The organism is Halomonas sp. DP8Y7-3 (assembly GCF_019801675.1).
Classification (GTDB): Bacteria; Pseudomonadota; Gammaproteobacteria; order Pseudomonadales; family Halomonadaceae; genus Halomonas; species Halomonas litopenaei_A.
In genome coordinates this window covers 1-57671 of the sequence record NZ_JAHVIO010000014.1, presented here as the reverse complement: position 1 = coordinate 57671, position 57671 = coordinate 1, and the positions used below count along the sequence as shown (strand labels likewise).

At 58.0% G+C, this 57671-nt stretch carries 42 protein-coding genes (1 of these 42 running past the window's edge); 28 read left to right on the top strand and 14 right to left on the bottom strand.

Going from position 1 to position 57671, the window contains the following annotated elements; translation table 11 throughout:
• The 12 genes from cysN to KUV86_RS14805 form a co-directional block, all read left to right on the top strand.
• Nucleotides 1-1822: the 3' portion of a sulfate adenylyltransferase subunit CysN gene (gene cysN, locus KUV86_RS14860; protein WP_222485334.1), read on the top strand. It extends 95 nt beyond the left edge of the window; the window shows 1822 of its 1917 coding nt (coding positions 96-1917); the start codon falls outside the window, past its left edge; its stop codon occupies nt 1820-1822.
• Complete coding sequence (locus tag KUV86_RS14855; RefSeq protein ID WP_261397683.1) at nt 1822-3318, top strand: ABC transporter permease; 1497 nt, start codon at nt 1822-1824, stop codon at nt 3316-3318. Before cysN ends, KUV86_RS14855 begins: the two co-directional genes overlap by 1 nt.
• Entirely contained in the window at nt 3315-3968 is a 654-nt protein-coding gene (locus KUV86_RS14850; protein ID WP_261397659.1) for an ABC transporter ATP-binding protein, read from the top strand. Before KUV86_RS14855 ends, KUV86_RS14850 begins: the two co-directional genes overlap by 4 nt.
• Nucleotides 3969-4003: 35 nt before the next feature.
• Nucleotides 4004-4135, top strand: coding sequence for an integrase core domain-containing protein (locus KUV86_RS20155; protein WP_222485332.1), 132 nt, complete (start codon nt 4004-4006; stop codon nt 4133-4135).
• 1188 nt (nt 4136-5323) lie between these two features.
• The gene (locus KUV86_RS14840) at nt 5324-5923 is read left to right on the top strand and encodes a sulfotransferase family protein (RefSeq protein WP_222485331.1); all 600 of its coding nucleotides are present in this window, start codon (nt 5324-5326) and stop codon (nt 5921-5923) included.
• Nucleotides 5924-5925: 2 nt separating this feature from the next.
• Complete coding sequence (locus KUV86_RS14835; protein WP_222485330.1) at nt 5926-6924, top strand: glycosyltransferase family 2 protein; 999 nt, start codon at nt 5926-5928, stop codon at nt 6922-6924.
• Nucleotides 6894-7817, top strand: coding sequence for a glycosyltransferase family 2 protein (locus tag KUV86_RS14830; protein ID WP_222485329.1), 924 nt, complete (start codon nt 6894-6896; stop codon nt 7815-7817). The genes KUV86_RS14835 and KUV86_RS14830 overlap by 31 nt, the downstream gene beginning before the upstream one ends.
• Entirely contained in the window at nt 7799-8968 is a 1170-nt protein-coding gene (gene glf, locus KUV86_RS14825; protein ID WP_315900992.1) for a UDP-galactopyranose mutase, read from the top strand. The genes KUV86_RS14830 and glf overlap by 19 nt, the downstream gene beginning before the upstream one ends.
• A 40-nt stretch (nt 8969-9008) precedes the next feature.
• On the top strand, nt 9009-10004 hold the full coding sequence (locus KUV86_RS14820) for a glycosyltransferase (RefSeq protein ID WP_222485328.1): 996 nt from the start codon (nt 9009-9011) through the stop codon (nt 10002-10004).
• Nucleotide 10005: 1 nt separating this feature from the next.
• Nucleotides 10006-11394, top strand: coding sequence for an undecaprenyl-phosphate glucose phosphotransferase (locus tag KUV86_RS14815; protein WP_222485327.1), 1389 nt, complete (start codon nt 10006-10008; stop codon nt 11392-11394).
• Nucleotides 11395-11416: 22 nt separating this feature from the next.
• Nucleotides 11417-12433, top strand: a complete 1017-nt coding sequence (galE, locus tag KUV86_RS14810) for a UDP-glucose 4-epimerase GalE (RefSeq protein WP_222485326.1) — start codon at nt 11417-11419, stop codon at nt 12431-12433.
• A 238-nt stretch (nt 12434-12671) separates the two neighbouring features.
• The gene (locus tag KUV86_RS14805; protein WP_222485324.1) at nt 12672-13865 is read left to right on the top strand and encodes an O-antigen ligase family protein; all 1194 of its coding nucleotides are present in this window, start codon (nt 12672-12674) and stop codon (nt 13863-13865) included.
• On the opposite strand, the gene KUV86_RS14800 is transcribed toward KUV86_RS14805, so the two are convergent.
• Together KUV86_RS14800 and KUV86_RS14795 are read right to left on the bottom strand one after the other, a co-directional pair.
• Nucleotides 13860-15161: a PIG-L deacetylase family protein gene (locus KUV86_RS14800; RefSeq protein WP_222485322.1), complete on the bottom strand. Its 1302-nt coding sequence runs from the start codon at nt 15159-15161 to the stop codon at nt 13860-13862. The genes KUV86_RS14805 and KUV86_RS14800 overlap by 6 nt on opposite strands.
• Entirely contained in the window at nt 15145-16332 is a 1188-nt protein-coding gene (locus tag KUV86_RS14795; protein WP_222485320.1) for a glycosyltransferase, read from the bottom strand. Before KUV86_RS14795 ends, KUV86_RS14800 begins: the two co-directional genes overlap by 17 nt.
• Nucleotides 16333-16656: 324 nt before the next feature.
• Here KUV86_RS14795 and KUV86_RS14790 point away from each other — a divergent pair, with 324 nt between their 5' ends.
• Nucleotides 16657-17808 carry a glycosyltransferase gene (locus tag KUV86_RS14790; RefSeq protein WP_222485318.1) on the top strand — a complete coding sequence of 384 codons (1152 nt, stop codon included), beginning with the start codon at nt 16657-16659 and terminating at the stop codon, nt 17806-17808.
• A 39-nt stretch (nt 17809-17847) separates the two neighbouring features.
• Entirely contained in the window at nt 17848-19011 is a 1164-nt protein-coding gene (locus tag KUV86_RS14785; protein ID WP_222485316.1) for a glycosyltransferase, read from the top strand.
• A gap of 33 nt (nt 19012-19044) precedes the next feature.
• Here the strand turns inward: KUV86_RS14785 and KUV86_RS14780 are convergent, their stop codons facing one another.
• Together KUV86_RS14780 and KUV86_RS20090 are read right to left on the bottom strand one after the other, a co-directional pair.
• Nucleotides 19045-19743, bottom strand: coding sequence for a lipopolysaccharide kinase InaA family protein (locus KUV86_RS14780; protein ID WP_222485314.1), 699 nt, complete (start codon nt 19741-19743; stop codon nt 19045-19047).
• 4 nt (nt 19744-19747) lie between these two features.
• A complete protein-coding gene (locus tag KUV86_RS20090) occupies nt 19748-20857 on the bottom strand; it encodes a glycosyltransferase (protein ID WP_222485312.1) in 1110 nt (369 codons plus the stop codon).
• Between the two features lie 192 nt (nt 20858-21049).
• Between KUV86_RS20090 and KUV86_RS14770 the strand changes: the two genes are divergently transcribed.
• Complete coding sequence (locus KUV86_RS14770; protein ID WP_222485310.1) at nt 21050-22048, top strand: NAD-dependent epimerase; 999 nt, start codon at nt 21050-21052, stop codon at nt 22046-22048.
• 145 nt (nt 22049-22193) lie between these two features.
• Nucleotides 22194-23540, top strand: a complete 1347-nt coding sequence (locus KUV86_RS14765) for a UDP-glucose dehydrogenase family protein (RefSeq protein WP_222485308.1) — start codon at nt 22194-22196, stop codon at nt 23538-23540.
• A gap of 192 nt (nt 23541-23732) precedes the next feature.
• Here KUV86_RS14765 and KUV86_RS14760 read toward each other — a convergent pair whose 3' ends face one another.
• A complete protein-coding gene (locus KUV86_RS14760) occupies nt 23733-25655 on the bottom strand; it encodes a putative bifunctional diguanylate cyclase/phosphodiesterase (RefSeq protein WP_222485307.1) in 1923 nt (640 codons plus the stop codon).
• Nucleotides 25656-25988: 333 nt separating this feature from the next.
• Between KUV86_RS14760 and KUV86_RS14755 the strand changes: the two genes are divergently transcribed.
• Entirely contained in the window at nt 25989-26819 is an 831-nt protein-coding gene (locus KUV86_RS14755) for a 2OG-Fe dioxygenase family protein (RefSeq protein ID WP_261397658.1), read from the top strand.
• Nucleotides 26820-27005: 186 nt separating this feature from the next.
• Here KUV86_RS14755 and KUV86_RS14750 read toward each other — a convergent pair whose 3' ends face one another.
• The 6 genes from KUV86_RS14750 to KUV86_RS14725 form a co-directional block, all read right to left on the bottom strand.
• Nucleotides 27006-28124: a pyridoxal phosphate-dependent aminotransferase gene (locus KUV86_RS14750; protein ID WP_222485305.1), complete on the bottom strand. Its 1119-nt coding sequence runs from the start codon at nt 28122-28124 to the stop codon at nt 27006-27008.
• 146 nt (nt 28125-28270) lie between these two features.
• Nucleotides 28271-29779, bottom strand: a complete 1509-nt coding sequence (locus KUV86_RS14745) for an FAD-binding oxidoreductase (protein ID WP_222485303.1) — start codon at nt 29777-29779, stop codon at nt 28271-28273.
• A complete protein-coding gene (locus tag KUV86_RS14740; protein WP_222485301.1) occupies nt 29776-31500 on the bottom strand; it encodes an ABC transporter ATP-binding protein in 1725 nt (574 codons plus the stop codon). Before KUV86_RS14740 ends, KUV86_RS14745 begins: the two co-directional genes overlap by 4 nt.
• Before the next feature lie 3 nt (nt 31501-31503).
• Complete coding sequence (locus tag KUV86_RS14735) at nt 31504-32337, bottom strand: ABC transporter permease (protein ID WP_206938050.1); 834 nt, start codon at nt 32335-32337, stop codon at nt 31504-31506.
• Nucleotides 32334-33314 carry an ABC transporter permease gene (locus tag KUV86_RS14730; RefSeq protein ID WP_206938052.1) on the bottom strand — a complete coding sequence of 327 codons (981 nt, stop codon included), beginning with the start codon at nt 33312-33314 and terminating at the stop codon, nt 32334-32336. Before KUV86_RS14730 ends, KUV86_RS14735 begins: the two co-directional genes overlap by 4 nt.
• Before the next feature lie 130 nt (nt 33315-33444).
• Complete coding sequence (locus KUV86_RS14725; protein WP_222485299.1) at nt 33445-35058, bottom strand: ABC transporter substrate-binding protein; 1614 nt, start codon at nt 35056-35058, stop codon at nt 33445-33447.
• Nucleotides 35059-35252: 194 nt separating this feature from the next.
• Between KUV86_RS14725 and KUV86_RS14720 the strand changes: the two genes are divergently transcribed.
• From KUV86_RS14720 to KUV86_RS14700, 5 genes are all read left to right on the top strand, one after another.
• Nucleotides 35253-35960, top strand: a complete 708-nt coding sequence (locus KUV86_RS14720) for a GntR family transcriptional regulator (RefSeq protein WP_308126708.1) — start codon at nt 35253-35255, stop codon at nt 35958-35960.
• Between the two features lie 147 nt (nt 35961-36107).
• A complete protein-coding gene (locus tag KUV86_RS14715) occupies nt 36108-37373 on the top strand; it encodes an ArgE/DapE family deacylase (RefSeq protein WP_222485297.1) in 1266 nt (421 codons plus the stop codon).
• A gap of 192 nt (nt 37374-37565) precedes the next feature.
• The gene (locus KUV86_RS14710; RefSeq protein ID WP_222485295.1) at nt 37566-38249 is read left to right on the top strand and encodes a lysozyme; all 684 of its coding nucleotides are present in this window, start codon (nt 37566-37568) and stop codon (nt 38247-38249) included.
• 622 nt (nt 38250-38871) lie between these two features.
• On the top strand, nt 38872-39987 hold the full coding sequence (locus tag KUV86_RS14705) for an HlyD family secretion protein (RefSeq protein WP_222485293.1): 1116 nt from the start codon (nt 38872-38874) through the stop codon (nt 39985-39987).
• Nucleotides 39984-41543: a DHA2 family efflux MFS transporter permease subunit gene (locus KUV86_RS14700; protein WP_261397657.1), complete on the top strand. Its 1560-nt coding sequence runs from the start codon at nt 39984-39986 to the stop codon at nt 41541-41543. The genes KUV86_RS14705 and KUV86_RS14700 overlap by 4 nt, the downstream gene beginning before the upstream one ends.
• Before the next feature lie 47 nt (nt 41544-41590).
• Here KUV86_RS14700 and KUV86_RS14695 read toward each other — a convergent pair whose 3' ends face one another.
• Nucleotides 41591-42220 (bottom strand): TetR/AcrR family transcriptional regulator, encoded by a 630-nt coding sequence (locus KUV86_RS14695; protein WP_222485291.1) that lies wholly within the window; start codon nt 42218-42220, stop codon nt 41591-41593.
• A 358-nt stretch (nt 42221-42578) separates the two neighbouring features.
• Here KUV86_RS14695 and KUV86_RS14690 point away from each other — a divergent pair, with 358 nt between their 5' ends.
• Nucleotides 42579-43766, top strand: a complete 1188-nt coding sequence (locus tag KUV86_RS14690) for an HlyD family secretion protein (protein ID WP_261397656.1) — start codon at nt 42579-42581, stop codon at nt 43764-43766.
• Complete coding sequence (locus tag KUV86_RS14685; RefSeq protein ID WP_315900991.1) at nt 43763-45322, top strand: DHA2 family efflux MFS transporter permease subunit; 1560 nt, start codon at nt 43763-43765, stop codon at nt 45320-45322. Before KUV86_RS14690 ends, KUV86_RS14685 begins: the two co-directional genes overlap by 4 nt.
• 37 nt (nt 45323-45359) lie before the next feature.
• Here the strand turns inward: KUV86_RS14685 and KUV86_RS14680 are convergent, their stop codons facing one another.
• Nucleotides 45360-45827: a DUF3592 domain-containing protein gene (locus KUV86_RS14680; protein ID WP_222485289.1), complete on the bottom strand. Its 468-nt coding sequence runs from the start codon at nt 45825-45827 to the stop codon at nt 45360-45362.
• Nucleotides 45828-45878: 51 nt separating this feature from the next.
• Here KUV86_RS14680 and KUV86_RS14675 point away from each other — a divergent pair, with 51 nt between their 5' ends.
• Nucleotides 45879-46340 (top strand): TerB family tellurite resistance protein, encoded by a 462-nt coding sequence (locus KUV86_RS14675; RefSeq protein WP_261397655.1) that lies wholly within the window; start codon nt 45879-45881, stop codon nt 46338-46340.
• Between the two features lie 275 nt (nt 46341-46615).
• On the top strand, nt 46616-47938 hold the full coding sequence (locus tag KUV86_RS14670; protein WP_222485669.1) for an NAD(P)/FAD-dependent oxidoreductase: 1323 nt from the start codon (nt 46616-46618) through the stop codon (nt 47936-47938).
• A gap of 179 nt (nt 47939-48117) precedes the next feature.
• On the opposite strand, the gene KUV86_RS14665 is transcribed toward KUV86_RS14670, so the two are convergent.
• A complete protein-coding gene (locus KUV86_RS14665) occupies nt 48118-48648 on the bottom strand; it encodes a hypothetical protein (RefSeq protein ID WP_315900990.1) in 531 nt (176 codons plus the stop codon).
• A 302-nt stretch (nt 48649-48950) separates the two neighbouring features.
• Here KUV86_RS14665 and pyrC point away from each other — a divergent pair, with 302 nt between their 5' ends.
• Together pyrC and KUV86_RS14655 are read left to right on the top strand one after the other, a co-directional pair.
• A complete protein-coding gene (pyrC, locus tag KUV86_RS14660; RefSeq protein ID WP_222485287.1) occupies nt 48951-49991 on the top strand; it encodes a dihydroorotase in 1041 nt (346 codons plus the stop codon).
• A 517-nt stretch (nt 49992-50508) separates the two neighbouring features.
• Nucleotides 50509-57671 (top strand): retention module-containing protein (locus tag KUV86_RS14655; protein WP_222485286.1); only part of this gene is annotated, 7163 nt, incomplete at its 3' end.

The window sequence follows — 57671 nt, the reverse complement described above, 5'->3', positions numbered from 1 at the left end:
CGTCGATGATGGAAAGTCGACCTTAATCGGCAGGTTGCTGCATGACTCCAAGATGATTTATGAGGATCAACTGGCCGCAATCACGCAGGCATCCAAGACCAGTGGTACTACCGGAGAGGAGGTTGATCTTGCCTTGCTAGTAGATGGGTTGCAGTCAGAACGGGAGCAAGGCATTACTATCGATGTAGCCTATCGCTTCTTCTCCACTGATAGACGCAAGTTCATCATTGCAGATACTCCCGGTCACGAGCAGTATACTCGCAACATGGCGACTGGTGCCTCTACAGCCAGCTTGGCGATAATCCTCATTGATGCACGTTACGGCGTTCAGACACAGACGCGTAGACACAGTTTCATTGCTGATCTGCTAGGCATCCAGCATCTGGTGGTGGCGATCAACAAGATGGATCTAGTCGACTATTCTCAGTCACGTTACGACGAGATTGTTGCCGAGTACCAGAAAATTTCCGATAAGCTGAATGCACCTGATATCCGTTTTGTGCCGCTCTCCGCGCTGAAAGGTGACAACGTTGTCAACCGTAGTGAGCATATGGAGTGGTATAAAGGTTCCGCTCTACTTGAGCTGCTGGAGACAGTTGAGATCAGCCACGACCAGAATCTTCGTGATCTGCGTCTACCGATTCAGTATGTTAATCGTCCTAACCTCGACTTTAGAGGATACTGCGGTACTTTGGCGTCGGGGGTAATGAGCCCGGGACAAAAGGTCAGAGCACTGCCCTCTGGTAAGGTCTCCACGGTCGAGCGACTTGTCACTTGGGACGGTGACCTTGAGGCAGCCTATCCTGGACAAGCGATTACCGTGACGTTAAGCGATGAAATCGATATCTCACGCGGTGATTGGCTGGTGGCAGAGGACGACAAGGTACCGCTTGCCAGTGGCTTCGAGGCTGATATCGTATGGATGCACGAGACAGCACTGGAGCCGGGCAAACTCTATGACATCAAGTTGGCGACCCGAGATGCGGCAGGCAAGGTAACGGCAATTGACTATCAAGTCGACGTCAATAGCCTGGAGCAACGCCACGCCGATCACCTGGATCTGAATGCCATTGCACGCTGCAGGCTGGATTTGACAGCACCGGTCCCGGTGGACGACTACCGTACGAGCCCGGGTACCGGTAGCTTCATTATCATCGATCGTTTGAGTAATATTACTGTTGGCGCTGGGATGATCCACCAGCCACTCGATAGCGAGCTGCCTTATGAGTTCCGCGACAATGACAGCAAAGCCAATGTAGTCTGGAATCGCACAAGCGTAACACAGGCTATGCGTGAGCAGCTTAACAGCCATACGGGCAAGTGTGTGTGGTTCACAGGTTACTCAGGATCAGGAAAATCGACATTGGCCAATGCTCTTGAAGTTGAGCTCAACCGTCGTGGCTATCACACCATGCTGTTGGACGGTGATAATGTCCGCCATGGTCTGTGTAAAGACCTTGGTATGGGTGAGGAGGATCGTGCCGAGAATATTCGTCGTGTCGGCGAAGTGGCTCGTTTGTTTGCCGAAGCTGGGATCATTGTTATCACCGCCTTTATTTCTCCTTTCCGGGCTGATCGTGATGGTGCTCGCGCCCTGTTCGATGACGGATGCTTTATCGAAGCGCATGTAAATACACCATTAGACGTGTGCGAGAAACGTGACCCTAAAGGACTTTACCAGAAGGCTCGCGAAGGTAAGATTATGGATTTCACTGGAATCAACAGTCCCTATGAAGCCCCGGCGAAAGCAGAGGTGGTTCTCGATACCACAAGCCATAGCCAGCAAGAACTAGTGACTCAACTGGTTAAAGCCTGCCTGTGATGATTGGTCAACCAAACGATGGAGTGGCAGCCAAGGAAGGGTTGCCCCCTTTAGAGAAAGAGCTTTGGTGGCCTCGCCAAGCCATGCACAACGGCAATTGGCAGAATGCAATCCAGCGGTGGGCCATTCTTCGCCAAGTCTACACGGATGAGCCAGCAGTTTGGGTGCAGGCGGCTATCTCACACCGTAAACTTGGGGAGTTGGACGAAGCAGAGAAGCTGTTGACCGCTGCCGTCGAGCGCTTTCCTGATAAGCCCTGGCCTCTTCAGCAACTTGCCGAGCTACGAAGCGAACAGGGCCATCTAGAAGACGCCGAGATGCTAGCGGGCACGCTTAGAGAGCGGTTTCCAGATGAGCTTATAGGATTAATTGCTTCGGGCCGTATCTCTGTTGCAAAAGGCGAGTTTGGAAAAGCTCTAATGTACAACCAGCAGGCTCGTGAATTGTTCGCGGGTTCACCTGAGCCTTGGATACAGTTTGCAGAAATGGCCATGCATATAGAAGATTGGCCATTGGCACTCGACCGCTGGAGGGAAGTTCGTCAGCGATTTCCTAAGCATGGTGAAGGTTATAGACGGGCAGCGGATGCCGCTGAGAAAATGGGTAATGATAATCTCGCACGTCAGCTCAGGCTAGCTCAAGAGTATGGGAACGCCTGGTTAGAGAGTGTCCAAGCAACTGAGCGAGGTGATGAGGAGGCTTCTCATACCATCAATCCGCCGCAGCGCCGTAGTTGGCGAACTTTTGTAGATCTCGTGTGGACTAAAGCACGCTTGAATTTGAAGAGCGAAGCAAACCAGAATCACCTCCGATATCTTTGGTGGGTTCTCGATCCTATACTTTATATGGCAGTATTTTACATTGTATTTGGTGTAATGATGGAAAGGGGGGGGCCAGGATTTATTGCGTACCTACTGACGGGACTAGTGCCCTTTCAGTGGTTTGCGAAAACAGTGCAACAGACATCGAACTCCATCGTCGGAGGAAAAGGCTTGATGCACAAGGTAAGGATCTCTCCGCTTTTCTTTCCTTTGGTTGGTATCGTCCAAAATACTGGGAAGCAGCTGTTGGTGTTCGCGATGTTAGGTATCTTTCTGCTCTTCTACGGGCTACACCCGACAATACACTGGCTTGGATTTTTCCCAGTCGTATTAGTCCAGTTAATATTAATGATTGTTGTCAGCTGTAGCTTGGCGATGATCGTGCCATTTATCCGTGATTTAACTAATCTGATTCCTACGGGAATACAATTTCTCCTGTTCACAAGTGGGATATTCTATACTATAGATCGGATTCCAGAAGAATGGCGTTCCCTGTTCTTTGTGAATCCAGTCGCAAATATTCTGTATCAATATCGACAGGTGTTAGTGAGAAATGAGTGGCCTGACTGGGCGGGCTTAGGGTGGGTGGCATTGGGGTCACTGATTGGACTTGGGGTTGTATTAGTACTGTATCGTCGCTTGGAACCAATCTTCCCGAGAGTTGTAATCGAATGATGACCCAAAGTGACGGCCGAAGCCGCGGAGATGTAATAATTTCCTTGGAAAACGTAGGCGTTCGTTACAAGCGCCGTGGTGGGATTTTTCAAAAGCCAGAGTACTTTCAAGCGCTCGACAAAATTAGCTTCGATATTCATCGTGGTGAGACACTTGGTATTCTTGGCCGAAACGGCGCGGGTAAGTCGACTTTGCTTAGAGTCGTGGCTGGAATCATCCAGCCAGACAGCGGAAATATAGTTAACCATGGCGTCACGGTGTCTCTGCTAGCGCTTCAGGCTGGGTTCGATCCTGAACTCCCCGGGATTGATAATGCTATACTCAGCGGTATGCTAATGGGTTACACACGTAAGCAAGTTGAGTCAAGAATGAGTGAAATTGCAGAGTTTTCTGAGCTAGGCGAATTCATGGTTGAGCCGGTTAAAACCTATTCCTCAGGTATGAAAGCACGCCTTGGCTTTTCAGTAGCTATGTATATGACACCGGATGTATTGCTTTTAGACGAAGTGCTGAGTGTGGGGGATAAAAGTTTCCGGAAGAAGGCGGAAACTGAAATGATGAAGAAAATACATTCAGATCAGACAGTGCTTCTAGTTTCCCATTCAGAGAGTCAAGTAGCACGCATTTGTGGGAGAACTGTAATATTGTAGGTTTAATTCTTTCACAATTTTTAGGTTAATAAAAATTGAAGCCTACGTGCTCACACAAGAATTCACGACGCCCTACACCCCCAGAGCAAAACGGCTTGGTCGAGCGCTTCTTCCGGTCCGCGAAGGAAGAGTGCATCTGTGAGCATCGATTCGAGTCGCTGGGTTAGGCCCGAGCGGTGATTAGCGGTTGGATTCGGCTACTACAACGAAGTGCGGCCACATAAGTCTCTGTGCTATGTGCCACGCCGGGCACAGCCGTCATTAACGGTGCGCGGTTTGCAAAAAGAACAAGGATTTGCAGCGCGGCATAGGGTGCCGAAACCAGACGGTAAGATTCCAGTCTAACTAGTTTCAGAGCTACGCTGACACGCCATTGACCATTTAGACAATCGAAGGTGCTTCTTAAGACGCATCTAATCATTTAAAGACCTTTTCACTGTGTTAGTATCGGTATCCTGTACAAATGGCCACAACACTGGAGCTCATCGCGCAAAATGAGTCGTCCCTATAGCCCCTCTACAATGTACATCTATGTGATGCCACGAGACTCGCTGGAAAACGGACTCATTTTTGTATCGACAAGGTAAAAGCAAGAGATGTCTACGCAGTCGTGTTAAGTATTGTCGCCGTTAGATTCATACTTAGCTAGGAGCTATCACCGGTCTCTTGAGGTCGAAGATTGGTTGATGCGGTCATTAGAAGAAAACTCCATTAAGTGTGTCAGCAACTGAATTGCTCAGCCTTGGAAAAATTGGTCGACCGTATCAGGCGTTTTATCATGTTGGCCAAAAAGGACAATACAAAGACGATAGATACTGTAATTGGATTAAGCGACGAATTGAATCGTGTTTTACTCGCTTTTTGGCCATCGATGACGACCGACCAAGAGTGAGAGATTGCTAAGTATGTGTGAGTAATTAATACTTCGTAGTGGTTATTGGTATCACAGGACCATACAAACCATGGCAGCGCAGGTCTAGGTGGAATACTAATAGTCTGTTTTGATACTAATCATCCTAAAACAACTGACGTCGAAATCTACACCTGCAAAGAAATTAGTAGGTTGCAGATAGACTTAATGCCAGGCATAGAGAAACGATTAACTACAAGTCGCCTCTTGGGAGAGTCCCTGCGAAGCAGCTTCGGGATATCTCAGTCTCCAACGGGGTTACGCTTGTAGCGTATAGCTCGTGCCAATCTGAGGTAGAAACAACATGGCTCGTTCTTTAAATAATGAATTTATCTCTTTTGCCGTTTAGTAACATTATGTTAATATAGAAAGTGTTTTATGGAAAAATCCAAGCTGTTTATGCAGTAAGCGGTGGCACCGTCACCTAGTAGGTACTTTTGATAGCATGAAACTCACCCACAAGCTAAATTGGAAAATTAAAATGGAATACCCTCAGCATAAGGTTTTTTGTATTGGGTTAAATAAAACGGGAACAACATCTTTAGGTGATGCCCTAAAAATTCTTGGTTATAGAAGGCTTGGATGGCAAGACCAAGTAAGCGCTCCTCTGACATTGAGGTGGCACGAAGGAAAATTGGATTATTTTAGGAAACTGACCTTTAAGTATGATGCGTTTGAAGACATTCCATGGTGTTTGGTATATAAAGAAATGAAAGCTATGTATCCAAATGCAAAATTTATTCTTACAGAAAGAGAAGACCCCGAGAAATGGTACGACTCTTTGGTACGTCATGTTGAGAAAAGAGGTGGCTGGGTCGGGCATTACTTGATCTATGGAGCTTATGATTTAAGAGCAAATAAAGACCAATGTATTGATAAGTACGTTAGGCACAATGACGAAGTGAGAGAATTCTTTAGCGGTCAGCCTGACCAGCTTCTAGAATTAAACTTCGAAAAAGGTCATGGCTGGAAAGAGCTTTGCAAATTTCTCGGCATGAGCTCGTTGCCTGATGAAGATTTTCCACATTCAAACAAAGGTAAGTAAGAATGTCATGTGTTTTGTCATTTGTTGTGCCATGCTTCAATGTTAGAGAGTATATAGCGGAATGTCTGAACTCTTTGCACAACGTTTCACGTCAGTACAATTGCGAGGTGATAGTAGTTAACGATGGCTCTACAGATTCTACTATGATAGAGCTTGAACGTTGGAAGTCAAGTTTTCCGGATGGTTTGTTTAAAGTTATAGAACAAGAAAATCGCGGTTTGTCAGAAGCAAGAAATGTAGGAATAGATGCAGCTATCGGAGAGTATATTTTTCTTCTTGATAGCGATGATTATTTAGACGTGAAAAATTTTTCAGTTTTAATTGATGAAATTTTCCTGCATCAGCCTGACGCTGTTTTTTTTACTTATCATTGGCTAGCCGGACCAGACTGGTATTGGGAAAGTGGACAGTTAAGTCTTCCCGAGAAAACAATAATATCAGACAAGTGCTTGATGCTCACTAGTTTATTTAAAGACAAACAGTTCTACTCGTGGGCTAAAGTCTTTAAGAAAAAATTTTATCAGGATGAATGTTTTCCTGCAGGACAGAATTATGAAGATATTGCAACAGTCCCAAGGCTTGTTCATAAAATTGAAACCTTATATTATCTGCCGGTACCCTTAGTCTTTTACCGTCAGCGTGGCAATAGCATCATGAAGAAAAAAACAATTAAAAATGCAGTTGACTTGTCTAAAGGCACTACAAATCTCCCAGATTTGCCTCCAGCTAGTAGCGTGGCGTTTTATTCATCGGAACTAAAACTTTATATATTCCTTTGGAGCTTAGGGGATCTGGCTTCCTCTCAGGAAAATAATAGACTTCTTGATATAAGCTACAAAGAGATAAATAGTAATTTTCTTTCCAGTTTTTGCCGTGACGATTTAAGAGTTCTGATTAGTACGTACACATCACGTAAACAGTTTAAGATGGTAGTCAAAGCATGGTTGGCTTACAACTTTCCAGATGCGCTATGGAAATTAATAAAAGTAAAAAAGAGATGATTGCCTCTAAGAGCGTAGGAATAGTTTGCCGTACTAAGAATAGGCCGCAGTTCTTGAAACGTGCGATCAAAAGTATTATTTCTCAAGAATATAAGAACTGGCAATGTGTCATTGTAAACGATGGTGGTGATAGTGGTATAGTTGAAGACGTACTTTATGAATGTGGCCAAAACTTTCTGGATAGAATTCGAATAGTTAATCATAGGCTTAGTTTGGGAATGGAAGCGGCCAGTAATGTTGGTTTAAAGCTTCTTGATACTGATTTCTATGTTATTCATGACGATGATGATAGCTGGTCACCAAGTTTTTTAAGCTTCTGTGTAGATGCACTTGAGGATGGTTTTGGTGGAAATGTCCAAGGAGTCGTGGGAAGAACAAAGAAGGTAGTTGAAATTGTAGACGGATCCACAATCAAGCAGAAAAAGGTACAGCACTTTCTTCCTGAGTTGCGTGGTATCACAATACCTCGGATTGCGCAAAGTAATCCCTTCATGCCTATTGCTTTTGTGTACACCAGAGAAGCGCTCGATAAGCTGGAGGGCTACGACGAAGAATTGCCAGTTGTAGGTGATTGGGACTTCAATCTTAGGTTTATTAGCCAGTTTGATATTGCCTATGTACCGCGAGCAGTAGCATATTACCATGTACGAAAAACTAGCAGAGGCGATAGCAGTGATAACTCAATCTCTAAAGAGTTAGAGCATCAGCACTATAGATCAATTATTGTTAATCGTTATATACGGAGCGGAATCCGTAAGGGTAATATCTGCTTAGGAGATATTTTGGTAGCGTCAGAGCCAAATATTTATTCAAATCGTTTAGGTGAAAAATTGTCATATTGGTTTGCACGAATAAAAAAAATCTGTGCTGTATCGTGGAATTTAAAGAAATGAAAAGAGGGATGAAGTACTGTCTTGTTGGAGCTGGTTTCTCGTCAGCTGTTATTGGGCGTGAACTGGCAGAGTGCGGTCACGAAATTACTATTATCGATAGTCGAAACCACGTTGCAGGCAATTGCCACACAGAACGCGATCCTGAAACGAATGTTTTAGTACATAAATATGGTCCTCATATCTTTCACACTGATGATCAAGAGGTATGGGAGTATGTCAATAGATTTTCTGTTTTTAAACCATATGTTAATAGGGTGAAAACCACTTCCAAAGGGCTGGTCTACTCTCTTCCGATCAATTTGCATACTATTAATCAGTTCTTCGGCAAATCTATGAGCCCTGATGAGGCTCGATCATTTGTTGAATCTCAGGCAGACACCTCAATTACCAGTCCCACTACCTTTGAAGAGCAGGCGTTACGTTTCATAGGCAAAGAATTATACGACGCTTTTTTTAAGGGGTATACGGAAAAGCAGTGGGGTTGTCATCCAAGCGATCTACCGGCGAGTATCCTAAAGCGCCTGCCTGTGCGATTTAACTATGATGATAATTATTTCTTTCACCGGTTTCAAGGTATGCCGGAAAACGGGTACACAGAGCTAGTAAAAGAAATTCTTGACCACCCCAGTATTAATGTTTGTTTGAATAAGCAGTTCAATAGGCAGGATGCCACGCATTATGACCATGTTTTTTACTCCGGTCCACTAGATGGGTATTTCGATTACGAGCTAGGCCGCCTTGGATACCGAACTCTAGACTTTGAGCGCTTCACATATGAGGGTGATTATCAGGGATGTGCGGTTATGAACTATGGCGACGCGTCAGTTCCATACACCCGAATTACAGAGCACAAGCATTTTTCTCCTTGGGAGTCGCATGAGGCTAGTGTCTGCTATCGGGAATACAGTCGTGCTTGTAAGCCAGGAGATATTCCGTACTATCCTATTCGCCAAGTGAACGAGAAGGCCCTACTAGCCCAATACGTCCAAAAGGCTAAACAGCTCAAGGGTGTGACATTTGTTGGACGTTTAGGTACGTATCGCTATCTTGATATGGATGTTACTATTCGCGAAGCACTAGATACCGCGCGCAGGTTTCTTAAGTGTGTTGATGTAAATGATGCTGTTCCGGCCTTTTTCGTCGAAACATGATTACCTTCATGTCTCTATTCAAATATGACTGGCAACCTCCATGCTTGAAAAGAATTCTTTTGGGAACGTTGACCCATCTCCTGTATGTTTGGTAGCAGTTATTGTTTCCTTTAACCGACTTAGCCATCTAAAAAGAGGGATTACGGCTGTCCTAAGTGAGCCTGTAGTAGGAGTCGTTGTAGTTGATAATGGCTCTACCGATGGAAGTCGAGAATGGTTGCGGGGGCTTGACGATAGTCGCTTACGGGTTCTGACTCCTGAGCAGAATCTGGGAGGAGCCGGGGGGTTCCAAGTTGGATTTGAAGCCGCATTGGAGTCCTTCAATCCTGACTGGCTGGTGTGTTTTGATGACGACGCACAGCCCTCTCCGGGGGCTCTTACTAACTTTATGAAAAATGATCTAAGTGGCATCGATGGAGCTGCCGCAGCAGTCTACTACCCAGACGGATCAATTTGCGAAATGAATCGCCCTAGTTGGAATCCATTCTGGCATGCTAAGTTATTGGTGAAAACCGTTTTTGGCGCCATGACCGGTCAGTCGCGTGAAGGTTTTCACCTTGGGAATGAATACTATCAGAGCGAGTCCTCGGTAGATATAGATTCGTCGTCTTTTGTAGGGTGTTTCATCACTGCTGAAACTGTGCGCCGAATCGGCTTGCCTAGAGGAGAGCTGTTCATCTATGGTGACGATATCATATATACGTTGAGCCTTCGTCAAAAAGGTGGACGGCACGTTTTTTTACCAAACGTTCGGTTCATTCACGATTGTTCTACTTTCTCAGGAAGTACTTCTTCTTGTTATTCACCAATGTGGAAGGCCTATTACACCTATCGAAATGGATTGGTCATGTATCGGATTGCTTCGGGGGCGTGGTTTCCTCTAGTGTTACCGGTAAAGCTGCTTGGTTGGGTTTTGGCCGTCCGTCACTACAATGAAAAAAGGCGCTATTTGCACCTTTGCTGGTCGGCACTTCGGGATGCTTTACGTAAGCATCCGGGATGTTCTCATGATGAATTGGTAAGGCGGTATCCCTGAGATGGCTCGTGTTGCCAAGACAATTTCTGGTTTCGAGGGCTATTCTCATCTGGCTGCAAGGATTGCGGATGCCAGCGGCTTGTTATTGGGTGGTTTTCTTGCCTATTGGCTCCGATTTGGCTCTCTGCTCGACATGGTCGAGCGTTACCAGTGGATGATGCTTTCCGGGATGCTGCTGGGCATGGTTGTTTTTGGCGCCTGCGGTATTTATCGATCCTGGAGGGGGGCTGTTAGGGTTGAATTGGTAGTTAGAATTGCTCATGCATTCGTCATTCTTGCTGGAATAGTCTTCACATATTTGTACTTCACCAAAACTGGTGCTCGGTTTTCTCGACTGTGGCTTGGCCTCTGGCTTTCTAACGCCTTTCTATTTAGTGTTGGTATACGCACTTTAGCTTACCCTTTGCTAAATCGCATTCGCCGACAGGGCCGCAATCGCAAGGGTGTAATTTTGGTGGGAGAGCTTGATTCCTGTCTAGTTGCAGCACACCGCATCGCTGCGCAGTCGTCGGCGGGTTTTGACGTGACAGCTGTACGTCTGGTTGATGCCAGTGACTGTTCAAAGTTCGGAGCAGTAGATTGCCGTGCTTTCGATCGTGTGCTGGACGCTAGCCTGGTCAGTGATGAGATTTGGGTGTGCTTGCCTTTGGCTCGTGGGAGTCTTCTCGACGACATTTTACGAAGTTTGGACCACTGCATTGGTAATGTACGTTATATGCCTGACATGCAGGGACTGCGTCTATTGAACCATGATATCTCGACCGTTGCGGGCCTCTACTTGCTCGACATGAGTTGTACGCCAATGAGTGGTACTGCTCGCTTTATCAAGGCTGCCGAGGACAAACTTCTTGCAGGAATAGCGTTGGTGTTGGTCTCGCCGGTCATGATTGCGATTTCACTAGCCGTCAAGTTGACGTCTCGTGGGCCTGTCTTTTACCACCAAGAGCGTATGAGCTGGAATGGTGAAAGTTTTCAGATGCTGAAATTTCGCAGTATGGCAGTGGATAGTGAATCTGAAGGAATCAGTTGGGGCGGTGCGAATTGCAAGCGCGTCACACCAGTAGGTCGATTTTTGCGTCGCTCCAGTCTTGATGAGTTGCCGCAGTTGATCAATGTGATCAAGGGTGATATGTCCTTAGTGGGTCCGCGTCCTGAGCGAACGGTGTTCGTTGAGAGATTTAAGCATGAGATTCCTGGGTACATGCAGAAGCATATGGTGCTCGCTGGGATTACAGGCTGGGCACAGATTCATGGTTGGCGCGGCGATACAGATTTGAAGTCACGCATCGAACATGATCTTTGGTATATTGATAATTGGTCAATTTGGTTAGATTTTAAGATTTTGTTTTTGACCATGTGGCGTGGTTTTTTTCATCCTCATGCCCGATAATATTTTGTTGAAGGAGGACTAGATGAAAGTTCTGGTTACCGGTGGTGCAGGGTATATTGGCTCACATGCTGTTGTAGAATTGTTGGAGAGCGGTTACCAGGTAGTGGTGGTAGATAATCTTTGCAACGGCTCTGAGGTTGCCTTGAGCCGCGCTGAAGAAATTACCGGAAAAAAACCAACATTTGTCCGAGCTGATATTCGCGATCGTCCGGCTTTGGACACGCTATTTGCCTTGCATAAGATAGATGCTGTCATTCACTTCGCTGGCCTTAAAGCGGTGGGTGAGAGCGTAGGGAAGCCTCTTGCTTATTATGAAAATAATGTTAACGGAACCTTAGTTCTTTGCCAGGCAATGGAAGCTGCCGGTGTTCGGCGTATCGTTTTTAGCTCCTCGGCTACTGTGTACGGAAACGAGGCACCTATACCGTATATTGAAACTACTCCCCGTGGCACCACCTCGAACCCCTATGGCACCTCCAAGGCCATGGTTGAAAAGGTCTTGGAGGACATCGCAGACGCCGATCGGCGGTGGTCGATAACGCTGCTACGATATTTTAACCCCATTGGCGCACACCCCTCAGGAAAGATGGGTGAAGACCCTTTGGGTGTTCCCAATAATCTCATGCCATTTATCGCTCAGGTGGCTGTTGGTCGGCGTGATGAGTTGACTGTTTTCGGAAACGATTATCCTACACGGGATGGTACCTGCGAGCGTGATTATTTACATGTAGTTGATCTTGCAAAGGGGCACCTTAAGGCTCTAGAGAAGAACACTAAACCCGGAGTGAATGTTTATAACTTGGGTACGGGTATGGGTACATCTGTTTTGGACATGGTGAGCAGTTTTATCCGTGTAAATAATGTCCCGGTTCCTTATAAGCTTGGCGAGCGCCGAGAAGGAGATCTGCCAGCATTTTGGGCTGACGCATCCAAAGCGCGTGATGAGCTTGACTGGGTAGCTGAAAAAAACCTTGATGACATGATGGCAGACACGTGGCGTTGGCAGTCGAGGAATCCAAACGGATATCGCTTACTATGATTTGCTGGGTCTGATTGGACTAGTTGCCAGTCATTAGGTACTTTGTAAGATCATTAGATAGATCGGACTAGCCGTACTTTAAAATGCCGGGGGAGTTGTGGGGGATTTTGCACGTTTTAGTATTCCGTCTGCGTGGCCGTGTCCGAAGCTCCTTTGGCTTTTTGGGGTCTCAGTGCTCGCTCTCTACGCTTTCTTCAGGGTGCTGTTCCCTTCTGTTGGGTCTACAGCAGAGACGTTGATGGCGTTGTCGGGACTATTGGCTGTTCTGGTTTTTGGTCAGGGTATTCGTCGCAGCTTCGTCCTTTGGATTTTGCTGGCGGCAGTTGCGGCACAGATTTTATCATGGTCGCTTGGTGTTTTTAGTCACCCAGACTGGATGGCCGATAATCCTCGCATTGACCGTTTGGCCAAATTGTTCATTTTTATCGCTGTCGCGTGGTGGCTAGGTGGAAGTACGCGCAACGTGCTTTCATTGTGGTTGTTGGCAATTTTGGGCCTGCTGCTCGCCAGTGTAATTCAGGGAGATGGAATTGATGAATGGCTAAAGGGCTTTAGTGGGGAGCGAGTTGGATTCGGTATTCGCAATGGCCAACACGGGGCGATGCTGTTTGGTGTTGTGCTCCTGGGCATGGCTGTATTTACTCCTCGGTGGCTTCGTCCAGGGCCATGGCGTGCCTTTAGATGTTTGGCCTGGAGCGTTTTGTTTGTACTATCGGTTATTGCTGTACTGATTGGCCAAACACGAGCTATCTGGCTTGCGCTGTTGGTTGTTTTACCTTTGGTGTGTGGTGTTTTCTTGTATGTTTCCAATGTTGCTAAATATAGAGTGATCACTTATAGAAGTGTTTTTCTATCGCTTCTTGGTCTGAGTGTGGTTCTGCTAGGCGCTGGTTTATTCCTAAAAGAGCCGCTGCTTGAGCGTGCTACTAAGGAATCTTCAGTGATTGGCATGCTGCTGCAGGGAAAAATAGACGAGGTACCTTACACAAGCATTGGTATTAGGATTCATTCTTGGCAGGCCGCCTTTGAGTGGATCGAGCAACGCCCTTTTGTTGGTTGGGGTGGAGAAGCTCGTGGCTTGGTAATGGACCATACACCTTGGTTGCCAGACCACGTCAAGGAAAAATATGGTCACCTACATAATTACTTCCTCGAAGTATGGGTGGCTTATGGTTTAGTAGGCCTTCTAGTTGTAGGTGCGTTAGCTTTCTGGATTGGTTTAGCTACATGGCGATCGTGGCGTGCTGGTGTGCTGCCTGGAGATATGGCTTTATTTGGCTTTGGTTTTTTTGTCTATTGGATTATTGTTAATCAATTTGAGTCTTATAACTCCTTTTGGACAGGTGTATATGTACACAACCTTGTAGTTGGTGGATTAGTGACACACTATTGGCGTTTACAGGCGGGTCATAATTCGCAGGTGCCTTCATGATGTTAGGTTTTGAGGATTTCTTAGGTTGATCATACCGAACACCTCATGGGCCTTCACATGGGTCTGAAAGTAGTCGTGACCGCCGTACTCTTTCCACTGCTGGGTGGGTACGCCGCTCAACCATCGCATTAGCCGCCGTTTCCAGCGCCTTTCAAGCCCTGGCTTGCCTCCAAGATCATGCATGGAGTGCAATGCCAGGGCTTTTTGTTTCTGGGTTTCCAGGTCTAGCCGTGTGCTCATTAGCCGCCATTCGCCAAGTCTGGATGCTGCCAGCTGGATAGGCCATACGCCGGCAGCGGCGTGAGCCGGGCCTCTTGGGAACCCTCGGGTGCTCTTTAGGTGGTTGGCATACAGCAACATCGTCTCTGGCGAGTGCTCGCTTTCTTGCATAGCGGCAAGAAGGTGTTCGGTGGCGGCTATGTGGTCTGTGTGGGGATCTAGCTCAGGGTGCGGTGTGATAACGGTGGTGGGTTTGATCTGGTTGAGCAGAGCGATGAGGTCTTGCTGCAGGCAATGCCCTGTGTTGATTGCCTGGCCGTCGCTCGGTAGTACCAAGTGATTCCATCGGCGAAAGGTGTCCGGTGTGACATCGCCCGCGCTGTGTGAAGGCTGTGGCACGTCGGGGTCTGCATAAAGTGCATCCAACGTGTCATTGAAGTAGCCAAGCATCACCAGTTGCTGAGCAGGGACGCCTGCCAAAAGAGGTGTTGTAGCGCTGTTCCAAGTCCGGATGAAGCCTTTACGTCGTGATGCTTCCTCGAGGCTACCATCCATTTTGGGCCAGTACTGCTTGTCGAGCTTCTTGAGCCTCTCCCCGGGGGTAAGGGTAACAATCCATGTATTTTTGGGGTGCTGGGCGTAGAGGCCGAAGGCGGCAAGCTCCGCGTCATCGGGGTGGGGCGCGATGATAAGAATCGGCCCGCTATCAAGATCAGGCTGCGTGAACCCTAGCAGCCTTGCTTGGGTTTCGAAGCGCAGGTGCGAGAGATCAAGCCGTATGTCCTCCAGGCTGCTTATGCCTGTCAGGTTGATAAGGCGTCTGCCTGCCTCATTAGGCTCAAGATACTGTGTGAAGAGAGCGATACCGCCCTGGTGGATTGTTACCGCGGGGAGCTTCCAGCGCGAACTCGCGCGATAGCTGACGTCCAACATCCACGTGGTGCTGCTGATGCTCGGTAAGCCCGGTTGAGCCCGTCGTCCTGTGCTGTCTACAGTCAGGTGCCCGTCGCTATCGATTGTGGCCGTATATTCCCAGTCAGGTCTCAGGGGAAGCTGGTGGTCACGTTGATGGGGCATAGAGCACGTCCGTTGTCTCAGGGGCCAATGCTACAAGATCGCTGATGATCCTTGGGGCTTCAAACGCTTTTACCATCGAGTCGTCGATCGTTACCGGATCCGTTACTGCCTCGCGCATCTTATCGGCGAGCGCCTCGACGGTTGGCGCGGCGAGCAAACGTGCCTGAGGTCCGGTTAGTACCTCGCCAATACCCCCTGGCACATCGCAGGCAACGCATTGGGTGCCCAGCGCCAAGGCTTCTATCAGCACAATGCCCAGGCCTTCAAAGTTGGAACTCAGCACAAGGGCGGTCGCATCCTTTATCCACGGGTAGGGGTTGTCCTTCTGGCCAAGGAAATGCACCTTGGCGGCGAGCCCCAGTGCCATCACCTGGGCTTCCAGGTGTCGGCGTTCGGAACCATCACCAATGATGACGAGGTCGTGCTCAAGCCCCTGGTTCACGGCCTGATGGTAGGCTGCAATCAGGCGCTGTTGGTTCTTCACCGGCACCAGACGTGCGACGTGCAGCAGATAGGGTTTGTGTAGGTGAAGATCCTTATCGGCGGTGGCCATTCGCCTGATCGTGGATATGGGGACTGCGTTGTAAAGAATCTCGCTACGCAGCGGTGTGACGCCCTGGCGCTCCAGGTATTGACCTACTTCCTTCTCGACCCCGCGAGAGACAAACAGCAGCTTCTTATCCTGGTAGAGCGCTCGTGCCAGCCAGCGGCCCTTTACATCGGCGGGGAAGCGTCCGGTGACCGCTTCTACCACGCGCCAGGTGCGCTCATCGTCAAAGGCCCACAGGTTCTCGAAGGCGCCCTGACCCCGTATCAGTAACAGGTCAAAGTGCCCGTAGGTGTCCTCCAGGCCACCGATGTAGCGCTTGAATTCCTGAGAGCAGCGCTTGCCCCGCCAGATAAAGCCAGACTGCTTGATAAGTGGGGTTAATAGCAGCTTGTCGGCCAGGTGACACAGTCGACCCAACCCCTTGCGGCTGGCTCTATCCACGTCATGGTGGTGGGTCTGGAAGGGGGCATCCGAGGGGAGGGCGCTGGCCCCTTTCAGCACCAGCAGGTGCGCCTCGTGTCCTGCGCTCTCCAGCGCGGTCGCCAGGGTCTTGGTGGCCTGTTCGATACCGCCGATGCCCATGCGTCGCAGCACCAGTAGAACGCGCTTTTTATTTGCCATCTTTCACCGCCTAGCCTGGTAGGGCTTTCCTTGTGTCAGAACCTATGCGGCGGCCCAGCTCAGACGTTTCGGTTGGCTTTCGCCACAAAGTGTTCATACAGCAAAGTCTAGCAAGCCCACAGGGGGTCGCGTCTCGGTGGAATGAGGCCTTCGCGTGTTTCAGCAAATTCACATATAGCGAGTTGCCGTTGTGTCGAGGGCGGTGGTGTAGCGGATGCTGGCAGTACCGCGAGCCGTGAGTGATCGGCAGGAAGGCTCGATCACGCATAGTGATCTGTGTTCTCATTAGCCTCTTTTCGTTGGCAGGTGGACAAGGCGCCTTTCATGAGAACGCTGGTGGTAGTGAGATCGCTCAAGATGGGCGGTATGGAGAGGGTGGCCGTCAACCTGGCAGACGCCTTCCATGAGGCTGGCCATGAAAGCCATCTGGTCAGTTTTCGTAAGGTGAAACGCCCCCTGGCTCCGGAGCACGAAGGTGTGACGGTGCACCATCTGCCACTGCAGCAGCGGAACCGCCTGACGCTGATTGGCTATGGTCTTGAGGTGATCGCTCGCTTGATTCTCAATCCGTTGCTGGGAAGGGCGCTGTTCCTGGGCAATGGGATCATGGGTGGTGTCGTGTTTCGCCACTGGCTGAAGCGTTTCGAGAAACAGTACGGCAAGGTGGATCGCATCGTGTTTCGGGGTATCGGAACCTTCGAACTGGTGTGGAGCTTCAGCGACAAGCGGGCTCGCTACGTGTTGGAGAACATCTTTCACCTGAAGGGGACGAGCCGGCGCAGAATGCTGTTTGCACGCTGTCTGTATCACCGCCGAGATCTCGTCGCGGTGTCTGAGGGGGTGGCCGACAGCCTGCGTGAAGCGCAAGCGCTGTGGATGTTTCGCCCGCGATCCTTGTCGGTGATCCCCAATCCTTGCCCCATTCGTGCCATTCGCAGGTCCATGCACGAGCACAACCCGCAGATACCTGAGCAGCCCTACCTGCTGAATGTGGCCAGGCTGGTACCCGCTAAGGGCCATGACTTGCTGCTGCGCGCTTATGCCTTATCAGAAACCCAGATGCCGCTGGTGCTGGTGGGCGATGGGCAGGAGCGGGAAACGCTGGAGCGCTTGGCGGAAGAACTGGGTATTGCTGAGCGAGTCATCTTTGCCGGTAACCAGCAGAATCCCTACCCTTGGATGCATCGGGCCAGACTTTTCGTATTGAGCTCTCGCTTTGAAGGTATGGGCATTGTGCTTTTCGAGGCACTGGCCTGTGGAACGCCTGTGCTGTCAGTGGACTGCCCTGGCGGTGTGCGGCAGATTCTCAAGGGTGAGCTAGAGAGCTGCCTGGTAGAGCGAGAGGCTTCGTCACTGGCGGAGGGGATCAACCAGGCATTGGCGAGCCCGAAGCCGGCCATCCGCGACGCTTGGCTCCAGGACTTTATGCCGGAGAGAGTGGCAGCTGCCTTTGTCTCAAGTCCCTCGGATGTCTAGGTGGTCGGTCGCGTGTTTTCTAGTAGGGAAGATTGAGGTGTGAGCAAAACTAAAGCCATAGGTTGTGCGGCCCCCTCGTTATGCGCCGTGCACACCAGACGGGTACTGCTCGTTATCGATCACCTTGATTCGGGCGGAGCACCGGTGGTCGTGCGTGACTTGATCGTTGGCATGGTGGGTGCTGGGGTTGACGTTACCTTGGTACTTCTGAGCGACCGCCAGCGCCATGTGCTTCCGTCGAGTGTCAAGGTCATAAAGCTGCCGTACGTGGCTGCTGGCGTTGTCGCAAGGCAGCTCCGCTACCGTCACCATGCGCGTATGCTTGATGAGTGGCTTTACAGAGACGCCGGGAACTTCGATCTAACATTTGTGCATCTTCACCGTGCACATCAGATCGTGTCACGCTCGCATCTTGCTAATACTGCTTGGTATTGCTTGCACTCAGATCCTGTGACTGAGTTTCTAGGCAACAAGTCTAGGGTAGGGGGCTGGTTGAAACGTCGTAAAGTACGGCTTCTTTACAACCGTAAGCGTATCGTGACAGTGTCACAGGGCATCCTAGCCCGCCTTGAGAGTGAGTTTCGCGTTGTCCCTACACGCGGTCTTTCGATTCATAATCCCGTAGATATTGCCCGTATTCGATATCTTTCATCGCTGCCGGTTGATGATGCACCAGATGATTTTTTGTTGTTTGTGGGCCGATTAGATCAAAGGGCCAAGCGTTTTGATCGGTTGCTTGATGCATACCGAGATAGTGGCGTTACCCTTCCTCTGGTCTTGATTGGCGATGGATCAGCGGCTCATGAGGTGACCACAATGATCCGGGAGAGGGGATTGGAGGAAAGGGTGTGGCTGATTGGCGCCCGTGATAATCCCTTTGCCTATATGGCGAGGGCCAAAGCCCTGCTTTTGAGCTCCGACTATGAGGGGTTCTCTCTGGTCCTCGTTGAAGCTCTTGCCTGTAAGACTCCTGTGGTAAGTGTTGACTGCCCGTCAGGGCCCGCCGAGATATTGACCGGAAAGCTGTCCAGGTGGCTGGTGCCACTGAATGACCGAGCCGCGTTTGCTCAAGCGATCATTGATGTCGTCGTAACACCTCCGGTTATTCATGACGATGCTTGTCAACGCTTTGATGTTTCAACAGTGGCGAGCAGATACTTAGATCTTGGAGGCGATGACGGAGCTCCTGTGCATGCTCAGTGAGACGTCATGCTTGGCCAGTGAAGGTGCTAGTTGTCACCACCGGTGTGTTAGATAGTCGGCAACCCACTGTTGGTATTGCTCTCCATGGAACTTCCTTGGTGATAAGGTGCTAAGCAGTGCACCTAGTCGCCTTCTAGAGAAGGCGGGCATAGGACGCAGGTGTGCGTCTATCCAAATCAGTTGCTGGTTTGGGCTGACGAGAAGGTTATTGAGGTGAAGGTCCCTGTGTAGAAAGCCTGCTTTTGCCAATTTGAGAACATCTTTAGCGATGATTTCCAAAAGTGAGTATCGGTCAGTTTCAGAGCCGTTGAGGAAGAGATACTCCCCAGCTGTTGCTCCTTCCACTCGTTCCATCAATAGCAGCGACGCGTTGCGATTGCCTGGGTTCAGGCTGACGCCCCATCCATGGCAGCGGGGTGTGGTTAGCCCGGCGTTGTCCAGAATACGCATGCTCAGGTATTCCTTTCGCGCGTCTGACTGGGCCAGCCAGCGTTTCTCGAGGTAGTCGCGGGTCAACCATTTGAAGGGCTCGAGCTTCTTCGAGAACTTGTCCGGTACGACCTTGGCCAGAATCCTGCCGTCCTCAGAGACGAAGAAGCGACTTGAGCCCACTGCCTCGAACGCTTCCGTCGTGGTTGTCTGAGACAGAGCCAGGCGCTCGGGCAGCCCCTGTGTATGAAACATCAGGTAGCGGCGGCGCCGATCGTTAAAGGGAATATCCAGCAGCTGCATGGTGTTACGCCTGCTTGCTGACGTGCAGGGATTCGAACTTCGGCAGCACGTTCTCTTTCAGGAACTGCTGGTAATGACGGGGCTCGATAGTGACGGGAGCCGAGGCCATGCGGGCCATGGCATTGGCTAGTCCATCTTCATCCTCGCGGTCGATCAGAAAGTCGCTGAGTTCCTGGGTCAGGATCTCCTTTGGGCCGCTGGGGCAGTCAACGCTGACCACCGGTGTGTGCAACAACAGCGCTTCAATCAACACTCGTGGCAGCCCCTCGGCGTCAGAGGTCAGCACCATCGCCAGGGCGTGGCGAATAAAGGGGTAGGGGTTGGCGGTATACCCGAGCAAATGAACGTGTTCACCAAGGGATAGCTCGTCGATCAGCGCCTTCACCGTCGCCTCATTCTCCGGCTTGCCTTTGCCCAGCAGCACCAACGGCGTGGTGAGCTCGTGCTCGTCACGTGCCTTGCGGTAGGCCCGCAGCAGTCTGTCCTGGCGTTTGCGCGGCTCGATGGCCGCCACGGACAGCAGGTACTCCCCCTGGCGGATGCCTGCCGGTAGGGTCAGCGTCTCCGCCGCCATCTCGACAAATGGCTCGCGCTCGTAGGGGTTGTAGATGGGGATAATGGTCTCGGCCTCGAGGCCGACGACATTCTCCAGGTTTTCCTTGACCCCCTGGGACACCGCGATGACCTTGCGCCCGCCGTAGAAGCGCCTCACCTTGTCGAAGGCCTTTTCCCTGGCCTCTGGCTGGCTGAACTTGGCACTGACGTCGGACTTGATCCAGAAGTACAGGTTGTCCCGGTCCAGATGTCGCGTGATCTTGTCGCAGGAGCAGGAAATCACGACCTCTGGTCCCCAGGCGTCCAGGGCTTTGCCTATCTTGCGGGCCTGCCATTTCTCGGTCAGCGTGGTGGAGGTCGCCTTGGTAAAGCGCGTGACCACTGCCAGGTTTTCGATTTCGAGGCCCGGCGGCAGGCGATGTTCCACCTTGTCGCGCAGCGTGAAGACCTTGACCGCGTGGCCGCGCTGGCGCAGCTGGTCCGCCGTGTACAGCAGGGACTTCTGGGCACCGCCCCCATAAAGGTCTTCAATGACAAAGGCGATGCGCTGTGATTTCACGGGTGGCTCCTGCAACGGGTGGGTCTCGCGTGCTGATGTCGACGCGAATGCTATCATAGCCACTGTCGAGATGGTCGCTAGATGAGCATGTCATGATCGTCATATGCCTTTTGCGGAAAGTGCTCGACAGATGGCTGACCTCGTACCCCGTTACCGGGTTACAATGGCGCCGCACTTGGCAAGGACTCTGCGATGAAACTCTTGATTACCGGTATGGCGGGCTTCATAGGTCATGCCGTGGCGAAGCGGCTTAGTGGCGCTGGTCATAGTATTGTCGGTATCGACAACCTCAACGACTACTACGACGTTGCCCTGAAGCAGGCGAGGTTGGATGATCTGGCTTCATGCACTGACGTTGCCTTTCTCCCATTGGACTTGGCTGACCGCGCCGGCATCGCGACGCTGTTCGAACGCGAAGGTTTCGATCGCGTCATCCATTTGGCTGCCCAACCTGGGGTGCGGTATTCGATCGACAACCCCCACGCCTATGTCGATGCCAACCTGGTGGGGCACCTCAATATCCTGGAAGGATGCCGTCACAGCCGGGTAGAGCATCTAGTCTATGCCTCCTCCAGCTCGGTGTACGGCGCCAATGATAAGGTCCCCTTTGCGACTGACGACGATGTGGACCATCCCATCAGCCTGTATGCGGCCACCAAGAAGGCCAACGAGCTGATGTCCCACACCTATTCACACCTGTATGACCTGCCCACCACTGGGCTGCGGTTCTTTACCGTTTACGGCCCCTGGGGGCGTCCCGACATGGCCCTGTTCAAGTTCACCCGGGCGGTGCTGAACGGCGAAGCCATGGAGGTCTACAACCACGGCCAGATGTCTCGTGACTTTACCTATATTGACGATATCGTTGAGGGGATTGTGCGTGTGCTGGAGGTGGTGCCGACGCCAAGAGGCAGCACCGAGGTCACTACGGACACCGCGTCTGCGCCCTACGCCCTTTACAACATCGGTCATGGTAGCCCGGTATCCCTAATGGACTTTGTGCGCGCCATCGAAAAGGCGACGGGCAAGCAGGCCATCTGTGATTACAAGGACATGCAGCCGGGCGACGTGCCCCGTACCTGGGCGGATACCGATGCCCTCTACCAGGCCACGGGCTATAAGCCCCAGGTGCAGGTAGAAGAGGGCGTTCGTCACTTTGTCGACTGGTATCGTCAGTTCTACGGCGTGTAGACCCAATTTTTGTAGATTCGTCGTTGGCTTAGTAGCGAGCAATGCATCAGGTCAATAGACAGTCGTACCCCCTTCATGGTGATGCCAATTGCAGAACGAGATTGCTATGCTTGGGCCATTGAAAAAAAGCAGCGAGTGATAGGGAATGAAGATCACCATTTTTGGCACCGGTTACGTGGGGCTCGTCACTGGCGCTTGCCTAGCTGACGTTGGTCACGATGTCGTGTGCATGGACGTGGACGAGAACAAGATCGCTCGCTTGGAAGGTGGTGAGATCCCCATTTTCGAGCCAGGCCTCGAGCCGATGGTCAAGGCCAACGTGGCGGCGGGCCGACTGGTCTTTACGACGGATGCCAAGACGGCAGTGGACCACGGCACCCTGCAGTTTATCGCTGTCGGCACGCCGCCGGACGAGGACGGCAGTGCGGATCTGCAGTATGTGCTGGCGGTGGCCAAGACCATCGGTGAGCATATGCAGGATGACAAGGTGGTGGTGGACAAGTCCACCGTACCGGTCGGCACCGCCGACAAGGTCAAGGCCATGGTGCAGTCCCAGCTCGATGCCCGCGGCGTGGCGTTGAACGTGGACGTGTGTTCCAACCCCGAATTTCTGAAGGAAGGCGCCGCTGTAGAGGACTTCTCCCACGGCGCACGTATCGTGGTGGGTACGGATTCCGACAAGGTCAAGCAGCTGATGCGGGAATGCTACTCCCCGTATATCCGCCTGCAGGAAAAGCTGATGTTCATGGACGTGCGCGCGGCGGAGCTGACCAAGTACGCCGCCAATGCCATGTTGGCCACCAAGATCAGTTTTATGAACGAGATTGCCAACCTGGCGGAGCGCCTAGGGGCAGACGTGGAGCAGGTACGCCGCGGTATCGGCAGCGACCCGCGCATTGGCTACCACTTTATCTACCCCGGTTGTGGCTATGGTGGGTCCTGCTTCCCCAAAGATGTGCAGGCTCTGGAGCGCACCGCCCGTGAGGTCAGCTACCAGGCAGAGCTGCTTGGCGCTGTCGAGGCGGTTAATAACCGCCAGAAGCAGACGCTGTTTACCAAGCTGGCCACTGCCTTTGATGGTGATCTAAAAGGGCGCACCATCGCCGTGTGGGGGCTTTCCTTCAAGCCCAATACCGATGATATGCGTGATGCGCCTAGCCGCACCCTGATGGAGGCCCTTTGGCAAGCCGGTGCCAAGGTCCAGGCGTATGATCCTGAGGCCATGCGTGAAGCCCGCCGTATCTACGGCGAGCGTGAAGAGCTGATGCTGGCAGGGGATCGTATCCAGGCAGTGAAAGGTGCCGACGCCCTGGTGATCTGCACCGAGTGGAAGGAATTTCGCTCCGTCGACTTCAGTTGGTTGAAGGAACAGCTGGCAATGCCCGTATTGATCGATGGTCGCAACCTTTACGACCCGGAGATCGTGCGCCAGGCTGGGTTGATGTACTTTGCAGTAGGGCGGGGCGACTCTCTGGTTGAGGCTCCGGTCTGACAAAGTGTAAGCAGCGTTCGGGATCATTTTTGGGCTCTCAGGAGAGGATAGAGAGGCCAATTGCTTAATGGGGAGGCGTCTTTGCTCCGTGCGGAGACGTCGAGCACATCTGAAGACTGAACAGCAGGCCTCATAGTTTTAGTCACAGTCCCGTTAGGGATTGCTAAGCAGCAAGCCATTATAGCTGTACTCTCAGTTGTATTTCGCCCCCGTGCTAGTCCCTGTGTTTCCCTCTCTGCTGCCATGGACTCCACTGCTTGTTTTGCCGCTCAGCCCCAACGGGCCTGCTCGCAGCAGTCGTGCGATGCTGGCGGCGTCGGTAGGGCGGTGGTAGTAGTAGCCTTGCAGCAGGTCGCAGCGCATCTCCTGTAGCAGGGCTTCCTGCTCGGCGGTCTCGACGCCTTCGGCGATGACTTCAAGGCCCAGGCGGTGGCCAAGAAAGATGCTGGCTTCCATGATGGCGCGGTCCTTGGGGTCCTGGGTGCACTCGGCCACGAAGGTGCGGTCGATCTTCAGCGCCGTGACGGGCAAAAACTTCAGGTAGCTCATGGAAGAGAAGCCTGTCCCGAAGTCATCGATGGCGATCTTGTAGCCCTGGTCATACAGACAGCGCAGGCTATCCAGCACGCTCTGGCCGGCCTCGATCAATACGTTCTCGGTCAGCTCGATGCCAATATCCAGGGGGCCGAGCCCGTAGCTCGCCACGCAACGGGAGCACTCCTCAAACATGCCCGGCATCATCGCGTGCCTGCCCGAGATATTGATGTCGACCCTGACCCGCCTTAGCCCTTGCTGGCGCCAGCGCTGTTGTTGCTGGCAGGCGTGATGCAGTACCCAGTCTTCCAGTCGCGTGATCAGCTCGCTGCGTTCGGCCACCGGAATGAATTCCCCGGGGGAGATAAACTCGCCTTCCGCGGTGGTCCAGCGCAGCAGCGCTTCCATGGAGTCGATGTAGCCGCTGCTGGCGGACACCTGGGGCTGATAGGCCAGGCTTAGCTCGCCCTCCTTGTCAGCCTTGCCATCCTGGTCCAGCAGGCGCTGCAGGCTCGCGGCGATCCTGTGCTGGCGCACCATGGCCGCGTGAGCCTCAGGGCTGAAGAAGCGGTAGGTGTTGCGGCCTTCCTGCTTGGCCCTGGTCTTGGCCGCATCGGCGTTACCGACCAGTTCCTGTACCGCGCTGCCATTTTCTGGATAGAGGCTGAGCCCGACCGATGCATTGATGCGCAGCTCCCGGTTCTGGATGCGCATGGGCCTGGCGATGGTCTCAAGAAGCCGGTCGGCCACCTGGGTGGCGTCGTTGGCTACGTCGACTCGTGGCATGGCCAGCACGAATTCATCGGTGCCAAAGCGTGCCAGCAGGTCGTGGCTGCGGCGAAAGGACTTTAGCCGCCGGGCCGCTTCCTTGATGACCTTGTCCCCGTATTCGTAGCCGTGTGTGTCGTTGATCTCGTTGAAGCGATCCAGGTCGATAAACAGGATCAATAGGCTGTCATCATGTAGCCGGCATTCTTCGAGCATACCCGCCAGGTCATGTTCGAAGGCGTGGCGGTTGGGCAGCCCCGTCAAACGGTCAAAGCGGGTCATGTAGTCCAGGTCGCGGCGGGCCTGGCGTTCGCCAGCCAGGTCGATGTCGATACAGAACATCAGCGGGTTGTCGCTGTCCTGGGCGAGCATCACGTGGTGGGAAAAGACCGGCACGGTGGCGCCGGAGCGATGCTTCAGTTCCAGTTCTTCCGGGGGGATTTCGGTGCCGTGGCAGACCCACGCCTGATGAGCGTCGATGACCGCAGACACCATGGCATCGGGAATCAGCAGCTCTTCCAGCCGGCGGCCAAGGGCTTCCTGCTCGCTGTAGCCATACAGTGCCTGGCTGGCGCTGTTCCAGTAGATGACCCGACGATCACGATCGTACCCCTGCACGGCCACCCGCGAGAGGCTCATCAGCAGCTCACGGAAACGCCATTCACTGAGCGTCAGTGATGGAAGCGCCGGCGCCTCGCCTTCGTTCTGGCTCAGCCGCTGATCGCGAGCCTGCCCGCGACAGTCCTGCTCGGCGATGCCCTGCTTGGCGCGAGGATAGGGTGGAAGTCTGTCACCGATGTGCAATGGCGTCATACCCCTGTGCGGTCAATCACGACGTAGTGGCGGAAGCGAGTGGCGGAAGAGATTGCGTCGAACTGCACACGTTGTAATGGACATGCATATGTAGCAAGTGTCGTACAGAACGTCCCGAAGCGCGACCTAGGACGGTATCAGGAACATGAAAAGTGAGTTTTACCATGCCGGCGGCATGGGTGGCGATACCAGTAAAGCGGTAGGGTTTTAGTCTCCGGTTTTGCGTACAAACCGGCATTTGACCGGCCCCAAGGGCCTCCACATGATCCTCGTTGTTGCGTAAGCAACATCCATGAAATGCGCGTGAATGCGCATAAAAACGAGGAAAATGTCATGAAATCAATCAAAGAGATGAACGTAGGCCGCCATTTGGCGCTGGTGGAAGACGCCGGTGCGATACAGGAATGGTATGAGACGCCTGCTGCTGGCTATTGGGAGTCATCGGTCCACGAAGAAGTGGCTTCTCAGTCCTGGAGCAAGACGACGCTGGCGCGGATTGAGCTAGCCGAATGGCAAGCCTTCGTGGCGGATCTACCCCGTGACCCCTACGTCAACCAGCGTTGGAAGCGGATGTCCTGGCTGCACCTGAACGATAGCGGTGAGGTCGAGACACTGGGTGAATGCCCGATGGCCCAGGGAGGTCGCTTCAATGATGCGGCCAGCATGGCCGATCGCCTGCGTTACTACGAGCCGCTGCTGCCGGCCTTTACCGAGCGTGAGGACGTGAAGGCCTTCATCAAGGCGTGGGCAGAGCTGTGGGAGTTGCCGGCCAGGTCACCCATCCTGATGCAGATCACCGGGGTGAGAGGGGACGGCTGCGTCGACCCGCTGCAGGGGCAGGGAATCCACGCCGACGGCTGCAAGTACCTGAGTATCGTGGTGCTCAGCCGTGACAACGTAGAGGGCGCGGTCAACACCCTGTACCTGGACAAGGCCGGACAGCAGGAGGTGGGCCGCATCACCCTGGCCCCGGGTGAGATACTGCACTTGCGCGATGATCAGCTGTTCCACAGCGTGGACAGCATCCGCCAGTGTCGCGAGGACGCCCCGTTCGAGCGCTTCATCATTATCATCAACGCCTGCTTTGTGGACGAGTTCCAGAACCGCATGCTGCGCAGGCACTTTCCCGACGCCACCCTCAACGTGGCGGTACACGACAGCTGAGCAACCTGTTCGCCCAAGCCGGTGCGGTTGGCTGAACGCACGCCTTTGCGTGAGCGTTAGCCGTTTGGCACCGGCGGGCGGCAACCACTCAAGGAGGTAGCCCCTGACGTCATCGCCGATGGGCCTGTGCCCGTCGGCGATGATGCTGTGGGTGATAGCCTTCTTTTAAAACCTGTCAGCAGAGGCTCAGCGAGCTTGAATCGCCTGCTCGAGCCTGGCCAGGCGGCCCGGCTCCAGGGCGTCGGCCACTGCGGTGATGCGCAGCACGTGCCCCAGCGCCGGGTGCGCGGGTCGCGCGATCAGCTTGCCCTCATTTAACAGGTCGGCGTGAACCTGGCGCGCCGTGTCGGCGTCGGCCAGGCGTATTCCAATGAAGTTGGTGCCGCTTTCCAGTACGTCGGCCCCCAGTGCCTTGAAGTGTTCTGCGAGGCGGTGACGACGCTCCAGCACCGCCTGGATGTGTGCGTCGGTCTCATTCTGGTGGTCGAGCACCACCTCGGCGGCGGCCAGACTCAAGGTGGACACCGCATAGTGGATGCGCACCTTCATCAGCATCGCCAGGGTGTCGGGTTCGGCGATGGCGTAGCCAACCCGCAGGCCCGCCAGGCCGTGGGCCTTGGACAGCGTCCTGCACCGAATCACCCCCGGCAGGGCGCGGGTAAAGGCGGGTTCTGCCGCATCATCCCGAAAGTCATGGTAGGCCTCGTCGAGCAGCAGCCAGCAGTCCTTGGGCAGCTCTGCTCGCAGCCGTTCGACTTCTGCCACGGGATGGACGTGGCCCGTGGGGTTGTCAGGGTTGGCCAGGTACACCAGGCGAGCCTGATGCTGGTGGGCGGCCTCTATCAGTGCATCGATGTCCGGTGCCAGGGCGTCGGCGGTTTCGTGATAGTCGACTTCCACCAGCCGACACCCCTGGCCCTGGGCGAAGTAGCCAAAGGTGGGGTAGGTCCCGGCGGAGCTGACCACGGTAGTGCCGGTGGGCGCGGTGGCCCGCAGTACCAGCGCCAGCAGGCTGTCGCAGCCGGCATCTACCAGCAGGGTATCCAGCTCGAAGCCATGCAGGCGGCACAGGCGTTCACGCACGGCCAGGGCTTCCGCGTCGCCATAGCAGTAAACGTGTTCGGCCATGGCATCGCCGAAGGCGTCACGCAGGGCGCGATGTGGCATGTCGAGCCCCTCGTTGGAGCCGAGGCGATGAGGGATCTCCTTGCCGATCCGGCGCTTCAGCACCCAGATGCCTGGGAAGGGATTGTCCGGTCCCGGGGTGTAGAGGTGATCAGCGAAGGCGGGGGTGTCGGAGGCCATAACGTATCCTATAGAGGTTCCTGTCGTAGGTAGCAATAAGCTTTTGAAGGAATGAGCTTTTGGGCAATAAACGTGGATGCTTGAAAGCCGGAAATCCAAGAGCCGGGCATTTAAGAGCTGGTGTAGCTAATGTATCGACCAGGTCGTCAATGATCCTGGGCGGCTGTCCATGGCACGACCTTGTGTCGGTTGAGCAGTCCCAACGGATCGAGGCTGCGCTTTAACGTCGCCATCAGCGCCAGCTCTTCTGGGCTGCGCGAGATCGACAGCCAGTCGCGCTTCTCCAGCCCGATACCGTGTTCGGCCGAGATCGAGCCCTGCCGGTCGGCCAGGGGACGGTACAGGCACGCTTCCACCCCGTGGCGAGTCTCGGCATCGTTGCTGCCGACGCCCACGGACAGGTGCAGGTTGCCGTCGCCCAGGTGGCCGAACACCGCCAGGCGCGCCTGGGGCCAGCGTGCGGTCAGCGCCGACTCGACCTCGTCCACGTAGTCCTGCATGGCGGCAATGGGCAGGCTGATATCGAAGGCCATCAGCGGAGACAGCGCCTCCACCAGGCCTTCGATGTCATCGCGAATCGCCCACAGCCGCTCCCGCTGGGTGTCGGACTGGGCGATCACCGCATCACTGGCCCAGCCCTGTTCGAAGGCGCTTTCCAGCGCGCTCTCAAACTGTGCCTGGTGGTGCGGCCCATCGCCGGACAGGGAGTCCACCAGCGCGTAGTAGGGTGCGTCCAGCTCCAGCGGGGCGCTATGGCGGCCATTGGCGGTGATCAGCGTCAGATGGTTGCGCCACATCGCCTCGAAGGCCGCCAGGCCGCCGCCCAGTCGGTCTCGCAGGTGTGCCAGCAGGGCGGTCATGGAGGAAAAATCCGGACAGGCGATCAGCGCCGTGCGAGCATCCGACAGCGCCGGCTGCAGGCGAAGCACGGCGCGAGTGACGACGCCCAGGGTACCCTCGCTGCCGATAAACAGCTGCTTGAGATCGTAGCCTGCGTTGTTCTTGAGCATCGGGCTCATGGCGCTGATGACCTGACCATCGGCCAGCACGGCTTCAAGCCCCAGCACCTGCTGGCGCATCATGCCGTAGCGGATGACCCGGTTGCCTCCTGCATTGGTGGCGATGTTACCGCCAATGGTGCAGCTGCCGCGGGCTCCCAGGTCGAGAGGGAACTGCATACCGACCTCTCTGGCTGCCTCCTGCACCTGCTGCAGCGGTACGCCCGCCTGCACGGTGATGGTCCCGGCCAGTGGGTCCAGGTCCTCGATGCGGGTTAGCCGTTCCAGCGACAGCACCAGCTCGTCCGGCTCTGCCTCGGCGCCGTGGACCAGGCCGGTCAGTCCGCCGTGGGTGACGACGGGCTGGTGCACCTGGTGGCACAGCGTCAGTACCTCAGCCACTTCCTGCGGCGTGCCGGGCCGGACGACGGCAGCAGCCCGGCAGGCGGCGCCGCTCAACCAGTCCACCTGGCGGCGGGTCACGTCCTCGCCGGTCAGCACCTGGTTGTCGCCGAGCCGTTCTCTCAGGGTGGCGAGCAGCGCGTTTCTATCCTCGGCGGACGCGCCCACCGAGGAGGACGCTGGGGACGAAGGCGACGCAGAGGCCGAAGAAGAGGCTAAGGCAGAGCCGGAGAGAGGAGATGTCGCTTCCGTCATGATGAATAGGCCTCCTGCTGGCTGCCGCTACTTCCTTCGTTATGGTTGTCGCTCTTTTGTTCGCTCTCTCTTTCAAGATGACTGTCGTGACTGCTTCCGTGTTCGCTCTTGCGCCCAGGGATCGCTGCCAGCAGTTCCTTGGTGTAGTCCTCCTTAGGGGTCAGGAAGACCTCCGAGGCGGTGCCCTGTTCGACGATGCGGCCGCGCTGCATGACGATGATCCGATCGCAGATTTGCGCCGCCACGCGCAGGTCGTGGGTGATGAACAGCAGCGACAGCGAGAAGCGCTGCTTGAGGTCCTCCAGCAGTTCGAGCACCTGAGCCTGGATGGACACGTCGAGGGCAGACACGGCCTCGTCGGCCACGATCAGCTCGGGATCCAGCGCCAGGGCCCTTGCGATACCGATGCGCTGGCGCTGGCCGCCGGAGAACTCGTGGGGGTAGCGGTCTGCGCTGCCGCCGAGCCCGACCAGTTCCAGCAGTTCGTCGGCCTTGCTCAGGGCATCGGCCTTGGGCACACCGTTGGCGATGGGCCCCTGGGCGATCGCCATGCCCACCCGAGTGCGCGGGTTGAGGGAGGCATAAGGGTCCTGGAACACCATCTGTATCCGGTGGCGCTGTTGGCGCAGGGCATCGCCGCTCAGCGCCGACAGGTCTTCGCCTCCGATCAGGATTTCACCGCTGTCAGGACGCTCCAGCCTGACGATGCAGCGTCCCAGGGTCGACTTGCCGGACCCGGACTCACCGACGATGCCGATGGTTTCCCCCCGGGACAGGGTAAAGCTGACGTCGTCCAGGGCGCGGACTTCCCGAGACGGCTTGAACAAGCCCCCGCGAGAGCGGAAGACCCGATTCAGCTGGCGCACCTCCAGCATGGGCGCCGGTGGTTGCGACTCGCGCCGGGGTGGGGCGGCGTCGGCGGGTATGGCCTCGATCAGCGCTCGGGTGTAGTCATGCTGCGGATGGTCGAGGACGTCGTCTCGGCGGCCCAGCTCGACGATGTGCCCCTGACGCATGACACAGACGCGATTGGCGATCTCGGCCACGACGCCAAAGTCATGGGTGATGAATATGACTGCCATGCCGCGTCGCTGCTGCAGCTCCGCGATCAGCGAGAGAATCTGTGCCTGGGTGGTCACATCCAGGGCCGTGGTGGGCTCGTCGGCGATCAGCAGCCGCGGCTCCAGTGCCAGCGCCATGGCGATCATCACGCGCTGGCGCTGGCCTCCGGACAGCTCGAAGGGGTAGGCGCGTATGGCGCGCTCCGGCTGGGGCAGGCCGACTTCCTTCAGCAGCTCCAGGGCTCGGGCCTGACGCTGCGCGGGTTTCAGCTCTCCGTGGGCCTCGAACACTTCAGCGATCTGGTCGCCGATCCGCATCAGCGGATTGAGCGCGGTCATCGGCTCCTGAAAGATCATGCCGATCTGCTTGCCGCGCAGGGCCCTGTGACGCTTGTCGTCCAGGCTCAACAGGTCGATGCCTTCGAACAGGATGCGCCCTGCGGTGGCACGCACGCCCTTGGGCAGCAGCCCCATGATGGTATTGGCCGCCATGGACTTGCCCGAGCCGGACTCCCCCACCACGCAGAGGATTTCGCCGGGGCTGACGTCATAGCTGAGGTCTTCGACCGCATAGTCGCGGTCGGCCCCTTGGGGCAGGGCAACGCTGAGGCCTTCGATGCGCAGAATGGGCGGCGTGCTGTGGTCGTTGTTGGTCGCCATGGTTCAGCGCTCCCGAGCCAGTTTGGGGTTGAGGGCGTCGTCCAGTCCCTCGCCCACCAGGTTGAGGGCGAGCACCGTGAGCAGGATCGCCAGGCCAGGGAAGAACGATAGCCACCAGGCCTGGCGAATCACCGTGCGTGCGGCGCCGATCATGTAGCCCCAGGACATCACGTTGGGATCCCCGAGACCGAGGAAGGACAGCGACGACTCCAGCAGGATCGCGGTGGCGACCATCAAGGACGCCAGCACGATGATGGGCGACAGGGTGTTGGGCAGGATCTGGCGCAGCATGATCTGCAGATTGCTCTGGCCGACCAGGCGCGCGGCCTCCACGTATTCGCGCTGGCGCAGGGACATGAATTCCGCACGTACCAGGCGCGCCACCGGTGGCCAGCTGACGATGGCAATGGCCAGCACGATGGAGGTCACGCTGGGCTGCATGATCGCCACCAGGACGATGGCCAGGGCAAAGTTGGGAATGGTCTGGAAGAACTCGGTGAAGCGCATCAGCGCATCGTCGACCCAGCCACCGTAGTAGCCGGCAATGGCGCCCAGGGGCACGCCGATGGCCAGGGCAACCGCAGTGGAGACCAGGCCGATCAACAGCGACACCCAGGCACCGTGCATCAGCCCGGCGGCAACATTGCGTCCCATGGTATCGGTGCCGAGCCAGAAGCCTTCCTGGGCCATGGGCGGCAGAAACGGACGCTGGACCATGCGCCAGGGTGACTCAGGAAACAGCAGCGGGGCGAGTACCGCCATCAGGATGATCGCCCACAGGATCAGCAGGCCCACGAGGGCGCCTCGGTTCTGGGCAAAACGGGCAAAGAACGTCATGCGGCAGCCCCCTTGATACGTGGATCCGCCAGGCGATAGACGAGATCGGTAAGGATGTTGAACAGGATCACCAGGGCGGCAGAAAAGAAGAAGATGCCCAGCAGCAGGTTGTAGTCGCGTTGCATCAGTGCCTCGTACATCAGGCGGCCGATGCCGGGCCAGGCGAACACGGTCTCGGTGAGGATCGCGCCGCCGACCATCTGTCCGGCCTGTAGCCCGGCCAGGGTGATGATCGGCAGCAGTGCGTTACGCAGGATGTGACGACGCTGGATAACCCGCGGCGCCAGGCCCTTGGCCCGGGCGGTCTTGACGAAGTCCTGCTGGGCGGCGTCGAGCATCGAGGCCCGGGTCATGCGGGTGTAGATGGCCATGAAGAACAGGCCCAGCGTGGTGGCTGGCAGGACCAGGTGCTTGGCCACGTCCAGGGCGTAGGCCAGCCCCTCCAGATTGGCACCCACGGTGAACATGCCGTAGGCGGGCAGCCAGTCCAGGTACACCGAGAACAGCACCACCGCCATCAGCGCTACCCAGAACAGCGGAGTGGCGTAGAACAACAGCGCCAGGGCCATGATCAAGGAGCCCGAGGCCTTCTTGACCCGCATGGCGGCCATGGAGCCGGCCAGGATACCCAGGCCCAGCGACAGCACAAAGGCGGTGCCGGTCAGCAGCAGGGTAGCCGGCAGGCGATCCATAATCAGGTCCAATACCGGCATCTGCTGGCGATAGGAGTAACCGAAGTCCAGGGTCAGGATGCCGGACACGTAGTGCCACAGCTGAACGTACATGGGCTGGTCCAGGCCAAAGCGCTCGCGTAGCTGGGCGATGAAGGCCTCGTCCGCGGCGCCGGCTTCACCCGCGAGGATGGCGGCGGGGTCGCCGGGGGCGAGCTGGATCAGCACGAAGTTGAACACGACGATCATCAGCAGCACGACGGCTGCCTTGATCAGGCGCGACACAATAAGTCGGGCGTAAAGCATGATGGGTTCTCGCGCAGTCATTCGGGGCCGCGGACGACCCCGTCATCTGGTCGGGAATCTGGCCAACCACCGGGCCGACGAGCAGCTCGTCGGCCCGTTTGGGTGTGATCAGTGGGTGATCCGTTGGCGATCAGTCGGCGATCCAGGCGTCCTTGAAGCCGTCATTGACGCCCACCGCCGATGTCACCAGGTCATTGACATTGCAGCGGTAGATGGTGGGGAAGCCGAGCTCGAGCAGCCAGCCCAGGGGAGCGTCCTCCAGCAGGATGCGTTGCACTTCGTGGTAGAGGCGCTCGCGCTCGCTGTCCGGGTAGGCGGTGGCCGCACTGTTGAACAGTTCATCGACCTCGGGGGTCTGGTAGCCTTCCACGTTATTCCAAGGCGAGCCTTTCTCGGCGTTGGTCGACAGGTAGGTGCGCGAGATGCCGAGCGCCGGATCGCCGTACTGATACAGGTAGGTGAAGGCCAGGTCGTAGTCGCGCTCGCCCAGGCGCTGGTTCCAGCCACCGACGTCGGTCGCCTCGGTGCGCACATTGATGCCGACTTCCTTGAGGTTCTGCTGAACGGCTTCGGCCCAACGATTCCAGGTCTCGCCATAGGGCAGCGGCAGCAGGGTGATCTCTTCGCCGTCGTAGCCCATCTCATCCAGCAGCTGCTCGGCCTTGTCGGGGTCGTAGGCGTAGCCGTCGAGATCCGGGTCATTGAACTTGGCGTTGGAGCCGAAGGGGCCTGCCGGCACTTCGCCCATACCGTTCCACAGCACGTCACGGGCGAACTCGCGGTCCATGGCGTACATCACTGCCTGGCGGAAGCGCTTGTCGGCGGTCGGTCCTTCGCGGTTGTTCATCCACAGCATGGCGAAGGGACTGAAGTACTCGTGGCCCTTGTCCGTCACGCAGGTGTTGTCCATGGCGGTCAGCCGGGGCACGTCGAAGTTCTCTACCGTTCCGTAGGGCAGCACGTCCACGGTGCCATTCTCGTAGGCGACCGCACGGGAGGCGCCGTCGGGGATGATGTGCCAGTTTATCCCGTCCAGGTAGGGCAGGCCCTCTTCGTAGTAGTCGTCGAAGCGGGTGAGCTTGATCACGGTGCCACGGTCCCAGCTGTCGAACTGGAAGGGGCCGGTGCCGATGGGGTGATTGTTGGCGTCGTTGTTGCGGAAGTCGGTGCCCGCGTAGATGTGCTCCGGCACCATGGTGAAGGTGCCTGCCTCGAAGGAGATCAGGAAGGGGCCGAAGGGTTTCTTGAGGGTGAACACCACGGTGTGCTCGTCGGTCGCCTCGATGCTCTCCACGTGCTCCAGCACGGCACGGGCACTGGGATTGAGCTCCCGGTGGAAGACGTCGGCAGAGAACACCACATCGTCTGCGGTGAAGGCCTCGCCGTCATGCCACTTGGCGTTTTCCTGCAGGTAGAAGGTGTAGGTCAGGCCGTCTTCGCTGACGTCCCAGCGTTTGGCCAGCTGCGGCATCGGCTCCATATCGGTGGAGTAGCGCAGCAACCCCTCGTAGATGTTCCCTGCCACGGTGCGCGTGGGCGCGTTCTGGATCATGCCCAGCACCAGGCCGGGGGGCTCCGGCTGAATAATGGTGTCGATGACACCACCGCGCTGGGGCTGTGCCGACGAGCTGTCGGTCGTGTCCTGAGCCAGGGCCGAGGAGGCGGGCAGGGTGGCGGCCAGTCCCAGAGACACCAGCGTCGAGGTGATAAGGGGAACGGCGAAGCGGCGAGACGTCGCAGACATGGGGCACCTTGTTAGCAGTTGTTATGAGCGATTGTTGTCAGTGGCTGTTTTAGAACCTAGCAGTGCTGATCCAAACTGTCGACAGTCGTCAATCGACTGTTGTTGATGGGCGACTCCGTGCATACTGGATCGGTACGGTACCCGCTGTGCCAGCTTCCTGGGCCAAGGCCCACGCTTCAACGCAAAGGATGACCATGCCTTCAGATGCCTACCCCGCCCCCTTCGTGATTCAACGCAACCTGGTGGATCAGGTGGTGGATTACCTGACCGAGTCGATTCTGGCGGCGCGCTTTGCGCCGGGGGAGCGGCTGTCAGAAGCCGGACTGGCTAGCGAGCTGGGCATCAGTCGTGCGCCGGTGCGAGAGGCCGCCAGGTTGCTGGAAAGCCGCGGGTTGCTGGTGTCACGGCCACGACGTGGCTTCTTTGTGCGCAGTCTGGATGTGGCGGAGCTCAACGATGTCTTCGACCTGCGCATCGGTCTTGAGCGACATGCCTTCGAGCGGGTGATGCTGCGTTTTGATGAGGACATCGAGCAGAGCCTCAAGCAGCAGATCGAACGGTTGTGTGACGTCGCCTCGGGTCACGATGAGAGTGCCAAGATCGAAGAGGATATTGCCTTCCACCGGCGGGTTTTCGAGCTTGCCGGCAATCCCCGCCTGCTGCGTGCCTTTGACGACCTTAGCTTCGAGCTGCGGCTGTGTATCACGCTGATCACTCGCACCCACGACACCCCGGAGAGCATCGCGGCGTCGCACTGGCGTCTGCTGGATGCCCTGCGCAGTGGCGACCCGGAGCGTTGCCGCGAAGAGGTCGACTATCACATTGGTGTGGCGCGTGATTCCGTGATCGAGCGCCTCGCCGACGGCCACAGCAGCGTCAACCACTCAAACAACCACCAGTGAGATTGATGTAGATCAATCCCTGCTAATTCCGCGGTTCCACAGGCTTGTGCCCATCCTGCACGAAAGTGCATAACTGGTGTGCGAGATGGATCATCGGCACCGGCCTGGCCGCTTCGACACTCATCTCAACCTTGGATACTTCCGCCAATGACAACGCCCCTATTGTCTGCTGAGGCGCTGGACGCCAACGAGCAGCGGCTGCTCGATGTGTGTGACGAACTGATGCCCGACACCCTGGCCCTGACGTCGGACCTGGTGCGCGAATACAGCGTGCTGGGGGCTGAAACCGGTGTCTTGCAGGTGATGGAACAGCACCTGCTGGGCATGGGCCTCACAGTAGAGCGGGTGCCGCTGCCGGATTCTCCGCCAGGCGCTGCTGACGATCGCTACAACCTGGTGTCGGTGATCAACGGTACATCGAATCGGCCGCACCTGATCTTCAACGGGCATCTGGATGTGGTCCCCGCGGAGCCTGTGTCGATGTGGACTAGGTCGCCGTGGGAGCCGTGGCAGCAGGATGGCTGGCTCTACGGACGCGGCGCCGGTGACATGAAGGCGGGCATTGCCGCCATGGTTACCGCAGTGACCGCCATGCAGCGGGCAGGATTCGATATCCGCTTTCCGCTCACGCTGCAGACGGTCATCGAGGAAGAGTGCACCGGTCACGGGGCGCTGGCCTGTCTGGCGCGGGATGGACGGGGGGATTTCGCCCTGATTCCCGAACCCTTTGGCGCCACGCTGACCACTGCCCAGGTCGGGACCCTGTGGTTCAAGGTGACGCTGGAAGGGGTGCCGGCCCACGTGCTGGACACCTCTGCGGGCAGTAATGCGATCGAGGCCATCCAGGCGGTGATCGCGCCGCTCAAGGCGCTGGAAGCCGAGCTGAATGCCGGGCGCGAGGCACCCTATGACGCCGTCGAGCACCCGTTCAACTTGAATATTGGCCGCATCGAAGGCGGCAACTGGGCCTCCAGCGTGCCCTGTCATGCCACCCTGGAAGGGCGTATCGGTTTTCCGCCGGGGGTGGCAGCGGAGGAGATCATGGACAAGGTGCGCCAGTGCGTCGACGCCGCGCGAGAGGGCATGGGGCCTGGGATTTCGGCACCGGAGGTCAGTTTTCATGGGTTCCGCTCCGAGGGGCACCAGGTCAACCTGGATCATCCAGGCGTGGCGCTGCTGGCGGACTGTCATCGGGCCCTGACCGGTGAGGCATTGCCGTCGGTGGCATTGACCTGCACCACCGACCTGAGAGCGTTGAACCGCCATGGTATCTCTGGCACGTGCTATGGCCCCGTGGCAGAGCGCATCCATGGCGTGGATGAGCGGGTGGAGATTGCGTCCATTCGTCATACCCTGCGGGCCTATGCCTTGTTCCTGTATCGCTGGGGGCAAGCGGCCGATGGCGTTGCCTAGCCGAGATCCGTCGACCTGAGATCTCGCTGCGCGCACGTTCCTGCCGAGGCCAGTGGGGTTGATCTGGGGCGGGCACCGGACATATCGGCGCCGTGCCGTTACATAACCTTGTCCTGAGTCGGGATGGCTGACGTCGTTGACTGTCACCCTGCGGGACATGGCTTCACGGAATGAAGTGCGCAGGAGGATGCCATGGTCACCCAGGCAGGGAGTAGTGAAGGGCGCGAGCAGCAGGACGTCGCCTACACCGGTCGCCAAGATGAGGCCGGTAGTGATGACAAGGATGGCAGCCGTAGCTGGCCGCTATCGCTGTATGACGAGCTGGCGGCGTACATTCAGCCGCCCCCCAGCAGGCTGAGCCCGCGTGGCCGGCGATGGTTGATTGACGCGGAAGGGTGTCGCCTGTTGCCCTATCACGACCTCACCGGTGAGACGATCGATGAGTGGCAGCCCGGCGCCACCATTGGCGTCGGTCACCTGATCGAGGAGGGGCAGTGGTCTCGGTTTGCTCGGGGGATCGACCTGAACTGGGCGGATTCGCTGCTGCGCCGGGATCTCCAGGACATCGAGCAGGGCGTGCTGGCGCGGCTGGAAGCGTGCCGTCCCTGGGTCGGGGCGTCGGGGCTCGGGCAGCATCAGTTCGATGCCATGGTGCTGCTGGCGTTCAATATTGGCGTGGGCGCCTTCAGTCGGTCCTCCCTGGCCAGCATGCTGTGTGATCCCACTGTGGAGACGCCCTATGCCACCCTTGAAAACGCCTGGCTTGCGTGGAATCGAGCAGGTGGTCAGGTGCTGGCTGGCCTCAAGCGTCGACGTGCCGGCGAATGGAGGATCTTCAGCGCAGCGGATTATGGACCGGCCATCGGTAACGACTGACCCTGGGACTTTCTGTCTGCCTAGCCCGCCAAGCATGGGTTGGGTGCACGCGCTGGGTGCACAAGCCTGGTGTACGTGTAGGCCGTGAGTGGCGCCGAGCGCGCTCGTCCCTGGCCTGGGTATCGCGCTGGGGCGGGCGACCCGCCAGGGAGTCGAGCAACCGCTCGCCCAGCGCCATGCCATCGGCGCCACGAACAGTCCCTTATTATTAGACTCGTCTTGTGGGCTCATTTTGTAGCCCCTTTTTGTCGCCCCTATTGTTAGCGATCAGTGTGCCAATTCTGCTCAGCGAACCTCTCGCTTGGGCCGCCGCGACGTCGTTGACGTTGGCAACGGCGTATCTCTTTTCGAGCAATATCCTCCTGTTGCCCCCTCCAGTTGCTCCCTCTTGTTGCCTCCTCCAATAACCGTTGCTTACGCGCTTTACTCCATGGAGATGTCGGTAAACGTTAGAAGCATGTGACATAGCCCTCTTGCGCTCAAGTCTGGTGTCGGAATTTAGCCACAAATATGTGCTCTTTAGAACCTGTATTTTCCAGCGTGTCGCCTGGATATTGGGTTGAGTGTAGTATCAATTAGTGAATGATAAAAAAGTAAAAATAGTGTGACGCTGGGGCGTAAAATGACGACATTGTCGAGGTGGGGATTACGGGGCCTTGTGGTTGGAGTGGCGACGCTTTCAGTCTTGTGGGGGCGGCACTGGTGGCTAGTGGGGCGCTATCTAGAGAAGACGGATAATGCATACGTATATGCCAATGAAGTGTGCATCCGATCAGAACTTGTTGGCCTGGTAAGAAAGGTATCGATTGCTGACAATCAGCGCGTTCATGCTGGCGATATCTTGGTGGAACTGGATGCCACAGATGTCGAGCAGCAGCTGGCCCAGGTTCGCGCGGATGAACAAGTCGCTCGGTCACAGTTGGCCCAGGCTGGCCGCAGCATCGAACGTCAGCGTGCCGCTATCGATGAGGTGCGGGCACTGGTGTCCGCCGCAGAAATTCAGCTGGAGCAGGCGCTTAATCACCTGGAGCGCTCTCGTTCACTGGCGTCGCGTCAATACGCCTCGGAGCAGCAGCGCCAGGATGATGAGGCGAGTGTGCATATGGCGACGGCCAACCTGGCGGCACGTCGGGCGGCGCTGACGTCGGCGCAGCGTCAGTTGGACGTTGCACTGGCTGACGAACAATCGGCGGAGGCGCGAGTCGCGTCCGCTCAGGCCGCTGTAGAAGTCGCGCGGCACCAGGTGGAGAAGGCCACGCTGCGGGCTCCGCGTGATGGGGTCGTGGGTGCTATCACGGTCGAGGAGGGCGACCTGGCTCAGCCATCCTTGGCCCTGATGTATCTGGTTCCGATCGATTCGGCCTATGTGGTGGCCAACTTCAAAGAGACCCAGACCGAGCGTATGCGCATTGGTCAGCCCGTGCGCCTCCAGGTAGATGCTTATCCCGATGTCGACTTTGAGGGGGTGGTAGAAAGTCTGGCGCCAGCCACTGGAGCTCAATTCAGCCTATTACCAAGAGATAATGCGACCGGAAATTTCAACAAGATCGTGCAGCGCGTGCCGGTCAAGATTCGTCTTATCGGGCCCGGTAGGGAGTTGGGGGCGCTTCGCGCTGGGCTGTCGGTAGTGCCAGAGGTAGACACCCGAATAGTGGATGGGGACCCACTAGGCGTGCGCCTGAGAGTGGATCATCAAATGGTCATTGATGCGGGCCTGGCTCAAGAGCCTGAGGCATGAGCCAAGGTGCGATGTCGGTCCCCCAGGAGGTGGATCAGGCGAGTGAAATGCCCCCGTGGCGGCATCGGATTGGATTCATCGCTGCGGTATTCGGGATGTTCATGGCGATCTTGGATGTCCAGATTGTCGCTAGCTCGATGAATGAAATTCAAGCCGGTGTCTCGGCGAGCAGTGAAGAGATTTCTTGGGTACAAACGTCGTACCTTATCGCTGAAATCGTCATGATTCCCTTATCGGGCATGCTCACTCGCATACTGTCTACGCGGGTGGCATTTGTACTCTCCTGCATAGGTTTCACGCTGGCCAGTCTTGGCTGTGCGCTTGCCACCAGCATTGAGCAGCTTATCGTCTTGCGCGCGCTTCAGGGGTTTATGGGCGGAGCGATGATTCCGATTACCCAGGCCATAAGCTTCTCGATATTTCCACGCCGAGCCATGGGCGCAGTGCAGGCCGCTATTGGTATGGTATTGACCGTAGCACCCTCGGTGGGCCCTACCGTGGGAGGGTATATCACCGAGTTTTCAAGTTGGCATTGGTTATTTTTGGCCAATGTGATCCCCGGTGCGATTGTCAGTTGGGTCGCGTGGCGATTCCTGGATATCGACAAGGGAGATCATGGGGCCGCCCATCGTCTTGATATCTGGGGGCTGATGCTAATGGCGATTTTCCTGGGCTGTCTCCAGTATGTGCTGGAGGAGGGGCCGGGAGATGACTGGTTTGAAGATGACGTCATCCTATCGTTGTCGCTAGTTAGCGCCGTAGCGGCCGCGGGCTTCTTTTTTAGTACGTTGCGACACCGAGAGCCGATTGTGAGACTGCATGTCTTCGCGGATCGAAACTTCTCACTAGGCGCTTTTCAGGGATTCGTTGTCGGTATTGGCCTTTATGGACTGGTTTACTTGATGCCGTTGTTCTTTGGTTATGTCCGAGGGTTTTCCAGCCTGCAGATCGGTGAAATCATGGCGGTAACGGGGATTGCGATGTTCTTTACCGCACCAGTGGCCGGTCGCCTTTCTACCTCCGTTGATCTGCGGCTCATGCTATTTTTCGGCTTCGTGCTGGTCGGTATCGCCATCATCATGAATGCGTGTCTGACGGCGGAGGCGGGATTCGAGCAATTCTTCTGGCCTCAGGTGCTACGTGGCGTGGGCCTGATCTTCTGTATTATTCCGGTGTCACGTATTGCATTGGGGACGCTGCCAAAGGCTGAAGTGGGCAATGCCAGTGGGCTGGTCAGTGCTGTACGTAACCTGGGAGGGGCTGTGGGTCTGGCGCTGGTGGATACGATTCGTGATTTTCGCGAAGACTATCATTGGTCTCATCTGATCGCAGCGGTGTCCCAGGGTCGCGAGCCCGTCATTGAACGTCTCGACGGTTATGAGAGGATGCTGACAGGGCATTCGGCAAATCCCATGCAGGCATCCGTGGATCTCATCAGTGATGTCGTCGCAAGGGAGGCTCAAGTACTGGCGTTCAATGACATCTTTCTGTGGCTTGGCTGCTTGTATCTTGCCTGTGCTCCTCTGGTATTTCTGTTGAGGCGTGCTGTGAACTGAAGACGCTGGTTGCTGTGCCACTCGACGGCAACGAGTGCCCCTGGGACCTACTGGCCGCCGAGCCCGCCGAGGAACAGCTGGGTGCACAGGCGAGCGCGCTCGTCCCTGGCCTGGGCATCGAGCTGGGGCGGGCGACCCACCAGGGAGTCGAGCATCCACTCGCCCAGTACCATGCCGGTAAAGATGCCGGCGGCGGCGCGCGGGTCCTTGACCGTCAGTCGACCTCGCTGATGCTGGGCGTTGAGGTAGTCGGCCAGTTCGCGGCGGGTGCGGTCGGGGCCGTGGTCGAGAAACAGTGCGCCAAGATCCGGGGTGCGTTCGGCCTCGGCAGCGATGCCACGAATCAGGCGGATGTTGGCGGCGGGCAGGGCCAGGTCCATGAGGTCGCGGGCGAGTTCCGTCAGCACCTCTTCCGGCGGTCGCTCGCCGGCCTGACCCAGGCGACTCCACACGCTGGAGGCCTGGGCCTCCATCGACGCCACGAACAGCCCCTCCTTGTTGCCGAACAGCTTGTAGAGCGTGCTCAGCGACCCTCCCGCTCGGGCCACGATATCGTTGACGCTGGCACCGGCGTATCCCTTATCGAGAAAGACCTCCCTGGCGGCCGCCAACAGGCGCTGTCTGCGGGCTTCTCCGCGTGGGGTAAAGCCCTGATGGGCTGAGTCGTTGACCGACATCTGCTCGTCCTCTTGCTGATGATATCCCGCCGTCCGATGGCTGGGTTCTGCTCACGTTACCCGCTTGCTTATACCTGCTGACTGACACCGGCGTACTGATATCCGCTTCATTGCCCCGCTTCCTATCCCCGTTTCGTGCTGCGGTATAAGCCCCGGTCTCGCGGACCTCGCCCTTGTTGCTGCTGTTGTTGATGTTACCGATGCCGATGCTGGCGAATGGTCCAGCCACCGGAGACAGCAGCGGGGTGATCGACGCAAAAAGCACCGCGACGTAAAAGTGTAGCATGCGCTACACTAATGCGGTTCATGAATTTGCGCTGTCGAGGGCCGTGCCTTGCAGCCCCCTCCCGGTGCTTCGATGAAGAAGCGTGTGGGTCGACGCAGGCGGCAACCAGACAAGCGTAAGACCGGGTACGTGGGGGACGAGATGACGCGTGGCAAGAAGGCAATCGTGGCACTGGCCGGGCTGATGGCCTTGGTGGCGCTGATCTGGTGGGGCAAGAGCTGGTGGTCGACGGGCCGTTACCTGGAAGAAACGGATAATGCCTACGTGCATGCAGATGCGGTCAGTCTGCGCGCTGAACTATCGGCGTTGATCCGGGAGCTGCCGGTGATGGATAACCAGCAGGTGCGCGCCGGTGATGTTCTGGTGAAGCTGGATGATACCGACGTCAAGCAGCAGCTGGCCCAGGCCCTGGCGGACCAGCAGGTGGCTCGTTCCCAGCAGGTCCAGGCCAGCCGACAGATCGAACGACAGCGTGCGGCCATCGAAGAGGCGCAGGCCCAGGTGGTTTCTGCCGAGGCGCAGCATGCCCAGGCGCTTCGTCATCTGGAGCGCTCGCGCTCGCTGGCGTCACGCCAGTACGCCTCGGAGCAGCAACAGCAGGACGATGAAGCCAGCGTCAACGTGGCCGCGGCCACCCTGGCGGCACGCCGGGCGGCACTGACCTCGGCCCAGCGACAGCTGGACGTTGCGCTGGCCGACGAACAGGCGGCGCAGGCGCGTGTCGTATCCGCACAGGCGGCAGTGGAGGTCGCCCGACACCAGCTGTCAAAGGCGACGCTGCGGGCCCCGCGCGATGGCGTTGTCGGTGCCATCACCGCGGAGGTCGGGGATCTGGCGCAGCCCTCGCTGACCCTGATGCACCTGGTGCCGGTCGAGTCGGCCTACGTGGTGGCCAACTTCAAGGAGACCCAGACGGAGCGCATGCGCATTGGTCAGCCGGTGCGACTGGCGGTCGATGCCTATCCCCAGGTGCATTTCGAGGGGGTGGTCGACAGCCTGGCGCCGGCGACGGGGTCCCAGTTCAGTCTGCTGCCCCAGGACAATGCCACCGGCAACTTCAACAAGATCGTGCAGCGGGTGCCGGTCAAGATTCGACTGACCGGTCCTGAACAGGCACTGGGCGTACTGCGTGCGGGGTTGTCTGTGGTGCCTGAAGTCGACACCCGCTCCCTGGACGGTGATCCCTTGGGTGCGCGGCACCAGGCCGAGCGTGAGCAGACGCCCCCGGTAGCGGCGACGCTGGCAGGGCCAGGCGCGTGAGTCAGTCCCCAGCGCTTGCCTCCGCGGCGCCTTCGGGCGCCGATGAACTGCCCCCCTGGCCTCAGCGTATTGGCTTTATTGCAGCGGTATTCGGCATGTTCATGGCGATTCTGGATATCCAGATCGTGGCCAGCTCGCTGAACGAGATTCAAGCCGGCGTTGCCGCCAGCAGTGAGGAGATCTCCTGGGTCCAGACGTCCTACCTGATCGCCGAGATCATCATGATTCCGCTGTCCGGGATGCTGACCCGGATTCTCTCGACGCGGGTGGCCTTTGTGCTGTCCAGCGTCGGCTTCACCCTGGCAAGCCTGGGATGCGCCCTGGCGACCAGCATCGAACAGCTCGTCATCTTGCGGGCACTGCAGGGCTTTCTTGGCGGGGCGATGATCCCGATCACTCACGCCATCAGCTTCTCGATCTTTCCGCGTCGGATGATGGGCGCCGTTCAAGCCGTGATCGGCATGGTGGTGACCATGGCGCCGTCGGTGGGGCCCACGGTGGGGGGCTACATCACGGAGATCGCCAGTTGGCATTGGCTGTTTCTGGCTAACGTGATTCCAGGTGTGCTGGTCAGTTGGGCGGCGTGGCGCTTCTTGGATATCGACAAGGGCGACCGCAGCGCGGCCAGGCGTCTGGACGTGCTGGGGCTGGCGCTGATGGCGGTGTTTCTGGGGTGCCTTGAGTACGTGCTGGAAGAGGGCCCCGGGGATGACTGGTTCGATGATCACCTGATCCTGATGCTCTCGCTGACCTGTGGCCTGGCCGCCATCGGCTTCTTTGTGCGCACGCTGCGCCATCGGTATCCGATTGTGGGCCTGCACGCGTTTGCTAACCGCAACTTTGCGCTGGGCGCCGGCCAGGGATTTGTGATCGGCATCGCCCTGTACGGGCTGGTCTACCTGATGCCGCTGTTCTTTGGTTATGTGCGCGGCTTTTCCAGCCTGCAGATCGGTCAGGTCATGTTCGTGACCGGGGTGGCGATGTTCTTCACCGCACCCTTGGCCGGTCGGCTGTCGGGCAGCGTTGACCTGCGCGTGCTGATGTTTGTGGGCTTTGTGCTGGTGGGGACGGGCTCGATCATGAACGCCTGCCTGACGTCAGAGTCCGGGTTCGAGCAGTTCTTCTGGCCGCAGATCGTGCGCGGGGTGGGGCTGATCCTGTGCATCATTCCGGCCTCGCGCATTGCGCTGGGAACCTTGCCGCGTGAAGAAGTGGGCAATGCCAGCGGGCTGTTCAACGTCATGCGCAACCTTGGTGGGGCGGTCGGTCTGGCGCTGATGGACACTGTGCGCGACATCCGCGAGGACTATCATTGGAGCCAGCTGATCGGTGCAGTAAATGAGGGGCGTGGTGTCGTGCTTGAGCGGTTGCAGGGATACGAGAGCTTGCTGGCCGGTCATGTGGCGGATCCGCAGCAGAGCGCGCTGGCGCTGGTCGGGCAGACGGTGGCGCGTGAAGCCCAGGTACTGGCGTTCAATGACATCTTCTTGTGGCTGGGTGCCCTCTACCTGCTTTGCGCGCCGGTGGTCCTACTGGTTCGGCGGCCAGAAGCCTGAGCCGCCACTTGCGAGCATTGCCTGGGGCTCGACAGGGTCAGGTCTTGGTCGTGTAAAGCGCGAAGGCGCCTAGGCTTGCCATCAGCAGGAATCCCGCCAGGCCCAGGCGTCCCCAGGGCAGGCTGGCCGTGCCTAGGTGGATGATGGACGGGTCTCTAGGCGAATAGCGCACCGTTATTTGACTGCCGACTGGGTAGGCCGCCAGGTAGGCCTCAGCGTCCTCGAGGCGTTCGAAGGAGGGAACGCCATCAAAGCCACTGTTGTCGGAAGTTACAAGGCGACCCTCGAGTTGGCCTTCGACGGCCACGCGTGCCAGATATCGCTTGGCCTGTTCATCCCGCTCGCGCTGATGGCGCTGTGCTTCGGCCAGTCTGACGCCGGTGTCGGTGACGGTGACCTGGGCGCTGGGCCAGCGGTTGACGTCCCGCACCTTCCAGGCCCCGACGGCTGCAACAATGGCGCCAATCAGGGCAGCGAGTGACACGATCAGCAGCGGATGAGGCATGGCGGTATCCTGCTAAGACATTGAGATGGTGGTACAGGCAAGGAGATAACGATGACGATGATGGCCTCCCTGAGGAATTGGATCAACGATGTGGCGCAGCCGGAACACGCCCAGGCAGACGTCGACCTGTCCTTGGCCACGGCGGTTCTGCTGTGTGAGGTGGTGCGGGCAGACTATCGCATGGATGACAGCGAGATCGCGCTGATGCGCGAGCAGCTGCAGCAGCGCTTTGAGCTGGACCCGGCAGCGTTGGACGAGCTGATGACGTTGGCCCGCCAGGAAGCGGAAACGGCCGTTGACCATCACCGTTTTGTGCGTGAGCTGAGAGACCGAACCGGGTATCAGGAGCGGGTCGCCCTGGTGCAGCAGATGTGGGCGCTGGCCTTTGCCGATGGCGAGAAGGACGCCCTGGAAGAACATCGCATTCGTGCCCTGGCCGAGTTGCTGCATGTCAGCCACGGCGATTTTGTGCGTACCCGTATCGCCGAGGAAAATCGCGCCGCGGTGCGGTGATCAAGGTATGGACGCCTGTATCAACCGAACCTGAGCAGCGACGGCGTGGATAAGCTCAAGCGCGCTTGGTTTTTTCGTTTTCGGGGTCTCTCGTTTACGGGGTCTTTTGCTTTCAGGTCTGTCGTTTACAGGTCTGTCGCTCGCAGGTCTTTCATTTACAGGTCTGTCGCTTGCATGGTCTGTCGATAGCGTTATCGTCGGTCGGAGAAATTGTAGTGGGTGAGACTGGCTTTTGTGACAGGTACACTGGATCATCCTGTTGAACGCGATCAGGGATAGTAAAGTTTTCTGATTCAGCCAGTGCGAGTCGAGACAAGGAGACGCAGATGTCGCGCAAGATGGTGGTAGTGGGTGCTGGGATGGTGGGCGTGTCCGTTGCTTGGCATCTGAGTCAGCGAGGTCATCAGGTGACCCTGGTGGACCGTCGCGAGCCGGGGCGTGAGACGTCCTATGGCAATGCCGGCATCATCCAGCGCGAGGCGGTTCGGCCCTATGCGTTTCCTCGCGACCTCGGCACGCTGCTGCGGGTGGCTCCGAATCGGCAGATCGATATCCGCTACCGCCCAGGTGCGATGATGGCCAACGCGGGTACCTTGTTGAAGTACTGGCAGCACTCAGCGCCGGCGCGGTATGAGCGAATTGTGCCTGAGTACGCGTCCTTGATTTCAGGCTGTCTTGACGCCCATGCCGCCATGATTGCGGCATCTGGCGCTGAGGAGTTGATTCGTCGCGACGGTTGGCTGGAGGTGTATCGCAGCGAGGCCGAACTGACGGCTCGGTATGCCCAGGCTCAGGCCGATGCGCAGCGCTTCGGGATTCTCTTCAAACGACTCGACAGAGCGGAACTTGCCCAGTTGGAACCCGGCCTGGCGCGCGGCGCTGGCAACGACAAGGGGCTGGCCGGGGCCATTCACTGGCTGGACCCCTGGACGGTGGCCAGCCCGGGGGATCTGGTCGCTGCTTACGCACGGGCCTTTGTCGAGTCCGGGGGCGAGATTGTGCAGGCCAATGTGGACGCCGTGGAGCGCACTGGCCAAGCCTGGCGGGTGTCACTGGGTGGCGGTGCAGTCAGCCGCCAGCTGGACGCTGACGGTCTGGTCATGGCGCTGGGGCCCTGGACGCAGGAGTGGATGACGGCCTTGGGCTTGAGGATTCCGCTGTTCGTCAAGCGCGGGTACCACATGCACTATGCCCAGCCTGACGAGCGGGCGCTCGGTCACTGGGTCATGGACGCCGAGGTCGGCTATCTGCTGGCGCCGATGCGCCAGGGCGTGCGCTTGACCACCGGGGCCGAGCTGGAGCGGCTGGAGGCGCCGGCGCACCTTGACCAGCTGGAGGCGGCGGAGCGCAAGGCGAGGGAACTCTTCCCCCTGGGGCAGCGGCTGGAGTCCACGCCCTGGAAGGGTGCCAGGCCCTGCACGCCAGACATGAAGCCAGTGATTGGCCCGGTGCCGGGACAGGATGGCCTGTGGCTGGCCTGTGGTCATGGCCATCAGGGCTTCACGCTGGGACCTGTTACCGGCAAGCTGCTGACCCAGCTGATCGAGGGGGAGCTGGCGGATATCGACATGACACCCTTCAGGGTCGATCGTTTCTAACACGCTGTCCTGTTCAGAATGTAAAAGGGCCACGATGTTCGTGGCCCTTCTCCTCTTCACCGCTTCCTTCTCACCGTTTCCTTCTCACCGCTTTGCGGTCTTTCGTCTGGCGCTCTCGCTTTTCAGGCAAAAGCCTACAAGGGCTGCGTGAGGTGGCGTTGTCATGGTGAGGGGCGGGTTCAGGTGTTGTCTTTCTGCGGTTCGGCGGTTGTTGATTCGCCGGAAGTGGGGGGCAATGCGCTGGCGCTTGCAGTACTCACGTCAGGGTTGCTGTCAGCGTCGTCATCGCTGCGCTCGCCACGGCGTTCAGCGATGGACCTGGCAAGCAATTTCATCAGCAGGGTGACGAGAAAGACCAACCAGCTGGCGGTGGCCAGGACGTTGAACAGCAGCATCTTCTGCGCGCCGCTCAATGGCGTGATCAGGTGATCGATGACGATGGCAAACAGAAATGCCAGGTTCAGCGGTAGCGCCAGAATATGCATCCACATCTCGGTGCGCCGCTTGCGCACGTGATAGCGGCTCAGCATGACGCGCACCGGGCGATGCACAAAGCTCAGCAGGATCATGGTGCCCAGTATCAGCAGGGCAGCCAGTGCCGGCTCGGCGCTATCGATATGCAGTGATACGCTGATCGACCAATACAGCATCAACCACATCAGTCCCGCCAGGGTGGCGACCAGGTCGGCGTAGTGACGTACCTTGGGCATTGAGCTCTCGCTAGGGCTAGTCGGTAAAAACGGGGCGCAGGGGGTTCCTGGGTGACAGGCGAGGCCTATTGATTGGCCCTGAATGCCTCGTTCACTCTTCATGGCCACCTGGATGGCCACTGCCTTGTTCCGCGTCTTGTGTCGGCCTGTCCTGCCGGCGCCTTTCGCCTGTCAGGATAGTGCTCGCAGGAGACACTTGCGCATGATACGCGAAATATCCTGCTTTTGTGGCGATGAGCGGAGGTCGATCGCTTTGCGGTATACTGCGCGCGACCTTGAACCACTCGATGACAGGACAACAAGTGACTTCCATTACCTTGACCCGCCCGGATGACTGGCACCTTCACCTGCGCGATGGCGTCGCGCTTGAGTCAGTGGTAGCGGACACCGCGCGCCAAATGGGGCGTGCCATCATCATGCCCAACCTCAAGCCGCCGGTGACAGTGCTGGAGCAGGCGCTGGCCTACCGCGAGCGTATTCTGGCGGCGCTGCCGCAAGGTAGCCAGTTCGAGCCGTTGATGACGCTGTATCTGACTGACCGTACCACGGCGGAAGATATCGAGCTGGCCTGGGCTAGCGGCAAGGTACAGGCGGTCAAGCTGTATCCGGCAGGGGCCACCACCAATTCTGATTCAGGTGTGACCGACCTGAAGCATTGCGACGAAGCGGTGGCCACCATGGCTCGTCTGGGCATGCCGCTGCTGGTGCATGGCGAGGTGACAGATCACGAGATCGATATCTTTGACCGGGAGAAGGTCTTTATCGACCGGGTGATGAAGCCGCTGCTGTCACGCCACCCTGAGCTCAAGGTGGTGTTTGAGCACATTACCACCGCCGATGCGGCGAGCTTTGTGGCCCAGGCCCCGGCCAATGTGGGGGCAACCATCACCGCCCATCACTTGCTGTATAACCGCAACCATATGCTGGTGGGCGGGATTCGTCCTCACTATTACTGCCTGCCGATCCTCAAGCGTGAGCGTCACCGTGAGGCATTGATCGAGGCAGCGACTTCTGGCGACACCAGCTTCTTCCTGGGCACCGATAGCGCTCCTCACGCTCGCCACGACAAGGAGAGCGACTGCGGTTGCGCCGGCGCTTACACAGCGTTGACCGCGATCGAGCTGTACGCGACAGCATTCGAGCAGGCCGGGGCGCTTGATCGCCTCGAGGGTTTTGCCAGTCACCACGGCTCGGATTTCTATGGGCTGCCACGCAACGCAGATCGCATTACCCTGGACAAGACCGAGTGGCAGGTGCCTGCCGAGCTGCCCTTCGGCGAAGGGAAGAGCCTGGTCCCGCTGCGTGCCGGTGAAACCCTTGGATGGAAGATGCGGGAGCAGTGATCTTCTCGCTGTCGTTGGCCTGGTGCTGGCGATGAAGTGATCAGAAGACGACTGAACGCGCGGTACATCGCGTGTTCCGGCCAAAATGGCGCGCCCTCAGGGGCGCGCTTTTTTTATGCGCATAGTTTTCCCGCTAAGGCCTGGCATTCGGGCCGAAACAGGATCACGAGACATAAATTGTTGTACGTGGTGCGCTGCGTTGTACATGAAAAATGCAGCAGGCGACATCGCTGACGGTGGGGCAAGCCAACAAGCTAGTACCAGAGGTCGGGGGAGTTTTTGTGCAGTCTGGCTTTTCTCATAACGCGGATATTTTTGTAAGCCCGCTAATAGACGTGAAAAAGCAATAGCATAGGAGAGGAAAAAGGGGAAGACGGGGTGGTGGAGAAAAAGAGGTAGCTCATTGTCCTCTGGTACAGTATTGAGATATCTCGTGCGCATGTAATGTCGTATCTGCACAACTGTATGCGTGCACCAAAAATTATACAGCCCCCAAACGCTATAGAGAGACGCCCCTATGATCATTGCCACCGTCGTTCAGCTTGTTGGTCAAGCTTGGGCCCGTGACGCAGAAGGTAACCTGAGAGCCCTGGCAGAGGGTGACCAGCTTCGCGAGGGCGAGGTGGTGATTACCGGCAATGGGGCGCGCGTCAGGCTCGAACAGGTGGACGGTGCGCCCCTGGTCGAGATGGAGAGCAATGCTCAGATTCTGCTGACTCAAGATGTCGCTGAAGGCAGTGGCGAAGGCGAGCAAGCGCCGGTACTCGAGGACCCTGACGTCGCCAGGGTGCTGGCGCTGCTGGAAGAAAGCGATGGGGATCTGCTGGATATCCTGGAAGCACCGGCTGCGGGGGCTGCTGGTGGCGCTGGGGTTGAAGGCGGGCATGATTTCGTGCGTCTGCTGCGTATTGTTGAGGAAGTGACGCCGCTGTCATTCGAGTATGGCTACCAGCGAGTAGACGAGGAGCTTCCTCAGCAAGAGGGCGGCGGCTCAGACGACGTTGATGAACCGGTCACGTTGACAGGCTTGGACGGCCCGCAGGGGGGCACTGGCGGTGCCGTGGGCACTGGCGGCGCAGCCGTTGGCTTTGCATCCGCTGAGCAGACCGTCAGCGAGTCCGGGCTTGCCTCAGGTAGCTCGCCCGCTACCGGCAGTATCGTCAGTGGCAGCTTTGGCGTCAGTGCGCCCGACGGTTTGACCTCCATCACGGTGGGCTCCAGTGGTCCGATCAGCCTGGACCGGCTGAATGGACTTGCCGGTAATCCGTTGGTCATCAATACCCCCCATGGCACCCTGACGCTGACCGGTTATACTGGCGGAACCACGGGTGGCACCGTCAGCTATACCTTCGAGCTCACCACGCCGGTCGATAATGACAGCGCGGATGGCGCCACCGGTGACGGCCTTGTAGAGAGCATCGTGATCACTGCCACGGATACCGATGGCAGCACCACCAGCGGCTTTCTCGATATCGCGATTCTCGATGATGCTCCTCAGGCCTTCGACGATACCGCCGAGACCCAGGAAGACACCCCGATCACCTACAACGTGCTGGCTAACGACGTTGAAGGCGCGGACGGTGCAACACTCACCACTGCGACGTTGCGTGACCCGAGTCAGGGCAGCGTATCGATCAATGCCGCGGGGGATGTGACCTTTACCCCGGCACCGGGCTTCGAAGGCGAGGCGCTGATCGATTACACCATCACCGATGCCGATGGTGACACCAGCGACGCGGTGTTCAGCGTCACGGTGGCGGAAGACTCCACGCCGACCATCAGCGTGCCGGATGAATCCCCGAGCACCGAAGGCGGCCAGTTCACCGTCAGCGAAGCGGGCCTGCCTGGCGGCAGCGCCGCGGGCGACGGCAGCCAGACCACCAGCGGCACGCTGCCCATCACCACCGGTGGTGACAGCCTGGCCTCGTTGGTGATCAACGGCGTTAACGTCACCGCTGGCGGCACCGTAGTGGGCGACTTCGGCACGTTGACCGTTAGCGTCTCCGACGCTGGCGACTACAGCTGGAGCTACACCCTCGACGGCAGCACCGAGGATCACACCAGCCAGGGCACCGGCAGCGATGACCTGGCGGATCAGTTCGCCATCACGGCGACGGACAGCGACGGCGACGAGGCCTCCACCGACCTGACCATCCAGGTGCAGGACGACGTGCCGGTGGCGGTGAATGACAGCGCCAATACCGCGGAAGACACGCCGATCACCTATAACGTGCTGGACAATGACACCCAGGGCGTGGATGGAGCGAGCGTCTCCGCGGCGACCCTGCGCAATCCCAGCCAGGGCAGTGTGTCCTTCAACAGCGACACCGGTGAGGTGACCTTTACCCCGGCGCCGGGCTTCGAAGGCGAGGCGCTGATCGACTACACCATCACCGATGCCGATGGTGATACCAGCGACGCGGTATTCAGCGTCACTGTGGCGGAAGACTCCACGCCGACCATCAGCGTGCCGGATGACTCCCCGAGTACCGAAGGTGGCCAGTTCACGGTCAGCGAAGCTGGCCTGCCTGGCGGTAGTGCCGCGGGCGACGGCAGCCAGACCACCAGCGGCACGCTGCCTATCACCACCGGTGGTGACAGCCTGGCCTCGTTGGTGATCAACGGCATTAATGTCACCGCTGGCGGCACCGTGGTGGGCGACTTCGGCACGTTGACCGTCAGCGTCTCCGACGCCGGCGACTACAGCTGGAGCTACACCCTCGACGGCAGCACCCAGGATCACACCAGCCAGGGCACCGGCAGCGATGACCTGGCAGATCAGTTCGCGATTACGGCGACGGACAGCGACGGCGACGAAGCCTCCACCGACCTGACCATCCAGGTACAGGACGATGTGCCGGTGGCGGTGAATGACAGCGCCAATACCGCGGAAGACACCCCGATCACCTATAACGTGCTGGGCAATGACACCCAGGGCGTGGATGGAGCGAGCGTCTCTACGGCGACCCTGCGCAATCCCAGCCAGGGCAGTGTGTCCTTCAACAGCGACACCGGTGAGGTGACCTTTACCCCGGCGCCGGGCTTCGAAGGCGAAGCGCTGATCGACTACACCATCACCGACGCCGATGGTGATACCAGCGACGCGGTATTCAGCGTCACGGTGGCGGAAGACTCCACGCCGACCATCAGCGTGCCGGATGACTCCCCGAGCACCGAAGGCGGCCAGTTCACCGTCAGCGAAGCGGGCCTGCCTGGCGGCAGCGCCGCGGGCGACGGCAGCCAGACCACCAGCGGCACGCTGCCCATCACCACCGGTGGTGACAGCCTGGCCTCACTGGTCATCAACGGCGTCAACGTCACCGCTGGCGGCACCGTGGTGGGCGACTTCGGCACGCTGACCGTCAGCGTCTCCGACGCCGGCGACTACAGCTGGAGCTACACCCTCGACGGCAGCACCCAGGATCACACCAGCCAGGGTACCGGCAGCGATGACCTGGCGGATCAGTTCGCCATCACGGCGACAGACAGCGACGGCGACGAGGCCTCCACCGACCTGACCATCCAGGTACAGGACGACGTGCCGGTGGCGGTGAATGACAGCGCCAATACCGCGGAAGACACCCCGATCACCTATAACGTGCTGGGCAATGACACCCAGGGCGTGGATGAAGCGAGCGTCTCTGCGGCGACCCTGCGCACTCCCAGCCAGGGCAGTGTGTCCTTCAACGGCGACACCGGTGAGGTGACCTTTACCCCGGCGCCGGGCTTCGAAGGCGAAGCGCTGATCGACTACACCATCACCGATGCCGACGGTGATACCAGCGACGCGGTATTCAGCGTCACTGTGGCGGAAGACTCCACGCCGACCATCAGCGTGCCGGATGACTCCCCGAGCACCGAAGGCGGCCAGTTCACCGTCAGCGAAGCGGGCCTGCCTGGCGGCAGCGCCGCGGGCGACGGCAGCCAGACCACCAGCGGCACGCTGCCTATTACCACCGGTGGTGACAGCCTGGCCTCACTGGTCATCAACGGCGTTAACGTCACCGCTGGCGGCACCGTGGTAGGCGACTTCGGCACGCTGACCGTCAGCGTCTCCGACGCCGGCGACTACAGCTGGAGCTACACCCTTGACGGCAGCACCGAGGATCACACCAGCCAGGGCACCGGCAGCGATGACCTGGCGGATCAGTTCGCCATCACGGCCACTGACAGCGACGGCGACGAAGCCTCCACCGACCTGACCATCCAGGTGCAGGACGACGTGCCGGTGGCGGTAAATGACAGCGCCAATACCGCGGAAGACACCCCGATCACCTATAACGTGCTGGACAATGACACCCAGGGCGTGGATGGAGCAACGCTGACCGCAGCAACGTTGCGTGACCCGAGCCAGGGCAGCGTATCGATCAATGCCGCGGGGGATGTGACCTTTACCCCGGCACCGGGCTTCGAAGGCGAGGCGCTGATCGACTACACCATCACCGATGCCGATGGTGACACCAGCGACGCGGTGTTCAGCGTCACCGTGGCGGAAGACTCCACGCCGACCATCAGCGTGCCGGATGACTCCCCGAACACCGAAGGCGGCCAGTTCACGGTCAGCGAAGCTGGCCTGCCTGGCGGCAGCGCTGCGGGCGACGGCAGCCAGACCACCAGCGGCACGCTGCCCATCACCACCGGTGGTGACAGCCTGGCCTCGTTGGTGATCAACGGCGTTAACGTCACCGCTGGCGGCACCGTAGTGGGCGACTTCGGCACGTTGACCGTCAGCGTCTCCGACGCTGGCGACTACAGCTGGAGCTACACCCTCGACGGCAGCACCGAGGATCACACCAGCCAGGGCACCGGCAGCGATGACCTGGCAGATCAGTTCGCCATCACGGCCACTGACAGCGACGGCGACGAAGCCTCTACCGACCTGACCATCCAGGTGCAGGATGACGTACCGGTGGCGGTGAATGACAGCGCCAATACCGCGGAAGACACCCCGATCACCTATAACGTGCTGGACAATGACACCCAGGGCGTGGATGGAGCGAGCGTCTCCGCGGCGACCCTACGTAATCCCAGCCAGGGTAGTGTGTCCTTCAACAGTGAAACCGGTGAGGTGACCTTTACCCCGGCGCCGGGCTTCGAAGGCGAGGCGCTGATCGACTACACCATCACCGATGCCGATGGTGACACCAGCGACGCGGTATTCAGCGTCACGGTGGCGGAAGATTCCACCCCGACCATCAGCGTGCCGGATGACTCCCCGAGCACCGAAGGCGGCCTGTTCACGGTCAGCGAGGCGGGCCTGGCGGGCGGCAGTGCCGCGGGCGACGGCAGCCAGACCACCAGCGGCACACTGCCCATTACCACCGGTGGTGACAGCCTGGCCTCGTTGGTCATCAACGGCGTTAACGTTACCGCTGGCGGCACCGTGGTGGGCGACTTCGGCACGCTGACCGTCAGCGTCTCCGACGCTGGCGACTACAGCTGGAGCTACACCCTCGACGGCAGCACCGAGGATCACACCAGCCAGGGCACCGGCAGCGATGATCTGGCAGATCAGTTCGCCATCACGGCCACTGACAGCGACGGCGACGAAGCCTCTACCGACCTGACCATCCAGGTGCAGGACGATGTGCCGGTGGCGGTGAATGACAGTGCCAGCGTGGCCGAGGACACTGCACAGGCCATCTCTGGCAATGTGCTGGCCAATGACACGACCGGTGCCGACAGCTCCACAGCGCAGCCCGCGACGGTCGCCCTGGATAGCCCCAACGCCACAGGCGAGTTTGGCACTCTGACCCTGAACAGCGATGGCAGCTGGAGCTACACGCTCAACAACAGCGATGCCCGTGTGCAGGCGCTTAGCGGCGACGAAACGCTGACCGAGACCTTTGCCTACACCCTGACCGATGCCGACGGCGACACCTCTCCGGCGACGCTGACCATTACGGTCACCGCCACCGATGATGGTGTGAGCCTGGGCGGCTTGGCCACCGAAGGTGGTGACGTCCAGGTCAGTGAAGCCAACCTGGCGGATGGCAGCGCGGCAGACAGCAGTGCGCTGACCCGCGGCGGCAGTTTCACTTTCACCAGCGTGGATGGTGTGGCCAGCGTTCAGGTAGGGGATCAGTCACTGACGCTGAACCAGCTGCAAGGTCTGTCCACGACCAACCCGGTGGTGGTCGACACGGCCTATGGCAGCCTGTCCCTGACCGGCTTCGACGGAGATGCTGCCGGCGGCACGGTGAGCTACAGCTACACCCTGGATACCCGCGTCGACAACGATAGCCAGGACGGCGCCACCGATAGCGGCTTCACCGAAACGGTGGGGCTGGTAGTGACGGATGATAACGGTAGCGCGTCCAGCGGCAGTCTTCGTATTGCCATTACGGATGATGCGCCGTCGGCGAGCGATGACCGTGCCAGCGTGGCCGAGGACACTGCACAGGCCATCTCTGGCAACGTGCTGGCCAATGACACGACCGGTGCCGACAGTTCCACAGCGCAGCCCGCAACGGTCGCCCTGGATAGCCCCAGCGCCACAGGCGAGTTTGGCACCCTGACCCTGAACAGCGATGGCAGCTGGAGCTATACGCTCAACAACAGCGATGCCCGTGTGCAGGCGCTTAGCGGTGACGAAACGCTGACCGAGACCTTTGCCTACACCCTGACCGATGCCGACGGCGACACCTCTCCGGCGACGCTGACCATCACGGTTACCGCCACCGATGATGGCGTGAGCCTGAGCGGCTTGGCGGCTGATGGTGGCGACGTCCAGGTCAGTGAAGCCAACCTGGCGGATGGCAGTGCGGCAGACAGCAGTGCGCTGACCCGCGGCGGCAGCTTCACCTTCACCAGCGTGGATGGTGTGGCCAGCGTCCAGGTAGGGGATCAGTCACTGACGCTGAACCAGCTGCAAGGTCTGTCCACGACCAACCCGGTGGTGGTCGATACGGCCTATGGCAGCCTGTCCCTGACCGGCTTCGACGGAGACGCTGCCGGCGGTACGGTGAGCTACAGCTACACCCTTGATACCCGCGTCGACAACGATAGCCAGGACGGCGCCACCGATAGCGGCTTCACCGAAACGGTGGGGCTGGTAGTGACGGACGATAACGGTACCCGTGGTCAGGCCAGTATCAATATTGCGATCACCGATGATAGCCCGTCGCTGCAGATCGGCGACTCCACTGAGCCTGGCACCGCGACAGTGGTGGAAGGTCAGAGCGTCGATGGCAGCTGGACCACTGATGCCGGTGCCGATGGTGCCACCGTTACCGTGACCGTGGGAGGTGACTCCCTAGTTCTGGGTAGCGCAGCGGATTCCACGGTGTCCTTCGACCTGACCGAAGGCACTCTGACCGTTGGCCGCGATGGCAGCTGGACCTTCGAGGCCAACAACAACCTCGACCAGGCAGAGAACCCGTCGGTCAACTTCACCATCGAGACCGTCGATAGCGATGGTGATACCGCCTCCGATAGCCACACCGTCACCATTACCGATGGTACCGGCCCGACGGTCACCGTTACCGACAGCGATCCGGCGAGCACCAACGCCGCGGTGTCCCTGGATGATGCTGACACTGAAGGCGACGCTTCCTCTACAGACGTGGCCAGCCTGACCTTTACCGCGGGCAGTGATGCGATTGCCAGCATCGGCTTTGGCAGCACAGATAATATTGATGTCGATGGCCTTAATGGCACCCTGACCTGGACGCTGACCTC

Excerpts from the sequence above, each read along its gene's own strand:
- KUV86_RS14855 (WP_261397683.1), top strand. The coding sequence starts at position 1,822 with ATGATTGGTCAACCAAACGATGGAGTGGCAGCCAAGGAAGGGTTGCCC.
- KUV86_RS14850 (WP_261397659.1), top strand. The coding sequence starts at position 3,315 with ATGATGACCCAAAGTGACGGCCGAAGCCGCGGAGATGTAATAATTTCC.
- KUV86_RS14840 (WP_222485331.1), top strand. The coding sequence starts at position 5,324 with ATGAAACTCACCCACAAGCTAAATTGGAAAATTAAAATGGAATACCCT.
- KUV86_RS14835 (WP_222485330.1), top strand. The coding sequence starts at position 5,926 with ATGTCATGTGTTTTGTCATTTGTTGTGCCATGCTTCAATGTTAGAGAG.
- KUV86_RS14830 (WP_222485329.1), top strand. The coding sequence starts at position 6,894 with ATGGAAATTAATAAAAGTAAAAAAGAGATGATTGCCTCTAAGAGCGTA.
- KUV86_RS14820 (WP_222485328.1), top strand. The coding sequence starts at position 9,009 with ATGCTTGAAAAGAATTCTTTTGGGAACGTTGACCCATCTCCTGTATGT.
- KUV86_RS14815 (WP_222485327.1), top strand. The coding sequence starts at position 10,006 with ATGGCTCGTGTTGCCAAGACAATTTCTGGTTTCGAGGGCTATTCTCAT.
- galE (WP_222485326.1), top strand. The coding sequence starts at position 11,417 with ATGAAAGTTCTGGTTACCGGTGGTGCAGGGTATATTGGCTCACATGCT.
- KUV86_RS14805 (WP_222485324.1), top strand. The coding sequence starts at position 12,672 with ATGGCGTTGTCGGGACTATTGGCTGTTCTGGTTTTTGGTCAGGGTATT.
- KUV86_RS14800 (WP_222485322.1), bottom strand. The coding sequence starts at position 15,161 with ATGCCCCATCAACGTGACCACCAGCTTCCCCTGAGACCTGACTGGGAA.
- KUV86_RS14795 (WP_222485320.1), bottom strand. The coding sequence starts at position 16,332 with ATGGCAAATAAAAAGCGCGTTCTACTGGTGCTGCGACGCATGGGCATC.
- KUV86_RS14790 (WP_222485318.1), top strand. The coding sequence starts at position 16,657 with ATGAGAACGCTGGTGGTAGTGAGATCGCTCAAGATGGGCGGTATGGAG.
- KUV86_RS14780 (WP_222485314.1), bottom strand. The coding sequence starts at position 19,743 with ATGCAGCTGCTGGATATTCCCTTTAACGATCGGCGCCGCCGCTACCTG.
- KUV86_RS14770 (WP_222485310.1), top strand. The coding sequence starts at position 21,050 with ATGAAACTCTTGATTACCGGTATGGCGGGCTTCATAGGTCATGCCGTG.
- KUV86_RS14765 (WP_222485308.1), top strand. The coding sequence starts at position 22,194 with ATGAAGATCACCATTTTTGGCACCGGTTACGTGGGGCTCGTCACTGGC.
- KUV86_RS14760 (WP_222485307.1), bottom strand. The coding sequence starts at position 25,655 with ATGACGCCATTGCACATCGGTGACAGACTTCCACCCTATCCTCGCGCC.
- KUV86_RS14755 (WP_261397658.1), top strand. The coding sequence starts at position 25,989 with ATGAAATCAATCAAAGAGATGAACGTAGGCCGCCATTTGGCGCTGGTG.
- KUV86_RS14750 (WP_222485305.1), bottom strand. The coding sequence starts at position 28,124 with ATGGCCTCCGACACCCCCGCCTTCGCTGATCACCTCTACACCCCGGGA.
- KUV86_RS14745 (WP_222485303.1), bottom strand. The coding sequence starts at position 29,779 with ATGACGGAAGCGACATCTCCTCTCTCCGGCTCTGCCTTAGCCTCTTCT.
- KUV86_RS14740 (WP_222485301.1), bottom strand. The coding sequence starts at position 31,500 with ATGGCGACCAACAACGACCACAGCACGCCGCCCATTCTGCGCATCGAA.
- KUV86_RS14735 (WP_206938050.1), bottom strand. The coding sequence starts at position 32,337 with ATGACGTTCTTTGCCCGTTTTGCCCAGAACCGAGGCGCCCTCGTGGGC.
- KUV86_RS14730 (WP_206938052.1), bottom strand. The coding sequence starts at position 33,314 with ATGCTTTACGCCCGACTTATTGTGTCGCGCCTGATCAAGGCAGCCGTC.
- KUV86_RS14725 (WP_222485299.1), bottom strand. The coding sequence starts at position 35,058 with ATGTCTGCGACGTCTCGCCGCTTCGCCGTTCCCCTTATCACCTCGACG.
- KUV86_RS14720 (WP_308126708.1), top strand. The coding sequence starts at position 35,253 with ATGCCTTCAGATGCCTACCCCGCCCCCTTCGTGATTCAACGCAACCTG.
- KUV86_RS14715 (WP_222485297.1), top strand. The coding sequence starts at position 36,108 with ATGACAACGCCCCTATTGTCTGCTGAGGCGCTGGACGCCAACGAGCAG.
- KUV86_RS14710 (WP_222485295.1), top strand. The coding sequence starts at position 37,566 with ATGGTCACCCAGGCAGGGAGTAGTGAAGGGCGCGAGCAGCAGGACGTC.
- KUV86_RS14705 (WP_222485293.1), top strand. The coding sequence starts at position 38,872 with ATGACGACATTGTCGAGGTGGGGATTACGGGGCCTTGTGGTTGGAGTG.
- KUV86_RS14700 (WP_261397657.1), top strand. The coding sequence starts at position 39,984 with ATGAGCCAAGGTGCGATGTCGGTCCCCCAGGAGGTGGATCAGGCGAGT.
- KUV86_RS14695 (WP_222485291.1), bottom strand. The coding sequence starts at position 42,220 with ATGTCGGTCAACGACTCAGCCCATCAGGGCTTTACCCCACGCGGAGAA.
- KUV86_RS14690 (WP_261397656.1), top strand. The coding sequence starts at position 42,579 with ATGAAGAAGCGTGTGGGTCGACGCAGGCGGCAACCAGACAAGCGTAAG.
- KUV86_RS14680 (WP_222485289.1), bottom strand. The coding sequence starts at position 45,827 with ATGCCTCATCCGCTGCTGATCGTGTCACTCGCTGCCCTGATTGGCGCC.
- KUV86_RS14675 (WP_261397655.1), top strand. The coding sequence starts at position 45,879 with ATGACGATGATGGCCTCCCTGAGGAATTGGATCAACGATGTGGCGCAG.
- KUV86_RS14665 (WP_315900990.1), bottom strand. The coding sequence starts at position 48,648 with ATGCCCAAGGTACGTCACTACGCCGACCTGGTCGCCACCCTGGCGGGA.